General features: G+C 41.2%; 48 protein-coding genes and 3 rRNA genes (2 of these 51 running past the window's edge). 28 read left to right on the top strand and 23 right to left on the bottom strand.

From position 1 onward, the window contains the following. From PTUN_RS16360 to PTUN_RS16345, 4 genes are all read right to left on the bottom strand, one after another. Positions 1–613: the 5' portion of an ABC transporter permease subunit gene (locus tag PTUN_RS16360; protein WP_009840677.1), read on the bottom strand. 206 nt of this gene lie to the left of the window's left edge; the window shows 613 of its 819 coding nt (coding positions 1–613); the start codon lies at positions 611–613; its stop codon lies off the left edge, out of view. Continuing rightward, positions 614–1,516 (bottom strand): ABC transporter permease subunit, encoded by a 903-nt coding sequence (locus PTUN_RS16355; RefSeq protein ID WP_009840676.1) that lies wholly within the window; start codon positions 1,514–1,516, stop codon positions 614–616. It lies immediately after the preceding gene. Next, positions 1,513–2,619, bottom strand: a complete 1,107-nt coding sequence (locus PTUN_RS16350) for an ABC transporter ATP-binding protein (RefSeq protein ID WP_009840675.1) — start codon at positions 2,617–2,619, stop codon at positions 1,513–1,515. The genes PTUN_RS16355 and PTUN_RS16350 overlap by 4 nt, the downstream gene beginning before the upstream one ends. 66 nt (positions 2,620–2,685) lie before the next feature. Further along, positions 2,686–3,783: a polyamine ABC transporter substrate-binding protein gene (locus tag PTUN_RS16345; RefSeq protein WP_009840674.1), complete on the bottom strand. Its 1,098-nt coding sequence runs from the start codon at positions 3,781–3,783 to the stop codon at positions 2,686–2,688. A 647-nt stretch (positions 3,784–4,430) separates the two neighbouring features. On the opposite strand from PTUN_RS16345, the gene PTUN_RS16340 reads away from it, so the two are divergent. After that, the gene (locus PTUN_RS16340) at positions 4,431–6,656 is read left to right on the top strand and encodes a TonB-dependent receptor (protein ID WP_009840672.1); all 2,226 of its coding nucleotides are present in this window, start codon (positions 4,431–4,433) and stop codon (positions 6,654–6,656) included. Positions 6,657–6,750: 94 nt separating this feature from the next. On the opposite strand, the gene PTUN_RS16335 is transcribed toward PTUN_RS16340, so the two are convergent. Both PTUN_RS16335 and PTUN_RS16330 read right to left on the bottom strand, forming a co-directional pair. Then, positions 6,751–8,097 carry an alpha/beta hydrolase gene (locus PTUN_RS16335; RefSeq protein ID WP_009840671.1) on the bottom strand — a complete coding sequence of 449 codons (1,347 nt, stop codon included), beginning with the start codon at positions 8,095–8,097 and terminating at the stop codon, positions 6,751–6,753. 16 nt (positions 8,098–8,113) lie between these two features. Then, a complete protein-coding gene (locus tag PTUN_RS16330; protein WP_009840670.1) occupies positions 8,114–8,857 on the bottom strand; it encodes a helix-turn-helix domain-containing protein in 744 nt (247 codons plus the stop codon). A 132-nt stretch (positions 8,858–8,989) separates the two neighbouring features. Between PTUN_RS16330 and PTUN_RS16325 the strand changes: the two genes are divergently transcribed. From PTUN_RS16325 to PTUN_RS16290, 8 genes are all read left to right on the top strand, one after another. Continuing rightward, the gene (locus PTUN_RS16325) at positions 8,990–9,349 is read left to right on the top strand and encodes a hypothetical protein (protein WP_009840669.1); all 360 of its coding nucleotides are present in this window, start codon (positions 8,990–8,992) and stop codon (positions 9,347–9,349) included. Next, on the top strand, positions 9,339–10,142 hold the full coding sequence (locus PTUN_RS16320; protein WP_009840668.1) for a DUF2145 domain-containing protein: 804 nt from the start codon (positions 9,339–9,341) through the stop codon (positions 10,140–10,142). Before PTUN_RS16325 ends, PTUN_RS16320 begins: the two co-directional genes overlap by 11 nt. Before the next feature lie 355 nt (positions 10,143–10,497). Beyond that, positions 10,498–12,051: a methyl-accepting chemotaxis protein gene (locus PTUN_RS16315; RefSeq protein WP_009840667.1), complete on the top strand. Its 1,554-nt coding sequence runs from the start codon at positions 10,498–10,500 to the stop codon at positions 12,049–12,051. Positions 12,052–12,154: 103 nt separating this feature from the next. Continuing rightward, entirely contained in the window at positions 12,155–13,390 is a 1,236-nt protein-coding gene (locus PTUN_RS16310; RefSeq protein ID WP_009840666.1) for an alpha/beta hydrolase, read from the top strand. Positions 13,391–13,578: 188 nt separating this feature from the next. Next, on the top strand, positions 13,579–16,830 hold the full coding sequence (locus tag PTUN_RS16305; RefSeq protein WP_040644345.1) for a choice-of-anchor A family protein: 3,252 nt from the start codon (positions 13,579–13,581) through the stop codon (positions 16,828–16,830). A gap of 123 nt (positions 16,831–16,953) precedes the next feature. After that, a complete protein-coding gene (locus tag PTUN_RS16300) occupies positions 16,954–17,169 on the top strand; it encodes a ParD-like family protein (RefSeq protein WP_009840664.1) in 216 nt (71 codons plus the stop codon). After that, positions 17,162–17,935: a type I methionyl aminopeptidase gene (map, locus tag PTUN_RS16295; RefSeq protein WP_009840663.1), complete on the top strand. Its 774-nt coding sequence runs from the start codon at positions 17,162–17,164 to the stop codon at positions 17,933–17,935. Before PTUN_RS16300 ends, map begins: the two co-directional genes overlap by 8 nt. Continuing rightward, positions 17,932–18,480 carry a hypothetical protein gene (locus tag PTUN_RS16290; protein ID WP_009840662.1) on the top strand — a complete coding sequence of 183 codons (549 nt, stop codon included), beginning with the start codon at positions 17,932–17,934 and terminating at the stop codon, positions 18,478–18,480. Before map ends, PTUN_RS16290 begins: the two co-directional genes overlap by 4 nt. A gap of 33 nt (positions 18,481–18,513) precedes the next feature. Here PTUN_RS16290 and PTUN_RS16285 read toward each other — a convergent pair whose 3' ends face one another. Continuing rightward, a complete protein-coding gene (locus PTUN_RS16285; RefSeq protein ID WP_009840661.1) occupies positions 18,514–19,311 on the bottom strand; it encodes an AraC family transcriptional regulator in 798 nt (265 codons plus the stop codon). 83 nt (positions 19,312–19,394) lie between these two features. Between PTUN_RS16285 and PTUN_RS16280 the strand changes: the two genes are divergently transcribed. The 4 genes from PTUN_RS16280 to PTUN_RS16265 all read left to right on the top strand — a co-directional run bounded on the left by PTUN_RS16280 (position 19,395) and on the right by PTUN_RS16265 (position 23,658). Further along, entirely contained in the window at positions 19,395–20,546 is a 1,152-nt protein-coding gene (locus PTUN_RS16280; protein ID WP_009840660.1) for an MFS transporter, read from the top strand. 78 nt (positions 20,547–20,624) lie between these two features. Next, the gene (locus PTUN_RS16275) at positions 20,625–21,596 is read left to right on the top strand and encodes an HlyD family secretion protein (RefSeq protein WP_232285055.1); all 972 of its coding nucleotides are present in this window, start codon (positions 20,625–20,627) and stop codon (positions 21,594–21,596) included. Next, positions 21,593–22,516, top strand: a complete 924-nt coding sequence (locus PTUN_RS16270) for an ABC transporter ATP-binding protein (RefSeq protein ID WP_009840658.1) — start codon at positions 21,593–21,595, stop codon at positions 22,514–22,516. Before PTUN_RS16275 ends, PTUN_RS16270 begins: the two co-directional genes overlap by 4 nt. Beyond that, positions 22,513–23,658: an ABC transporter permease gene (locus PTUN_RS16265; RefSeq protein ID WP_009840657.1), complete on the top strand. Its 1,146-nt coding sequence runs from the start codon at positions 22,513–22,515 to the stop codon at positions 23,656–23,658. The genes PTUN_RS16270 and PTUN_RS16265 overlap by 4 nt, the downstream gene beginning before the upstream one ends. A gap of 181 nt (positions 23,659–23,839) precedes the next feature. Here the strand turns inward: PTUN_RS16265 and PTUN_RS16260 are convergent, their stop codons facing one another. Both PTUN_RS16260 and PTUN_RS16255 read right to left on the bottom strand, forming a co-directional pair. Further along, the gene (locus tag PTUN_RS16260) at positions 23,840–24,127 is read right to left on the bottom strand and encodes a DUF3630 family protein (RefSeq protein WP_009840656.1); all 288 of its coding nucleotides are present in this window, start codon (positions 24,125–24,127) and stop codon (positions 23,840–23,842) included. Positions 24,128–24,148: 21 nt separating this feature from the next. Further along, on the bottom strand, positions 24,149–25,600 hold the full coding sequence (locus PTUN_RS16255) for a protein adenylyltransferase SelO (RefSeq protein WP_009840655.1): 1,452 nt from the start codon (positions 25,598–25,600) through the stop codon (positions 24,149–24,151). 190 nt (positions 25,601–25,790) lie between these two features. Here PTUN_RS16255 and PTUN_RS16250 point away from each other — a divergent pair, with 190 nt between their 5' ends. Next, a complete protein-coding gene (locus PTUN_RS16250) occupies positions 25,791–26,075 on the top strand; it encodes a c-type cytochrome (protein ID WP_009840654.1) in 285 nt (94 codons plus the stop codon). A gap of 47 nt (positions 26,076–26,122) precedes the next feature. Here the strand turns inward: PTUN_RS16250 and recQ are convergent, their stop codons facing one another. After that, positions 26,123–27,940: a DNA helicase RecQ gene (gene recQ, locus PTUN_RS16245; protein ID WP_009840653.1), complete on the bottom strand. Its 1,818-nt coding sequence runs from the start codon at positions 27,938–27,940 to the stop codon at positions 26,123–26,125. A 126-nt stretch (positions 27,941–28,066) separates the two neighbouring features. Here recQ and PTUN_RS16240 point away from each other — a divergent pair, with 126 nt between their 5' ends. Next, complete coding sequence (locus PTUN_RS16240; RefSeq protein WP_009840652.1) at positions 28,067–28,519, top strand: thioesterase family protein; 453 nt, start codon at positions 28,067–28,069, stop codon at positions 28,517–28,519. 174 nt (positions 28,520–28,693) lie between these two features. Further along, positions 28,694–29,623 (top strand): EamA family transporter RarD, encoded by a 930-nt coding sequence (gene rarD, locus PTUN_RS16235; protein ID WP_009840651.1) that lies wholly within the window; start codon positions 28,694–28,696, stop codon positions 29,621–29,623. A gap of 52 nt (positions 29,624–29,675) precedes the next feature. On the opposite strand, the gene PTUN_RS16230 is transcribed toward rarD, so the two are convergent. From PTUN_RS16230 to maoP, 3 genes are all read right to left on the bottom strand, one after another. Beyond that, complete coding sequence (locus PTUN_RS16230) at positions 29,676–30,914, bottom strand: response regulator (RefSeq protein WP_009840650.1); 1,239 nt, start codon at positions 30,912–30,914, stop codon at positions 29,676–29,678. A 157-nt stretch (positions 30,915–31,071) separates the two neighbouring features. Further along, positions 31,072–32,010, bottom strand: a complete 939-nt coding sequence (locus PTUN_RS16225) for an ATP-grasp domain-containing protein (RefSeq protein WP_009840649.1) — start codon at positions 32,008–32,010, stop codon at positions 31,072–31,074. Next, positions 32,010–32,378, bottom strand: coding sequence for a DUF413 domain-containing protein (gene maoP, locus PTUN_RS16220; RefSeq protein WP_009840648.1), 369 nt, complete (start codon positions 32,376–32,378; stop codon positions 32,010–32,012). Before maoP ends, PTUN_RS16225 begins: the two co-directional genes overlap by 1 nt. Before the next feature lie 92 nt (positions 32,379–32,470). Between maoP and PTUN_RS16215 the strand changes: the two genes are divergently transcribed. After that, on the top strand, positions 32,471–33,340 hold the full coding sequence (locus PTUN_RS16215; RefSeq protein ID WP_009840647.1) for a LysR family transcriptional regulator: 870 nt from the start codon (positions 32,471–32,473) through the stop codon (positions 33,338–33,340). Between the two features lie 52 nt (positions 33,341–33,392). On the opposite strand, the gene PTUN_RS16210 is transcribed toward PTUN_RS16215, so the two are convergent. From PTUN_RS16210 to asnC, 4 genes are all read right to left on the bottom strand, one after another. Next, positions 33,393–34,538, bottom strand: a complete 1,146-nt coding sequence (locus PTUN_RS16210) for an OprO/OprP family phosphate-selective porin (protein ID WP_009840646.1) — start codon at positions 34,536–34,538, stop codon at positions 33,393–33,395. 262 nt (positions 34,539–34,800) lie between these two features. Beyond that, positions 34,801–36,882 carry an ATP-dependent DNA helicase RecG gene (gene recG, locus PTUN_RS16205; RefSeq protein ID WP_040644363.1) on the bottom strand — a complete coding sequence of 694 codons (2,082 nt, stop codon included), beginning with the start codon at positions 36,880–36,882 and terminating at the stop codon, positions 34,801–34,803. A gap of 65 nt (positions 36,883–36,947) precedes the next feature. After that, positions 36,948–37,637 (bottom strand): tRNA (guanosine(18)-2'-O)-methyltransferase TrmH, encoded by a 690-nt coding sequence (trmH, locus tag PTUN_RS16200; RefSeq protein WP_009840644.1) that lies wholly within the window; start codon positions 37,635–37,637, stop codon positions 36,948–36,950. Positions 37,638–37,706: 69 nt separating this feature from the next. Further along, a complete protein-coding gene (gene asnC, locus PTUN_RS16195; RefSeq protein WP_009840643.1) occupies positions 37,707–38,165 on the bottom strand; it encodes a transcriptional regulator AsnC in 459 nt (152 codons plus the stop codon). 193 nt (positions 38,166–38,358) lie between these two features. On the opposite strand from asnC, the gene asnA reads away from it, so the two are divergent. Then, a complete protein-coding gene (asnA, locus tag PTUN_RS16190; protein WP_009840642.1) occupies positions 38,359–39,354 on the top strand; it encodes an aspartate--ammonia ligase in 996 nt (331 codons plus the stop codon). Between the two features lie 15 nt (positions 39,355–39,369). On the opposite strand, the gene PTUN_RS16185 is transcribed toward asnA, so the two are convergent. From PTUN_RS16185 to PTUN_RS16160, 6 genes are all read right to left on the bottom strand, one after another. After that, positions 39,370–40,998, bottom strand: coding sequence for a DUF342 domain-containing protein (locus PTUN_RS16185; RefSeq protein ID WP_009840641.1), 1,629 nt, complete (start codon positions 40,996–40,998; stop codon positions 39,370–39,372). Positions 40,999–41,108: 110 nt separating this feature from the next. After that, positions 41,109–41,501: a RidA family protein gene (locus PTUN_RS16180; RefSeq protein WP_009840640.1), complete on the bottom strand. Its 393-nt coding sequence runs from the start codon at positions 41,499–41,501 to the stop codon at positions 41,109–41,111. Between the two features lie 26 nt (positions 41,502–41,527). After that, entirely contained in the window at positions 41,528–43,633 is a 2,106-nt protein-coding gene (gene spoT / locus PTUN_RS16175; protein ID WP_009840639.1) for a bifunctional GTP diphosphokinase/guanosine-3',5'-bis pyrophosphate 3'-pyrophosphohydrolase, read from the bottom strand. Positions 43,634–43,762: 129 nt separating this feature from the next. After that, the gene (gene rpoZ / locus PTUN_RS16170; RefSeq protein WP_009840638.1) at positions 43,763–44,038 is read right to left on the bottom strand and encodes a DNA-directed RNA polymerase subunit omega; all 276 of its coding nucleotides are present in this window, start codon (positions 44,036–44,038) and stop codon (positions 43,763–43,765) included. A 106-nt stretch (positions 44,039–44,144) separates the two neighbouring features. Further along, positions 44,145–44,768, bottom strand: a complete 624-nt coding sequence (gene gmk / locus PTUN_RS16165) for a guanylate kinase (RefSeq protein WP_009840637.1) — start codon at positions 44,766–44,768, stop codon at positions 44,145–44,147. A 207-nt stretch (positions 44,769–44,975) separates the two neighbouring features. After that, complete coding sequence (locus PTUN_RS16160; protein ID WP_009840636.1) at positions 44,976–45,836, bottom strand: YicC/YloC family endoribonuclease; 861 nt, start codon at positions 45,834–45,836, stop codon at positions 44,976–44,978. Between the two features lie 191 nt (positions 45,837–46,027). On the opposite strand from PTUN_RS16160, the gene rph reads away from it, so the two are divergent. The 10 genes from rph to PTUN_RS16110 all read left to right on the top strand — a co-directional run. Beyond that, positions 46,028–46,741 (top strand): ribonuclease PH, encoded by a 714-nt coding sequence (gene rph / locus PTUN_RS16155; RefSeq protein ID WP_009840635.1) that lies wholly within the window; start codon positions 46,028–46,030, stop codon positions 46,739–46,741. Between the two features lie 14 nt (positions 46,742–46,755). After that, positions 46,756–47,400 carry an orotate phosphoribosyltransferase gene (gene pyrE, locus PTUN_RS16150; RefSeq protein WP_009840634.1) on the top strand — a complete coding sequence of 215 codons (645 nt, stop codon included), beginning with the start codon at positions 46,756–46,758 and terminating at the stop codon, positions 47,398–47,400. A gap of 48 nt (positions 47,401–47,448) precedes the next feature. After that, positions 47,449–47,829 carry a diacylglycerol kinase gene (locus PTUN_RS16145; RefSeq protein WP_009840633.1) on the top strand — a complete coding sequence of 127 codons (381 nt, stop codon included), beginning with the start codon at positions 47,449–47,451 and terminating at the stop codon, positions 47,827–47,829. 697 nt (positions 47,830–48,526) lie between these two features. Beyond that, positions 48,527–50,068 (top strand): 16S ribosomal RNA (locus tag PTUN_RS16140). A 271-nt stretch (positions 50,069–50,339) separates the two neighbouring features. Continuing rightward, positions 50,340–53,228 (top strand): 23S ribosomal RNA (locus tag PTUN_RS16135). A 130-nt stretch (positions 53,229–53,358) separates the two neighbouring features. After that, positions 53,359–53,473: ribosomal RNA gene (rrf, locus tag PTUN_RS16130) — 5S ribosomal RNA — on the top strand. The 16S, 23S and 5S rRNA genes sit together here, the layout of an rRNA operon. A gap of 195 nt (positions 53,474–53,668) precedes the next feature. Further along, positions 53,669–54,286 carry a transcriptional repressor LexA gene (gene lexA / locus PTUN_RS16125; protein WP_009840632.1) on the top strand — a complete coding sequence of 206 codons (618 nt, stop codon included), beginning with the start codon at positions 53,669–53,671 and terminating at the stop codon, positions 54,284–54,286. Positions 54,287–54,538: 252 nt separating this feature from the next. After that, the gene (gene coxB / locus PTUN_RS16120; protein ID WP_040644343.1) at positions 54,539–55,666 is read left to right on the top strand and encodes a cytochrome c oxidase subunit II; all 1,128 of its coding nucleotides are present in this window, start codon (positions 54,539–54,541) and stop codon (positions 55,664–55,666) included. A gap of 2 nt (positions 55,667–55,668) precedes the next feature. Continuing rightward, positions 55,669–57,246, top strand: coding sequence for a cytochrome c oxidase subunit I (gene ctaD, locus PTUN_RS16115; protein ID WP_009840630.1), 1,578 nt, complete (start codon positions 55,669–55,671; stop codon positions 57,244–57,246). After that, on the top strand, positions 57,246–57,671 hold the 5' portion of the coding sequence (locus PTUN_RS16110) for a cytochrome c oxidase assembly protein (protein ID WP_009840629.1). 147 nt of this gene lie beyond the right edge of the window; only the first 426 of its 573 coding nucleotides appear in the window; it begins with the start codon at positions 57,246–57,248; its stop codon lies beyond the right edge, outside the window. Before ctaD ends, PTUN_RS16110 begins: the two co-directional genes overlap by 1 nt.

Here is a 57,671-nt window from a genome sequence, read left to right as displayed (position 1 = left end):
TCGAAAGCGTAAACGCTAATAACCAACCAGCAGCAAGCGCTGGGGCTATCAGCGGTAATGTGATGGTAAAAAATACTTTGAGTGGGCGAGCACCTAAATCAAGGGCTGCTTCTTCAAATGAGCGATCCATATTTTTTAAGCGACTACGCACAATCACGGTGACATAAGCCATCGAAAAAGTACTATGAGCCAAAATAATGGTTAATTGTCCGCGACTTTCTGGCCAGCCAAACATGTCTTTCATGGCAACAAACAGTAATAGCATTGATAAGCCAATAATAATTTCAGGCATCACCAAAGGGGCAGTGGTCATCACTTCGAGGGTTTTATTACTTCTCGATTTAGGAAAACGCACCAAAGCAATCGCGGCAAGTGTACCTAGCATCACTGCAATCCAGGCATTAAAAAAGGCGATTTTTACACTGAGCCATGCGGCACTTAGCAGAGGTTCGTTTTGCGCTAACTCAACATACCATTTAGTACTAAAACCTGCCCATACAGTAACAAGGCGGCTTTCATTAAATGAATAAATGATCAGGCTGAAAATTGGAGCATACAAAAATCCAAAGCCAATGAGTAAGACGATGATTGAGAGAAGTTTGGTCTTTTTCACTTAAATGTCATCCACAACTTTACGTTCATAATTTTGCATATAAATGAACGGAATTATCAATACAATCAGTAACACAGTGGTCAGTGCTGAAGCGACAGGCCAATCTTTATTGTTAAAGAATTCAATCCACATCAGTTTTCCAAGCATTAATGTATCAGGGCCACCGAGTAAGTCGGGGATCACAAATTCACCCATGACTGGAATAAATACTAACATTGCCCCAGCTAAAATACCGGAAACCGATTGCGGTAACGTAATAGTGAAAAATTGTGTTATCGGTTTTGCCCCTAAATCAGCGGCTGCTTCGAGTAACGAGCCATCTAATTTCACTAAAGTGGCGTACAAGGGCAAAATAAAGAAAGGTAAATAGCTATAAACAATACCGATATAAACCGCGGTAGGTGTATGTAAAATCTCTAACGGTTGGTCGATGACCCCAAGCCACATCAAAAAATTATTAATCACACCGTTACTTTTTAAGATGCCGATCCATGCATAAACACGGATTAAAAACGATGTCCAAAAAGGTAGGATGATTAACATTAATAGGGGCGTGCGCCATTTTTCAGGTGCGGTTGCAATAGCATAAGCCATTGGGTAGCCGACAAAAATACATAAAATAGTAGAAATAAAGGCCACTTTTAGCGAGCCAAGCAAAGCGCTAAAATAAAGTGAGTCTTCAAGTAATAATAAGTAATTGGCAAAGTTTATCTTGATTGTCACTAAGCCATCTTCAACATCACGTACTAAATCCAAATAAGGCGGTTGTGCAAGTGTTGCTTCAGAAAGGCTGATTTTAAGTACAAACAGAAAAGGCAGCATAAAAAACAATGTTAGCCATATTGTTGGAATGGCTGAAACAATTGTTTGGCTGCGGATTTTGAAGTCCTTTAAAGCCATCATTGTGTTAATAATCCACAGCTATAAGGTGACCAAGACAAGGTCACGGTTTGATCCCAAGTAAGTGGTTGTTCGGCTAAAGGTTGCACATTTGATTGGGTGAACTTAATACGTTTACCCGTTGGTAACTCAGCGTGGTAAATCGATACATCCCCTAAATAAGCAATTTCTTTAATCACACCTGTAATGCTATTGGTTTGATCGGGTGCTGCGGTCGAAACTTGGATTTTTTCAGGGCGAATAATCATACTGACCTCCATACCTGCAACAAGCGGTTGACCATGACTAATTTGTACATCGGCGCCTAATTCATCACTAGTAATCGTCACTAATTCATCTTGTTGTGATTTAACTACGCCATGAAAAATATTAGCTAAACCAATAAAACCAGCCGCGTAAACAGAAGCTGGATATTCATACATGCGCCGTGGTGTATCAAGTTGCTCAATGCGGCCTTCGTGCAATAATGCAATACGAGTCGACATCGTCATCGCTTCTTCTTGGTCATGTGTTACCACGATAAAAGTGGTATTAAGGCGCTCTTGAATGTTTACTAATTCAAACTGTGTTTCTTCGCGTAATTTTTTATCTAATGCACCAAGCGGTTCATCAAGTAGCAAAATTTTTGGGTGTTTTGCTAAAGAACGCGCTAAGGCAACACGTTGGCGTTGGCCGCCTGACAGTTGGTGCGGTTTACGATTGGCGAATTTAGTGATTTGCACCAAATTCATCATTTCTTCAACACGTTGCTGACGTTCTTGGCGAGACATTTTCTCTTGTTTTAAACCATACGCAATATTGTCAGCCACAGTCATATGTGGAAATAGTGCGTAAGATTGAAACATCATATTGACGGGGCGTTTGTATGGCGGCAGGTTAGTGACGTCTTGGCCATCAATTATTATCGTGCCACTACTGGGGGTTTCAAAACCGGCTAGCATTCTTAATAACGTTGTTTTGCCACAACCAGAAGCACCTAAAAGCGAAAAAAATTCACCTTGGTGAATTTCTAGATTGATATCATCTACTGCGTATGTGGTACCAAAATTCTTCGTTAGATTTTTAATCTGAACGATAGGAACTTCAACTTTGTCAACAGCGGTCATTTAGCATTGCACCTCGTGTATTCATGAGTGAAAGTAATCGGCGTGCGTACACGCCGATTGAGTTAGTTACTTGTTTGTTTTTAAACGAGTCCACAGGCGATTCATATCACGCGCTTGTTTTTCATTTGGGGTATTTAAAATCATTAATTTTTCAAGCGTTGCTTGCGGTGGGTAAATACCTGGATCAGTCGCAATCGCTTTATCAACAAATTGTGCGGCAGGTTTGTTAGCATTGGCGTAGGCAACAAAATTGGTTACTTCAGCAATGACTTCTGGGCGCATCATGTAATTAATAAATTTATGAGCTTGCTCTACATTTTTAGAATCGGCTGGAATTGCCATTACGTCCGTCCATACCACAGCACCTTCAGATGGAACAACATAAGCCACTTCAACACCATTGTTTGCCTCAGCTGCACGGTCACGAGCTTGTAACAAATCGCCAGAATAACCGTGAGCAACACAGCTATCACCATTTGCTAAATCATTAATATATTGTGAACTATGAAAGTATTTAATATGTGGACGAACCGCTTTAACGATTTCGGCCGCTTCGGTGACTGCTTTTTTACTAAAGTCAGCCGGATCGCTGCCTGAATAAGCGCGAACTGCAGCAAATACCTCAGTGGCGTCATCCATTAAAGAAACACCACAAACCGAAAGCTTTTGAACAATAACAGGGTCAAATACCAGTTTCCATGTATCTAAAGGCATATCGTCGCCTAAGATCTCTTTTACTTTTTTAACGTTATAACCAATGCCTGTTGTGCCCCACATATAAGGAGTTAAATGCGCATTGTTTGGGTCAAGATCAACAAGAGACTTTAAAATAACAGGATCAATATTCGCTAAATTAGGCAGTAGCGCTTTATTAAGGGGTTGATAAATTCCCGCTTTAACATGGCGGCCAGCAAAAGGACGAGCGGTTGGAAATACTAAGTCGTAGCCACTGCTACCTGCAAATAATTTAGTTTCGAGTACTTCATTTGAATCATAAACATCATAGGTCACCTTAATGCCCGTTTCTTTTTCGAAATTAGCAATGGTGTCTTTGGCGATATAATCTGACCAATTATAAATATGCAAGCTTTCTGCATTGGCATGAGCGGCGGCAGATAGCAAACTCAAAGATAGTGCAACAGATGTTAAACAACGTTTTAACATAAAATAGCTCCCGATATGTTGATGTTTATGCTAGCTCAAATGTTAGGAGCTAATTTTTGTTAGTCGAAACCAAAATCCAAATTTTGGATGTGAAATATGACAAAAAATAGTAAAAAATGAAAGAAAATAATAGCTAACAAGCTGTAAAATTCTTTTAATCGAAATGGAAAAAACAGCAGAGATTCGACACCTGAACTTTCTGTGTAGTTTAAGTATTTTCTTATTGCCCTAACTATTTGTTAATTATTAATTTTATCTGTATTTTTTTTGCCATTTATTTATCTGGTATTTTTTGCATATAAATTCATCTGTAACATCAGATCTTATGACTATTTTCTTATCATCTTGAACTCAAAAGTAGTTTTTATTAGTAGCGAATATTAATGTTTCGAAAGAGGGATATTTTTGATTAAGTGAATAGAGGATAAATAAACATCATTAATTAAATTGTCTTGCAAAAACTATTCATTTTTTCGAGATAATTACCTTAATAACATTCATCTTATTGTAATAATGAGCTATATTACCCTTCCAGAGGGAAGATGTTGCACCGCAACATCTTTTTTTATGTCTAGGTTTTGGTCAAGCAGCATATTGCGAGCGAAGTCAAAGCCTCCACTCACAGACAACATCCTTTGGAGAATAGTTTGAGCCATATTAAGTTATCAGCACTCAGTTTAGCCGTATGTTTAAGCCTACCTGGTTATGCATTAGCAAACGAAACCACACAAAACGAAGCACAAAAAGCAAGCTTTGAAAAAATTGAAGTCACTGCACGTAAACGTACCGAAAGTCTTTTTGAATCACCAACTGCTATTTCATCGATTGGCTCAGGCTTAATTGAAAGTGCCAATATGAGTAACTTAGATGATATTGGTAAATATGTACCAAATTTAAATATCACCCGTTATGGTGTTGGTAATGCAGCCCATGCTTCGGTATTCATTCGTGGCATTGGTTTGCAAGATCACGTTATTACCACAGATCCAGGTGTGGGGGTATATTTAGATGGTGTCTATTTAGGCCGTCAAATGGGAGCAAATCTTTCTTTACCGAATGTTGAGCGTGTAGAAGTATTACGTGGCCCACAGGGTACTTTATATGGACGTAATACCTTAGGTGGTGCGGTAAATATCATCACTAAGCAACCTGGCAGCGACAATATAGTTACAGTTAATACTAAATTAGGTAGCCGTGGTCGAATTGCTGGCGATGTGTATTTAAATACGGAATTAACTGATGAGCTTAGTTTTTCAGCCAGTGGTTCATTTAAAAAACGCGATGGTGTAGGTAAGGCTATTAACTTAGCTAATCCAGAAAAAGAAATCGGTGAGGAAGAAGAGCTTAGCGGTCGTATGAGTGCAAAATGGCAAGCTACCTCTGAATTAGCATTTACAGTGAGTGTAGATGCGGTTGATAACGAAGCGGGTCAATCTCCTTATACAATTGAATTTACCTCTGCACTTGATGCAAATGACCCATTTAATGGTGATTTCCCTCTATTAACACCCGATATGATCCCATCAAATCCTGATGATTTAGCAACAACAGTTGCTGGTATTGAATCAACAGGCTATTCAGGTTGGGGTACGTCTTTTATTGCTGATTGGCAAATTAATGATATTTATACAGCCAAATTTATCAGTAGTTTTAGAAGCTCTGAGTACGAAGGTGGCCTAGATGATGATGCATCTGCCCTTAATTTATCTGAGTTTCCAGAAGAGGGTGGTGCAGATCAGTACTCATTTGAGATTCAAGTAAATGCTACATTTGACAATATGGACTTTGTTTCTGGTTTATATTATTTCAATGAGGATGGTTATACTCGTTCAGGTCCATTTGTTTTTAGCCCATGGAATACACCAAACGGTTTACTAAATGATGGCACGACAGCTTCTTTTGGTGATTATGGCTACTTTGATATAAACCAAGAAACTGATTCATATGCTGCTTATTTTAATATGAGTTATGACTTAAGCGCCGATTTAAGCGTCGGTGGTGGTTTACGTTATTCAAAAGATGAAAAAGCAGCTGATGCTATTTTCCCATCATTTAGTGAACGTAAATTTGAAACTGCTGAGTTTGATGCCGTAACGTGGGATGTTAATACATCTTATAAGTTAGCGAATGGCATGAATGTTTATGGCCAAATTCAAAAAGGCTATCAAACAGGCGGTTTCCCACCACGTCCATTTGGTGGCCCTGCACAGTTTGTATCGTTTGATGAAACCCATGCAATTAACTACGAAATGGGCTTAAAAGGTCAAGTGCTTGAAAACGTGTCGATGTTATTGGCCGTATTTAAAACAAACTACACCGATTTAGCATTACCATTTTCAGATCCAACTGCGGGTGGCGGTTTTGTAACTATAGTTGAAAATGCTGGTGAATCAGAAGCTATGGGTTTTGAACTTGAAACTACTATTGCAGTTACCGATGATTTTAGCATTCGCAGTGCCATAGGTTATTTAGATGCTGAAATTACTAAAGTAGATGCAGGTGTAATTGGCATTGGTAAGGGCGATACACCAGCACTGACGCCAAAATGGACCATTATGATCGCACCTTCGTATTTTGTTGATTTAGAAAATGGTGCAACCATTGCGATGAATGCTAATTATTCATACCGCAGTGAAATCCAAGGTCAGTCAGTTTATAACGCTTCAGAAACGATTGATTCGCGTGAATTAGTGGGCTTTAACGTGTCGTATCAAGCACCTGCAGGTGATTGGGAAGTGACGCTATATGGCGAAAACGTATTTAATGAAATTTACGATCAAGGCCGTTTACAGCAAAGTGGTTTTGTTGGTGTGATGCGCAGCAACGACCGCAGCGAGTTTGGTTTAAAATTCCGTAAAGATTTTGAACTGTAATCCTCAATAAAATGTAATGCCTTTTGGCTAATAAAATGCCGCGATAGCAATATCGCGGCATTTTTGTTGCTAACAGCTGAAGCAAGGTACTTGGCTAATGTAGAAAGTCCCAAATACTTTTTAGCATTTGCTCGTAATAAGGGTTGTACGTGAGGCGCTTGATTGGGCTAAATCTTTCAATGTTGTCCTTCGTTACTTCGCCAACATTGACCTGTGCATTTGTTTTACAGGCTTTGTACTGTTTATCGTCACTTAAATAATGGCCACAATTACGATACTGACCTTGTACGCCATAATGTGCGTTTTGTGGACTATTAGTGGGCGAGGTGTGGGCGATATCTTTGACTGCTGCGCAAAGGCTGGTTTCATCACATTGTGGCACGGTCAGTTTTATGGTGTCATTAAGTGTTTTCTTTGCATTTTTGGCTTGGCCATAATAAATAACCTCATCTTTGTTGGCTGTTTTGCGCCCTGACGTTTTGTGCCAAAAGTTGGCTAGCTTTAAACTCGCATTGGTATTAATGGTTTGATCGGCTTCACTGGCAATAAGTAGCAATGGAATATCGTGGCCAATTAAATGGGTTGGGGGGGTTACATCAAGGCGCTGCATTAATGAATTAACTTGGCCTGCGGCATTAAATGAAAATGACTCATATTTGGCAAAATCACTATCAGCATCTTTATCAAGCCAATCAACAAAAGGGATTTTAGCAACATATTTAGCGAGCCATGCCTGCTGGCTTTTGGCTTGTGATGCTGGCGACCACATCAGCAAGCCTTTGATTTTATCGCTCACGGTTTGTTGCTGCATGAGATGGTCAAAAATCAGTGCGCCGCCAGTAGAAAAGCCGCCTAAGTACACCTGTTCAAAATCAGCTAACGTACGATTAATGCCATACGCAGCAGCTTGTTGCCATTGTTGGTAAGTCACATCAATTAAATCCGCTGGCGCAGTGCCGTGGCCTGGTAGCAATAATGTGCGCACATTAAAACCTTGCTCGAAAAAATACCCTGCTAAATCGTGAAATAAATAAGGCGAATCAGTTAAGCCATGGAGCAGCAAAATAGCTTTATTATTGTTAGCTTGGCGCAACTCAAAAGGAGCGATTAAATCAGCCACTATTCGCTTTTGCGTCGAAGATGCTTCAATGGCCGTGACCGGAGTCATAATCGGGCAAGGTCGACTTGCCTGAGGGTTGCGAGCTTTGATGTATGCTTTTGATGCGCTGATGTATTCGCTAAACGGTGCTTGAGCATTATAGCTAAATGCCGTGGTGTTTGATGGGGAACTAAAACGAAATGATCCTTGTTCTTTCGCATTTATCATAGCTGAAAAATCATGGTTAATAGTAATGCAATCGACTGAAAAAGTGTCTGCATGTAAAGAGCTAAGAGTGCTCAATGCCAACGAAAATAGGGTGATTTTGTAAAATACGCGCATGGTATAACATCCTGTTTTAAATAGTATTGGTGCGTTTATATTGCTCAAACAATGAAATTTGCCATGGTCGCATAGCGAGCAATAATCCGGTATGTTGACGCTGTTCAAGTGGCAATTGAGTATCTTCTTGATTAAGTAATGCCACTTCTTTGGTGAGTTGGTTGAGTTTACGCTCAATGATTGCCAACGAACTTGTTGAATAGCTGCCCCGCAAATAAAAGCGAAAGCTTCCCGGTTGGTTAAATTTATCGGCCATAAATGAGCCCATTACTTCTCGCTCCATAAACTTTGCTAATGGACCATTGGGGATCCAGCGAAAATCTTGGGCTATAAGCAGTTTATAGTGATTGTTTGGTAGTAAATCGATCATTTTTAATTTATCGAGTCGCGCTAATAAACGAATACATTGATGTTCGCTAATCTGATAATGTTGAATAATTTCAGCAAATTGCCAGCCATCTCGAACACAGACCGCGACTAAAAATAATTCGGGATCGTCCATTAGCTCTTGTTCTTGCTCTAACGTGAGTTGGCTTAACTGTTCACTTTGTTTTTCCGAGAGTAAAAACAAGTCCGAAAGATTGATATTAATTAGCTGACAAATTTCTTCTAATCTGTCTAGGGTAAAACTTTGATTTGCAAAGATGCGTTTTACATTAGCTTCGCTCATTTTTAGTGCTTGAGCGATATCTTTGTAGGTGAGTTGATGTTGGCGCAGTAATAGTTTTAAGGTCTGATTAATCTGCTTTATTTGGCTCATAGGTTTAAATATCAATGCTAAGTATTAAAATACTATACTTTTAGTCTTTAAAAAGTAAACAAACAATAGATATGTTTACTCAATGTATATTTGCTTTATCTTCGGTGTTGCTGATAACAATAAGGAAGCATCATGAAAAAAATAACGACAACATTACTTATCATCTCATCTTTAATCACTTTAAATGCAGGCGCATCAGAAGCGCTAAATCATAGTGCAAAAGCAAGTAAACACTCAGCTCTTGCCGCAAGTACTGGGGCGCAGTCTGTTGCCAAAGTAGCGAGTGTTGCAGTTGCAATTCCCGTTGTCGTGGTGGGTGCATCAACGGTTGCAGTTGGGAGTGCAAGTGTGGCGGCTGGAACAAAGATATTAGATGCCACGGTTAGTAAAAAGCCGCTTACGATTAGTGATGAAGTATTAACTGCCGATCAGGCTCCTAATTTAGCGATTGAAAAAACGAGCAAAACGGTAGATAAAGCTAATGAAGCTTAATTCATTCTTAGTAACTTTTGCATTGCTGGTGACGATTTTGTCGCCAGCAAGTTTTGCGGGCAGCAATAATGCCGGTGAGGCGCTATTTCCAGCGGATGAAATTACTCAATTTGCTAAAAGTGTTGAGAGATATGCGGCAAATCAAGGTGCAAGAGCGTTTATTATTGCCCGTGTTGGTCGACCAGCCAAGGAGTTACCAACAGGGATCTACTTTACCCATACCGCATTAGCCATTTATTCAGATATTACTTTGACCGATGGTAAAACAGTGCAAGGTTATGCGATTCATAACCTGTACCAACAAGCTGACAACCCTGCTAAAAGTATGTTAATGGTGGATTATCCGGTTGATTTTTTTTGGAGCGCAAATGAATTAACTGCTGGTATTATTATTCCCACCGCAGCATTGCAAAATAAACTGATTAATTTAGTGGCGACAGAACAACATAAGCTGCTTCATAACGATCGTTATTCAGTTATCGCTAATCCGTTTAATACAAGATTCCAAAACTGCACCGAATTTACCTTAGATATGATTAATGCAGCCATTTATGGCACCACAGATATAGATAAATTAAAGGTCAACGCACACGCATATTTTTCACCGCAAGTGGTGGCAACCAGTCGTTTAAAATTAATGTTAGGGTCGCTCTTTTTAGCTGAAGTGAGTACCAAAGACCACAAAGGAAAAGTGCAAACCGCAACATTTTCAACCATCGCCGCCTATTTAAAGCGTTATGATTTAGCTGAACAAGTTGTACATTTTAGCCCTCAAGAAATAAAAACGTTGTAGGGTATAAAAATCAAGCGCTATAGCAACCTATATTGCGGTATTTTATCTTTTTTATATTTGTCTTTCGCTGTCATCGAAAAAACTTGCACCTTTTTGATGCCAGATTTAACCTTGCCCACCAAATTTATAAATTTTCATCTTTAGCCAGATATTTTCAAAGGGAATAAGGTCGTTTGATGCGTCAATAGTGAGTCTATTGTTCGTTAATCTAACGTTATTCTCGTTGAAAAAAGCTCCCTGAGATAAATTTATAATCCAGTATTCATGTTAATTAGATCATTCTCTTGCTTGTCTATCGTTTGTCCTCCCCCTGAAGTTCAAATCTTGCGTGCAATTATTTCTCATAAGGACTGTTATGTTTCGACATTTTAAAATAAAAACTCGATTGCTTTGGTTAGGATTAACCGCAATTACCGCCTTGGCATTACTTGGTTTTTTAGCAATTTCTTCGATTAATGCGATTTTGACCCAAATTCACATCGACAATAAGCTGGTGGATATTAATAAAGGGATGTATCAAGCGCGGTTAGGTCAAGCAGATTACATTATTACCGGCGAGGTTCGTTTTTTAAAAATTAATCGTGATAAAACTGCGTTAGCATTAGAGTCTGCACAAGCTTTAAAAGGCAAAATGGTGGTGGCAAGTTCTGTGGCACAAATGTCAGATGCTATTGCCAGTATTCGTGCTTATAGCCAAGCGGTAGAGGTCGGTTTTCGTAATTCACATCAGCCTTCGAGCCAAGATACTCAAGTGATGCTGCGAGCGGCTCAGCAAGTGACCGATTTAATTACCCATTTAAGCGAAGAGGAAGAGCAAATCGCATTAGCAACCGTAAAGCAGCAAAAATCTAACTTGATTATTTTAAGTATCATTGCGGTAGTATTGGTATTGATCCTGCTTTATCTGATTTCACAAAGCATAGTGCAACCTCTTAATAAGCTTGAGCAAACTTTTACTTATGTTGCGCAAACATCTAATTTATCTGCAGCAGCTGAGCAAAGTGGCCAAGATGAAATTTCAAGCATCGCAGCAAGCTTTAATGAAATGTTGGCCAGCTTTCGGGAAACGCTCATTGTGGTACAAAAAAATGTGCTAAAAACCACAGAACAAGTTAATAACATGATGCAAGGCGCTGATGACAGTAGCAAAATTGTGGCTCAACAACAGATCCAACTTGAAGGCCTTGCTACTTCGATGAATGAAATGGCGGTAACAAGCAAAGATGTCGCACAAAATGCTGAAATGATGGCAGATATGAGTGAACAATCGCAGCAAGATGCCGCCGATGGTCAGCAGCAAATGGGCCAGACAATGGATAATATTCAACTTGCGGCAAAAGAAATAGCCCGTGCAGATACCATAGTGCAAGAATTAAAAGATGGAGTTTTGCAAATTGGTGACATTGCCGAGGTGATCCGCGGTATTTCAGAGCAAACCAATTTACTTGCTTTAAATGCTGCAATTGAAGCCGCCAGAGCTGGTGCACAAGGGCGCGGTTTTGCTGTTGTTGCAGATGAAGTAAGAACCTTAGCGGCAAGAACGCAGCAATCAACTCAAGAAATAAAAAGCACCATAGATAACTTACAACAAAATGCGATGAATGCCGCCGATGCAATGCTTGTATCGCAACAGCAGATGAAACAATGTGTTATTTCATCAGATAAAACCAGTCATGAGTTAGTTAAAATCGTGACGAAACTGCAGCAAACAAATCAGATGGTGGCTGAAATTGCAGCCGCTGCCGAGCAGCAAAATATGGTGTCGGAGCAAGCCAGTGAAAATATTAGTGATATCAGTAGCGCAGCTCAGGGAGTAACAAATTCATCTTTAGTACTGGCCAATGAATCGCGACAACTCGCGCAAGCAGCGCTTGATTTACAAGATAATTTAGCCAGCTTTAAGTTTTAATTGGGGCGTTTAGTCTTGAGAAAATAATGTGAATGTATTGTTTTCAAGGTACAGTGGTTGAAAGGCTTGTAGTTAAATAAATTAACTTGGTTAAGGGTAAAACATGCGCATACTGATTTTAGTGTTGATGTTAAGTTTTTGTAGTGGAGTAATGGCTAAAACGCCCTTGATTATGGGTTACAGTGATAGCCATATATCTAAGGTTTTTGGTCAAGAACGTCGTTACATGGTTGCATTACCTGAGCAGTATCAGGTCAATTCTCGTCATTACCCAACCTTATACATTATTGATGCGGACTTTCAATTTCAACACGTGGCTGCCACGGTGAATAACCTTGCTCGCATGGGAAAAATTCCGCCCATGATAGTGGTTGGAATTGCAACTCAAGGCAATCAAGATTACCTAAAAAGTAATACATGGCCGAGTGAATTAGAAGGAGATGAGTTTGGTGGCGCTGCGATATTTGCGCAATATTTGCAGCAAGAGCTTATTCCATTAATTGAGCAAACTTATCGTACCAATACGCAGCGAGCATTAGCTGGGTACTCACTCGGTGGTTTAACGGTCATGCAAAACTTACTTGATGAAACAAGCCCATTTAATGCATTTTTAGCGTTTAGTCCAAGTCTTTGGTATGACGATTATGGTTACAAAAAGAAATTTGAAGCTCAGGTTAAAAATATAAATAGGCAAAATAAACCTTTGTTTATATCGCTGGCCAATGAGCAAGGAATGGGTGTGCGCCCTTTGGTGGAACTATTAAAAAATAAATCACTAGTCAATTTTAAATGGCAATTTAAAGAATATCCAAAAGAGACACATTACAGCACAGCTTTGCCTGCTTTATATGATGGTTTGCTTTTTTTAGCACCCGATTACTTTATTGATCTTGACCAAATGATGAAGCAAAAAGATTACCTTGCTCTTTTTGCACTATTTGAGGCCAAAAAATCACTCTGGACGGGGTTTAATTTTGAATGGTTGCAAAGCTATACCTTGAGTAAGTATTTTTTTGCATCAAAACAAAGTGACAGCATTCCCGAAGCGTTAAATTGGATCAAAGAGCATTTTGCTGATTCATATAATGAAGTCTTGATAAATTTTGCTTTAGGTTACAACAAAAAGCAGCAAGCTGAGCAGGCAAAAAACCTATTACTGAGTATCGAAAAAACATCTCTCGAAAATGCGAAATGGCATTATCAAATAGCTTTAAGTTATCAGCAGCTTGGAGACAATAAACTCGCATCACAACACCATCAGCAAGCATTACAATTAGCACAAATCCAACAGCTCGAAAGTTGGGAGTGTTGGGAGTTGGAACCTTACTTAACCTTCTGATTTTATTGTTTATATTAATTATAGGTGGTGTGTAATATCAAGTAATACTCTTATCAGATAAGGGTTGTATAGTAATAGATACAGAAAACTCATCAGCATTTTTGGGTTTTCTGAGAGGTTCAATTTTTAGTTGGATTAAAATTGCGCAATTGTATAAAATTGCGCCCTATTTTTTATCAAGGGAAATTATGTTTAAACATAAACTAGCACTCATAGCGACAGCTGTTGCGGCAGCGACTGGAAGCTTCAGTGTTTCAGCTGATGACAGCGTTGACATAGGGCTGTTGAAAAACGGTTATTCTGTCATGGTTTGGCAGGATTTTTCAGCTCGCTCAGGTTCAGGAAATGGCACTATCGCCGCAGGTAATAATATTCTTATTGATTACGATACTGCGAGCTTTAATGGAAAATACGGTTCTTCGCAAAGTAATGGTGGTTATTCACTTTCTGCCGGTCAGAGCACTTCATCTATCGCACTCGTTGCTGGTAACAATGTTGCTTTTGGTGAAGGCGCTTTGTTTGGCAATATTTATGCTGGAAAAACCGTTGATTTAGCGAAAAACTACGTTCTAGATGGCGGTAAGCAGAAGTTTGAAAATGTTGCGCAAGACGACTTACCATTTGATTTTGATGATGCTAAAGAAGATGCCAAAGAACTTAGCCTAGCACTTGATAACAAACAAAACACGGGTTCCGTTATTTTAAGATCGAGTGCTGAGCTGGTATTAAAAGCATCTGATTCAGACGATAAAATTCAAGTATTCACAATTAATGGTGAAGATGTATCTGGCAAAAACTTTGATCTTGCCAATATTCGCTCTATCTATCTTGAAGGTGTCGACGCTGATACAACGGTTGTGGTTAATTTCAAAGGTGAGCACCCGCAGTTAAGTGGTGGTTTACATGGTTTTACTGCAGAAAAAACCGTCTTTAATTTCCCGCAAGCAAACACCCTTAACATTACTAGTTTTATTGATATTTTAGCTGTTGTATTAGCGCCTGATGCAGACATTGAGTCAGCTTCTGGTAATGCTTACATGGCAATTATTGCAAAAAGCTTAGTTGCTCAAGGAGGTTCAGGCGCTCAACTAACACTTAGCGGTGGTGTTTTTAGTGGTGATTTGTCATTAGATGACGACGATACTGACGACGGTGATACAGGCGGTGGCGATACTGGCGGTGGTGATACAGGCGGTGGCGATACAGGCGGTGGCGATACAGGCGGTGGTGATACTGGTGGTGGCGATACAGGCGGTGGCGATACTGGCGGTGGCGATACAGGCGGTGGTGATACAGGCGGCGGTGATACAGGCGGCGGTGATACAGGCGGTGGCGATACAGGCGGTGGTGATACTGGCGGTGGCGATACAGACAAGCCATTAGCGTGTAATGGTTTATATGGTGTTAGCGGCCTAGACAATAAACCAATGGTTTATATTGATCTTGAAAAAGGCCTTGTGCAACAGCCATTTGAGTTTGATCAACCAAACCATAAATCAGATGCAGTTGCATACGATAAAATCAACGACCGTTTATATTACATCACTAAAGTAAATGGTGCGCTTAAACCTAAAGTTGCTTATGTAAATATGCAAACGGGCGAAGATGTTAAATTAGCTGAAATTGACGGTGGCTATCGTTTAGTATTTAGCCCTGATAGCTCGCAATTATTTGCATCTAGTGGCCGTGATATTGTTGAGATTAACCCTACAACTGGCGCTGTCATTAGTAAAATCAGTTTAAAATCAAATGATGAGTCTATCACATTTGGTATGGGTGATTTGGTGTTCATCCAAGACGAGCTATACATAGTATCTCAATTGCATTTAATTAAAGTTGACCTCGTTAATAAACAAGCAACAGTGCTTGGTAAGCATGGGGTAAATGGTGCGACGGGTGCAGAAGTTGATAGCGAAGGTAATTTGTTAATTTCAAAAATTAACAATGCGACTGCTCAAACAACGATTTACAGCATCAATGTAACTGAGTTGAAAGCAACAGCAGTGGCGACTGTTGACTATGCAATCAACGATTTAGCACTGCGTCATTTTGATGGCAAAACCTGTAATACCGATCCAGTTGATCCAGTCGAGCCAATAAAATCATCACTTGTTGCGATTGAATTAATATCAGACCGCCAAGTTGAAGGTGATGACTTAGTTGCTAAAGTGATGTTCAGTGGTGGCGAAGAAGCTCAGTTAAACATTAACTTAAGCTCTAACACTGCAGACATAGATGCTGATTTCACATCAAAAGTGTCTGTTTCATTTGATGATGGCCAAACTTGGTTAACTGATATTGAGGCTAAAAATGGATCTGTCACTGTGCCTGAGAATGCAAAATCAGCGCTGATTAAAATCCATACTTTAACTGATACTGAAGTTGAAAATGATGAAAGCTTACGTCTAGAGGTTTCATTTGCTCACGATCCAAGCGTTGTTAAATCAGAGCTATTAACAATAGTTGATAAACCAACTGGTGGTGATACTGGCGGCGGCGACGCATGTGAAATGCCTAAAGTATCTTTTATTACCGCATTATCGATTTTCAACGGTGAATATACGCAAGATTCAAAAGCGTTCACTTATGAAGGTGGCGAAATGCAGTTTGAAGTGGGCTTTGATGGTCCAGCAAAATGCAATGGTAATTTCCAGTTTAAGTTAAACGATATTGAAACAACTCAACGTCTTGATTATTCAGCACTGGTATCTGTTTCTTCGTTAACTAACGAAAATTGGCTCAATAATGTAAATGTTGCTTTAGGTTCTGCAACGTATGCAGTGCAAGAAGGTGATGAAGGCTTTATTGTTCGTGTTAAAACTTTAGCTGATACTACGAAAGAGAAAAATGAAGTATTTACTTTATCTGTATGGAATAAATCAGACCAATCAGATGTGAAGTATAAAGATCATTCAATCGAAAATAATGCGGCTACAGATGTGGATGATGGCACCCCAGGCACTGGTGGTGGTACTCCAGGCACTGGTACGCCAGGTAACGGTAATACTGATCCAGATAGCTGCTCATCAGAAGATGAAATACCAGCTATGAAGTTCATTACTGCATTATCAGTAGATGAAGGCCGTAGCTTCACCAAAGAAGGTGGAAAAATGGAGTACTACGCCGGCTTTGCAAAAGAAGCGAGCTGTTCAGGTACTTTCTATTTTTCATTTGCTGATGATCACACCACAAAAGGTGTTGATTACTCAACAAACGTTGATATCCAAACGTGGGATAAACAACCTGCACAATACAATGTTGATGCTGCTAATGGTGCAGCCGTTAACGTAGTAAAAGGAACGGCAGGGTTTACCATTACGCTTACAACGTTAGCTGATGATGAAGCTGAAGAGCGCGAAGAGTATTTCTTACATACTTGGCGTAAAGCGGATAAGTCAGACCTTAAAATTAAAGATCACACTATTGTTGATAACAAATAATAATTTGTTATTCAGTTAATAATAAAAGCGGCCTAAGTTAGGTCGCTTTTTTTTGCCCTTAAAATACGATTGATATATGATGTGTATATGTTTTGTATATTCATTGGGTTTTGAAAGCAGACGATGGGAATAATTAAAGTTTCTGATGAGCTTCATCAGGAAATTCGTAAAGCCAGTGCGGTGATGGCGCGTTCGATTAATGCGCAGGCCGAGTTTTGGGCCAAAATGGGTATGCTGGCCGAGCTCAATCCACATCTCACTTACAATGAGTTGATTAAACAAGAGCTTGCAAGAGCAGATTTGCACCCCTTTGCTACATTAGAGGATGAACATGAGTAAGGTTATTATTAAAACCGCAGCTGAAATTGAATTAATGCGACTATCAGGCCAATTACTAGCAAAGGTTTTTGCCAAGCTTGATGGGTTTATGGCCGAAGGCATCACCACCATGGCGATTAATGATTTTGTCGAGCGCTATATTGTTGACGAGCTCAATGCGCGCCCAGCGAGCAAAGGGCAATATGGCTATCAATATAGCTTAAATACTTCGGTTAATGATGTGGTTTGTCATGGTATTCCAAATCAAGTACCACTGCAGCAAGGTGATATTGTCAATGTGGATATTACCCTTGAAAAAAATGGTTTTATTGCTGATTCAAGCAAAATGTACTTGATTGGTCAGTGCTCCGTTGCCGCAGAACGATTATGCGATATGACCTATCAAGCGATGTGGCAAGGGATTAAAAAAGTAAAAGCGGGGGCAACCTTAGGTGATATTGGTTTTGCGATAGCCAGTTTTGCTCATCAAAATGGCTACAGTGTCGTTAAAGAATATTGCGGCCATGGTATTGGTGCACAAATGCATGAAGCGCCACAAGTATTACATTATGGGCGAATGAACACAGGTTTAGTTCTTGAGCCGGGCATGACCTTTACCATTGAACCCATGATCAACCAAGGTAAAGCCAAAATTAAAAATCTAAAAGATGGTTGGACAGTGGTTACTGCCGACAAAAAACTCTCCGCGCAGTGGGAGCATACTATTTTAGTGACTGATACGGGCTATGAAGTATTGACCCTTCGCGCCGAAGAAACGTTAGCGTGACATTAAGCCTGTTACCAGCCCAATATGGATATAAAGCGCTATTGTTGATTGATGGCAGCGTGCATCCGCCAAGTAAAATGGGGGTCGCGGGTTATCGTTTAATCACTGATGGGTATTATGAAGCTTACTGTGATATTGGTTATGGGCAGGGTGAGCTTTTTTATGGCCTTTGCATTAAATCATTTCAAAATACCAGCTCAACTCACCTTGAGATTAATGGCGCCTTATGGGCATTGGATCAGGTTACCCACTACAGCGGTGCTTTAGCTATTGTTTCTGATTGTCAAACCTTATGCCAGTTGCCACTGCGCCGTGCTCGCTTAGAGGCGGGTCAGTTTTGCAATCAGCATGGGCAATTACTCGCATTAAGTGAGGCTTATCAAAAGCTATTCTCATATAGTGATAGATTGCTTGAAAAAACAGGGCAACCGCTTGGTTTTATTCAGCTAAAAGGTCATAGCAAGGTATCTGATCGCAATTCATTGCAAATAGAATTTGCCAAACTCGATCAAGCAGTGCGAAAAGAGCTACGGTTGCTGATTTAGCTTTTTATCACTTTAACGATTAAACGAGCGCGGCTAATTTTGTTTACGATATTGTTTTGGTGGTAAACCCATTTGTTGTTTAAAGGCCGCAATAAAAGAGCTATCACTGTCATAACCAAGTGTTGCTGCAATGTCTTTAATCGGTAAATCTTGATCTAATAAAGTTAATGCTTTTAAAACTCTAATCCTCTGTTTCCATTGATTAAATCCCATCGCAAAATTGAGTAAAAACAACCGATGTAAAGTGCGGGTTGATGCACCCACTTGATTAGCAAAGTCATTAAGGGTGCGTTTACTTTCAGGATGATGGTTAAAGTGACTAACAATTGGCTGCAAACGTTTGTCTGTGATATTGGGTATAAAAAAATCTTGTTTAGGTGCGCTTACAAGTTGATCAACCAAGACATCAATCACGCGCTGTTTTTCTGTGCTGAGCTGGTAATCTCTACCCCAATGGCAGACTTCTAATATTAATGCTTGTAATAATGGCCCTACAGCTAATGTTTGAATGGCATCACCTAGAGGGGCGGTAATATGGTCCTGAAAATGCAGGCTACGCAAGCGAGTAGGACATTGACAGGTAATTTGATGAGTCATGTTAGGTGGTAACCATAAGGCTTGCTGTGGCGGCACCACAAATAAACCTTGGTCGGTTTCAATTTGTAAAATACCTTGGCTTGAATACGCTAATTGTGACCAAGGGTGAGCATGTTTAATTACTTGGGTCATTGGTGAAAACTCGCTGCTAAGAGGCATTACCGGATGGGGAAGACCATCTGGGTAGTGTCGTTGCTCGCGTGATTGATAGTTAGTTTTTGACTGAATATCCATATATATTGTCTTTGTTAGCATTATCAGACATGTAACCATAACAATATACTGACTGCATTCAAAGTAAATTGATAATCAAGAGCATGGAACAACATAAACCTTGGCAAACCCCTTTTGTATTTTTAGCTTGTGCTAGTGCCGTTATCGCCATTACCTTTAGTGCGTGGATGGCAATGCTGAATAATTTTGCCATTGAGCATGCCCAATTTGGTGGTGCTGAAATTGGTATATTGCAATCACTACGTGAAATCCCAGGCTTTTTAGCTTTTACTGCGGTGTTTGTTTTGCTGGTATTAAAAGAGCAAACATTTGCGTTAGTTTCGCTCGCGCTGTTAGCTGTGAGTGTTTCAGTTACTGGATTTTTCCCGTCCATTTATGGCCTATATGCCACCACGGTTTTAATGTCGATAGGGTATCATTATTTTGAAACCATCAATCAATCGCTTGCCTTACAATGGTTCGATAAAGAAAACGCACCTCAGTTGTTAGGGCGTTTGTTATCTATGACTTCAATTATTTCATTATGCAGTTATGGTTTTGTTTGGTTGGGTTTTAGCGTTTTTGCAGCTCAATATGTCACTGTGTATTTGATATGTGGTGGTATTGGCTTGCTGTTGACTATTTTTTTGATAGTGGCTATGCCGACTTTTAAAGCGCAACATGTGCAGCACAAGCATTTAGTGCTGCGTAAAAAGTACAGTTTGTATTACTTACTGACGTTTTTGTCTGGTGCCCGTCGGCAAATTTTTGTGGTCTTTGCTGGTTTTTTAATGGTCGAAAAATTTGGCTACAGTGTGGCCGAAATTAGCGCTCTGTATATGCTCAATCATTTAATTAATATTTTTGCTGCTCCACAAATTGGTAAGTTGATCAGCAAAATTGGTGAACGAAAAGCGCTGACATTAGAATATATTGGTCTTATTTTTGTATTTGTCGGCTATGGTTTAGTTGAGCATGCACATTGGGCTGCGTTTTTGTATGTGGTTGATCATTTGTTTTTTGCGATGGCAATTGCGTTAAAAACCTATTTTCAAAAAATTGCCGATCCAAAAGATATCGCCTCAAGTGCAGGGGTGAGTTTTACCATCAATCATATTGCTGCTGTGGTTATTCCTGCTTTATTTGGCTTGGTTTGGTTAGTGAACCCAAGTTTAGTTTTTTATGCCGGGGCACTCATTGCGTTATGTTCGTTAGCGGCAAGCCAATTTGTAAAAATCGAGCAAAAAACAGTGTGATTTTATTGAGTTAATACTTACTTTAGTATGGTTTAAGCTAAGGTTAGCGTTGTGTTTTTTAATGCAAAAGGGACCGCCATGACAAACAATAAAAAACGAGGCTTAATGGGAAACCCAAGGTGGATGTTGGCAATCGTATTCGCTATTTTGGCGGGTTGTGACAAGTCAAGCCAAGTTGCATTAGGCACGCTAGAACGTGATAGGGTCGCCTTAACAGCAATGGCCAATGAAATTATTGTGGCGCTGCCCGTTAAGCAAGGTCAAAGTGTAGAAAAAGGCGCCGTGTTAGTGCAATTTGATGACGCTAAGCAACAAGCACAATTGGCGCAAGCCAATGCCTTTTTGCAGCAAGCGCAGGCGCAACTTAATAAATTACTTAATGGCGCGCGCATTGAAGATATTGCTAGTAGTAAAGCGCAAGTGGCAACCGCCCAAGCTAATTTAAAAGATGCACAACAAAGTTATCAACGTATTCAAAACCTAGTTAAACAATCGTTGTCGAGTCAATCCTTGTTTGATCACAACAAAGCGAATCTTGATGCCGCACAAGGGCAGTTTAATCAAGCTCAACAACAACTTAATTTACTGCTTAATGGTGCACGCAGCGAAGACATTGCCATCGCACAAGCCCAAGTTGCCGCTCAAGCTGCCCAAGTACAAAGTGCTATGCGTTCATTAGCAGATTTAACTGTAAAAGCGACGCGCGATGGAATGGTTGACAGCTTGCCGTGGAATTTAGGTGAGCGTGTCACTCAAGGCAGTCCTGTGGTGGTTTTGTTGGCTGATGCCGCGCCCTTTGCCCGCATTTATGTACCTGAGCCACATCGCGTTCACATCAAGGCGGGCGACAGCTTAGCTATTCATGTTGATGGGATTGCCGAAACGATTTCTGGTACTGTGCGCTGGATTGCAAGTGAGGCTGCTTTTACGCCTTATTATGCGTTAAATCAGCAAGAGCGCAGCCAATTAATGTATCTGGCGCAAGTGGAATTACCACCACAGTTCGCCCACTTACCGAGCGGAGTACCCGTGCAGGTTGAGATGCCATGAGCAAGTTTGTGATTGATGCCAAGCAACTCACGATGCAATTTGGCGACTATAAAGCGATTAATGCGCTCGATTTGCAGGTTGAACAAGGCACGATTTATGGATTTCTAGGACCAAATGGCTGTGGTAAAACCACCGCTATTCGCATGTTAACAGGGCTACTCAGTCCAACCGCAGGTTCAGTTAACGTTTTAGGTTTTGAGTTACCAGCACAAGCTGAAGCACTTAAATTACACGTAGGTTATATGACGCAAAAATTTGCGCTGTATGACGATTTAACCGTGCTTGAAAACTTACGTTTTGTTGCGCGGATTTATGGTTTATCACGCCAAGCGATGGCCACTCGAGTTGATGAATTACTCGAAAACTATGACTTACGACCGTTTGCAAATCAATTAGCAGGTACTATGAGTGGCGGGCAAAAACAGCGCTTAGGACTGGCCGCCGCCATTATTCACAAACCTAAACTGTTGTTTTTAGATGAGCCCACTTCTGCGGTTGATCCGCAAAATCGGCGCGATTTTTGGCAAAAACTATTTCAATTGTGCGAGCAAGGCGCGAGTATTTTAGTCTCAACCCATTATATGGATGAGGCGGAGCGCTGCCATAAATTGGCTATATTAAAACAAGGCGTGAAACGCGCCGATGGCTCCCCCGATGAGCTGATGGCGCAAATGACAGCTTGGGTTTATGAAGTAGAAGGTGAGCTGCTTGGCGACATAAAACAATGTTTAGTGGTCAATGACATTATTTTATCCGTTGCGCAGTTAGGGAGCCGTTTGCGGGTGCTGGTGGCAAAATCTTACTCGCAACCAGAGCAATACTTAAATGAATTACTGCAAGAGTTTTCGGTTAAGGTTAATGCGGTGCGGCCAAATTTAGAAGATGTGTTTGTTACTTGCACCAGCGAGGGATTAGCATGAATGCATTGCGTCGTATTTTAGCAATTGTTATCAAGGAGTTTTATCAACTTAAACGCGATAAAATGACCTTGCGTATGGTGATTATGATCCCGCTTATTCAGCTAATGTTGTTTGGTTTTGCCATCAATACCAATGTTCGGCATATTCCCGTGGCGTTGGTTGATCACAGCCAAAACACCTTAAGCCGTATTCTGGTGCAAACCATTAGCGCTACCAATGTGGTTGCAATAACGCAGCATTATTCCGATGAGCAAACTGCAAAAATTGCGCTGCAATCGGGTGAGGTTAAAGCTATTTTAGTGATCCCTGCCGATTTAAGTCAGCGCTTGGTGCGCCATGCTGTGGTTGGGTTAGCATCGCCACCGGCAACTAGCGGTCATACTAGTCGGCCATTAGCTCAGTGGCTGGTGGATGGCTCCGATACTATGATAGCAAGCGCCATTAAAGGCCTAAGGCAAATGCCATTGGCCGAATTACTTAATAAGCCGGTCAATAAAGCGGTGCCGACTTTTGAAGTTGCACTGTTTTTTAACCCAGAGCAGCGCACTGTGGTTAATATTGTGCCAGGTTTAGTTGGCGTGATTTTAACCATGACCATGATCATGTTTACCTCAGCGGCTATTGTGCGAGAACGTGAGCGCGGTAACCTAGAAATGCTGATCAATACACCTATCAAACCGATTGAACTGATGCTGGCCAAAATAGTACCTTTTTTACTGATTGGTTTACTGCAAATGGCGATTATTTTGGGTTTGGGAAAATTGGTCTTTTCAGTGCCAATCAATGGCAGTAACGCTGCTATTTTATGTTTTACCTTATTATTTATCGCAGCTAGTTTGGCATTAGGTTTATTGATTTCAACGATTGCAAAAACTCAGCTGCAGTCGATGCAGATGACGATTTTTATCTTACTGCCATCGATATTACTATCGGGTTTTATGTTTCCTTATGAAGGCATGCCAAAGTTTGCCCAGTATTTAGCCGAAGCTTTACCCGCAACGCATTATATTCGCGCCATTCGCGCGTTATTATTACGCGATGCCGATATCATGACGCTTACCCCCGATATTGTATGGCTCGCCGGTTTCAGTGTTTTTGCTTTAATTGCGGCATCACTGCGCTTTAAAAAGCAACTTGATTAACCAGAGTTCAAGATAAGAGGTTTGTATTACATTCGAGTCGATTGTGCGTTAATCCAAGGCTGCTAACGCTGAATATCGATGCCTGAGAGAGATTTATGACCGAGTATTTAGGTTAATTAGCTTGGGGTAAATAAAGTGATAAAACAAGGTTTGGATAATACATTCATTATCCAAACCTTTTTTAGTTTGATAAACAATTCATTAATTCTGGAAGTAAATGTTCGGCAAAAGCGCCTTCGCCATTAATCCAGACACTGTTGCTGTAGTGCTCAAAGTGTAAGTCAAACCCTTCACCTTGAAAGCTAAAACGTTGCAAGTGGCGATCAGCACCTTGCTCTATTTGCTGTAAGCTGATGGCTTCATGATGCAAAAAAATACTTGCCCACAAAGCAAAGTCTTCATCGCTTGGCATTACGGTTGGACGAACAATTAATACCTGATGGTTTTTGTCTAATTCTATTTGGCTCATAGTTCTTTTTTCGTTATTAAATTAAGTGCCGCAAAAGGTGCGATAATGGCTATCACCGTCACTTGGTGGTAGCTGGTATTTTGCAGTAGAGTCTAGTGCATGATATGGATCACGTAAAATAGTTAAAAACTCATTAATGTCGGTTGTTTGCTGTTGTTCAAATTGAGCCAAAACAGCCTCAACATTATGATTGCGAGGGATCACTAGCGGGTTGGTTCTTGTCATCAAAGCGGATGCTGAATCTGTTGCCGTACTGGATGAAACAAGATAATCACGCCACGCTTGATACCAATCACCGAGTTGTGTTTTTAACTTATTTGCGTGAGTGTCATCATCAAGTGATAACTGTAACGCAATAAAAGTATTTGTGTAATCAAGTGCCTGTTCTTGCATCAGTATTAATAATTGGTCCACTAAAGCTTTTACGGCATCATTGCTGTCGGTACAGCCTAGTTTATTGGCCATCATTTGATAAAAAGCTGCTTGATATTGCTCAGAAAATTTCATGATGAGCGGTTCGACCAAGGCTACAGCTTGTGCTTGGTCTTCATTAATAAGTGGCAGTAACGCCTCAGCTAAGCGTGCCATGTTCCACTGTGCAATACGGCCTTGGTTGCCAAAGGCATAGCGGCTATTGCGATCAATTGAGCTAAATACAGTGCCTAGATGATAGTGATTCATCATGGCGCAGGGCCCAAAATCAATGGTTTCACCACTGATAGCGGTATTATCGGTATTCATTACGCCATGTATAAAACCAACGCGGCTCCATGCAACCACCAGTGTTATTTGCTTATAGATCACGGCTTGTAAAAAATCAATGATACGCTGCGAGCCGATGCTGGTTATTTCACTATAGTGTCGATTGATGGCATATTCGGTTAGTGAGGCTAACGCATCGAGATTGCCTTGCGCCGAAAAATACTGAAAAGTACCAACCCGTAAATGACTCGTGGCAATGCGGGTGACCACAGCCCCCATTTTAGCTTGTTCGCGAAAGACTAACTCGCCGGTTTTAACTACGGCTAAACAGCGAGTGGTTGGTACGCCTAATGCGGCCATTGCTTCGCTCATAATAAATTCACGTACCGCCGGACCAAGGGCACAGCGGCCATCGCCTTGGCGCGAAAAAGCTGTTGGGCCTGAACCTTTAAGTGCTATATCGACTCGCTGGCCATTGTTATTAATGAGTTCACCTAATAAATGCGCTCGGCCATCCCCAAGTTGCGGATTAAAGTGACCAAACTGATGGCCAGCGTACGCTTGGGCGATAGGCTCTGCACCAACGGGCAGTTGGTTACCACTAAAATATTGTGCCAATAACGCCGAGTTATTTTGTAATTCGGGCGCTATGTTCAGCTCATTGGCCAAAGATGTATTCCATAATAATAACTCAGGCTGTCTGACGGGAGTGGGTGCAACGGGTTGAAAAAATACCGCATCAAGTTGGTTGTATGTATTAGAGAATTTCATTTTGGTTGGCTGCAAGCAAAGAGTTGATAAGGTATTTTAACTGATGTATTGAATAAAAACCTGACTAAATCAACCGGTATTTGCACGTGTTTTGTTGCGTAAGCGCAAAGTTTTTAGGACAAATCAATTTAAAATCTCGTTAGTTAAATTAAAGCGAGCAGTAAATATGAAAAAGAATTGAGTGGTGGCAATGCTTGTTGTGGTTACGTCATTGTCGGTTCAAGCGGCTGATATTACACAAGGTAAAACCAAAGCCATGATGTGTGGCGCTTGTCATGGTGTCAATGGAGTAAGCCTTGTGCCTATGTATCCCAATTTAGCCGAGCAAAAAAGTACCTCTTTAATTAAACAGCTAAAGGAGTTTAGGCCAGGCGTGCGAAACGACCCTATGATGACGCCAATGGCGAAGCCCTTGAGCGATGTTGATATTGATAATATTTATGCTTATTTTGTGTCGTTACTGGCTGCAAAATAAAGTATGAGGTGTCAGCTAGATCTGTATTTTGCTTGCACCTAAAACAATTAACTATTAGCTAAATAGCTGCGAATTAAGTTCATAAATGCGCCGCCGTATTTGGTTAGTTTGGTAAAACCGACCCCAGAGACTTGTAAAAACTCACGATCGTTAGTGGGGGTCAGCTGCGCCATTTCAGCCAGCGTTTTATCGTTAAAGACCACATAAGGTGGTACATCATCGGCATCAGCCAATTCTTTACGTAAGGCACGGAGTTTGGCAAATAATTTTTTATCGTAATTAAATTGTGCCAGTTTATCTTGATAAACATGCTGTGCTTGCAAGCGAGGTTCGGCTAGCTGGAGTTGATATTCACCGCGCAGTACAGGGCGAGCGGCTTCGGTTAAGCGTAAAATGGAGCCTAAGGTAATGTCTTGTTGTAATAACCCCTGATGAACGAGTTGGCGTAAAATGCTGAGCCAAAATTCCACACTGTGTTCTTTACCAATGGCGAAGGTGCTGAGTTCATGGTGGTTATTGTCACGAATACGGGCAGTATTAGCACCGCGTAACAGTTCAACTATATAGCCCATGCCAAACTTTTGCTCAGCGCGATAGACACAAGAAAGTGCTTGTTGCGCCACAATCGTACCATCAAATTGTTTGGGTGGATTAAGGCAAATATCACAGTTACCACACGCTTCGCGCTGATATTCCGAAAAGTAGTTGAGTAAAATTTTTCGCCGACATGTTTGTGCCTCGGCAAAGCTGGCCATGGCATTAAAGCGTTGCTGCTCTACTTTTTTACGCTGCTCGTCGACTATATCTTCAAAAAACCGTTTAACCCGAGGAATATCTGCGGGGTCAAAATACAAAATTGCTTCGGCAGCCAAGCCATCACGCCCAGCACGACCCGTTTCTTGGTAATAAGATTCAATATTTTTAGGAATATCGTAATGGATCACAAAGCGTACATTAGGTTTGTTAATGCCCATACCAAAGGCTACGGTTGCCACCACAATATGAATATCATCTTTGGCAAAGGCCGTTTGTACAAAACTGCGCTGTTGATTTTCAAGCCCGGCATGATACGCCGCAGCATTAAATCCGGCCTCGACTAATTTGGCGCTAATTTCGTCTACCCGTTTGCGGCTGGTGCAATAAATAATACCACTTTGGCCGGGTTGCGCTTTGAGATAACGAATAAGCTGAGACAGTGGCTTAAATTTTTCTTCAAGGGTGTAACGAATATTGGGTCGATCAAAGCTGCCAGTATAAATATACGGGCTATTAAGGCGAAGTTGCTGCACGATATCGTGACGCGTGGCGGTATCTGCGGTTGCAGTCAGCGCCATTATTGGGATCGCAGGAAAGTACTCTTTTAAGCGATTGAGCTGAAAATAGTGCGGGCGAAAATCATGCCCCCAATGTGAGACACAATGCGCTTCATCAATCGCAAATAAGCTAACCGGTAAGTGATGCAAGCGTTCTATAAAATCGGCCAGCAGTAAGCGTTCTGGCGCGACATAAAGTAGTTTAATCTTACCTGCGTGTAAGTCTTGGTAAATCGCCATGCTTTGTTCGCGGGTTAAACTTTGATTTAAGCATTCCGCCGAGACACCGAGCGCCTTTAATTGCGCAACTTGATCTTGCATCAGCGAAATAAGAGGCGATACCACAATGGTAATGCCCGGCAAAGCTAATGCTGGGATTTGGTAACACAAAGATTTACCGCCACCGGTTGGCATTAATACCAAAGTGTCTTGACCTTGTGTTGCTGCGGTTATGACTAAGTCTTGGCCGGTGCGAAATTGATCATAACCAAATACTTCTTTAAGTACTTGGTGAATATCGCTGCAGCTTTGTGGTGTCGCTTGAGGTGTCATCATCGGCGCATTTTAGAGCTTTTTAAGCGGCTTGTCTGTAGTCATCTGGCTAAAGCTTTGTTTTGCTTTTGCATAATGATTCACTTATCTTGTTTTAAGGTCATACCAGTTACAGAGGATTATTGAATGAAACAACATGCGATTGCCCAAATGGGGCAGCTGTTTGTGAAGCAGATGCCGTTTAATGTTTTTTTGCAATTAACGGTAGAGCAGTTAGATGCAGAGCGGGCGGTGATAAGTTTTCCTTTTCAAGAAGTATTAATTGGTAACCCGATGCAAAAAATTTTACATGGTGGCGTGATTTCAGCGGTGCTTGATAATGTCGGCGGCATGCTAGCTGCCGCGTCAATTATCGATAAAACAGCCGAAGCAGAGCTTTCGGGATTAAACGAGCGCTTAGCAAAACTGGGTACGATTGACTTACGCACCGACTTTTTACGCCCTGGCCGTGGCGAGCGTTTTACTGCTAGCGCGACGCTGATCCGTTCTGGCAATAAAGTCTGTGTTTGTCGCATGGAAATGCACAATGAGCTTGGGGTGCAAATTGCGTTTGGCACCGCGACTTATTTAGTAAGTTAGTAAGGTATTGATTATTTCATTTACTATGGAATACCTTGTTAACGGGTTTGAAATCAATGCATTTCTTAGTTAAGTGTTTAGTTATTTAAGTTAAATTTATTTTTTATCTCATATCGCAGTAAATTCATTCAAGGTGGGCTAAAATGTGCCACCTTTTTATTGTTGTGATTTAACATGTCTGTTCAAACCGAGCAAAAGCAAGGCATGCTCTTTGCTATTGCTGCTTTTTTGATGTGGGGCCTTGCGCCTATTTATTTTAAGTCTCTTGATACTGTTGCTGCGATGGAAATTCTTGTTCATCGTGTTGTTTGGTCTTTTTTATTTTTAATCTTGATTGTGGTTGCCATTAAACAATGGCACAAAATAGAGCATGTCTTAAAGCAGCCAAAGCTTTTAGCTATGTTGGTGGTAAGCGCCAGTTTACTGGGGTTTAACTGGGGGTTATTTATTTGGGCGGTGAATAATAATCACATGCTTGATGCCAGTTTAGGCTATTACATTAATCCGCTATTAAATGTTTTGCTGGGCTTTTTATTTTTAGGTGAACGCTTGCGCCGTTGGCAAGGAGTTGCTGTTGCCCTTGCGATGACGGGGGTGATCATTCAAATGATTAGCTTTGGTTCATTTCCTGTAATTGCCTTTGCTTTGGCTAGCACCTTTGCTATTTATGGTTTAATTCGTAAAAAGTTGGCGGTAGATTCTTTGCCTGGTTTATTACTTGAATCACTGATTTTATTACCCGCAGCCCTTATTTATTGGTTTGCTTTTATGGAATCAAGCTCAGCAGATTTAACTTTAAATAGCTGGCAATTAAATACCTTATTGGTAAGTGCTGGTGTAGTAACAACCTTACCACTGTTGTGTTTTACTGCAGCAGCTAAGCGTTTGCAGTACACTACATTAGGCTTTTTTCAATACCTTGGTCCAAGCTTGATGTTTTTACTTGCAGTTAGCTTTTACGGTGAAGTATTTGGCGTTGATAGAATTATCACTTTTGCATGTATCTGGGGAGCTTTGGCATTATTTAGCTGGGATTCTTATCGTTTTAGTCAAAAAACTAAAAAGCGGTTAAAACAACAATCAATGAATGCTGAAATTGCTTAACCTTAGCTATTAAAGCAATACACTTTTATTTTTTGATATCTTTTGCATCGGCTCATGCTGTGATGAGCCGATTGCGACCGTCACTTTTTGCTTGATATAAATATTGATCGGCAATTTTTAAAATTGCATCTACATTAGTCTCGTTTGAATCTGCCAATCCAATTGATAAAGTGAATGGGATTTTTTTCGAACTAAAGCTTGGGCTGTTTAATTCAACTGACATTCGAAAAGCTTCAAGCTGTTGTGAGGCCTCAGCTGATGTGCTTTGTTTAAAATAAACCGCAAATTCTTCACCGCCTAAACGGGCAATTAAATGCTCTGAAAAATGTAATCTAAAATGATCAGCAAGTCCTTTTAATACTTCATCACCTGCGTCGTGCCCATAATTGTCGTTAATCGCTTTGAAAAAATCGATATCTATCATGGCTAAAATTGTTGAGTGCTGAGCTTGCACATTTTTTTCGATATTGAGTTGAGTTTGTTCAAAAAAATAGCGTCGATTTGGAAGGTTGGTTAAATAATCACTGTTTGCTTGCAAGCGGATGGTGGCAATGGCATCGAGCATCTCGATATTTTGACTTAAACGGCAATAAAACTCTTCAGGATAAAATGGTTTACTGATGTAATCATTGGCACCACTTTTTAAAAATTTAGCTGAGATTTGATTATCTTTTGAACTTGAAATACCAATTACAGCGAGTTCTTCGTTACTGTAGGTTTGCCTAATTTTGGCTGTTAGGGTAATGCCATCCATATTGGGCATTTCGTTATCGCAAATAACAACTTTGATATCGGGATAAATATTAAGTTGCTCAAGAGCCTCAAGGCCATCGCAAGCAAGAGCTACCTTATATTTATGGCGCTGAAGTAGATTACTTAAGTGTTTTCGAGTGGCTGGTGAATCATCCACAATCAAAATACGAACAGCTTGATTTTTAGGTAAGCGGCGCAGTTGAGTTTCTAAGTAATTATAAGATTGGCGAATTTCTTTGGTGATGTAATCAACAATCGGATAGCGTAATACGGTATCGCGGGTTTGGTTATCGAGCTTACCTGTCATTACAATGGTTGGGATTTCAGCGCCTATGGTAAATGGAATGGCTTCACCATCATTTGCGTCTGGCAGTACATAATCAACAACAGCGCAAAAATAATCATTTTCTTCAATTAAGGCAATGGCTTCACCGAGTGAATAGGCTAAATCAACCTCAAACCCTAGTTTTAGTGCGATATGTTTTTGTACTTTTGCAATAGAACTATTGTCTTCAATGATGAGTAACTTATTCGGCACAAATACTCCTGCTTAATAAAACACCGGTTGGAAAATTGTTTACTGGTGTTTAGTTTAGCTGAGCTTTTTCAGGATGCTGAATTTTAATGGTATTTTTATATATGATAAGGAAAGAGAAAATGCATGCTTTCCTTGCACGCACTTAACGAAGCTATGTTTAGCTTGCTGCTGTTTCGTTAGGGTTTATTTTATCGAAAATACCTAAACGAATTCTGACAAAGTGAAGAATTTCTTTAGCTACATCTATGTCGATACACGATTCTAAACCTTCAAATCCTGGCGATGAATTAGCTTCACAAATTTTGTAATGGCCATTATCAAACAGTAAATCGATACCTGCAATATCAAGGTCAAGGGCGTGAGAGGTCTGCAGTGCAAGCCATTCAATTTCAGGTGTGATAGGGAACGGCCTTGCGCTTCCGCCATTACTGACATTCGCTTTAAAGTCGCCATCGACCGCGCGACGTTCAAAACAGGCAATCACACGGCCGCCAATGGTAAAAACTCGTAAATCACGACCGTGGCTATTACTAATAAATTCCTGCAAAATGATATTAGCATTTTTATTGGTAGCCTCAATCAATTGCATTAAATCGCGAAATTCACTTTTACTTTTAGATAAAAATACACCGCTGCCTTGTGAGCCAGAAAGCGTTTTAATTACAACTGGAAAACCAAGGGTTGTTTCTACCAAGTCAACATTGACTGGAAATTTAACCAACATGGTTTTAGGAGTTGGTAAGTTTTTTTCGGCCAAAATCTGCTGAGAATACAGTTTGTCTTTAACGGTTTCGATCGCGACAGAGGTATTAACACAGTAGACACCGAGGCGTTCAAGGTGACGTATGATAGCTAGCGCAAAGTAAGTAGTACCTGCACCCATACGCGGCATTACAAAGTCAGGCAAAGTCACATATTGGCCGTTGATCATGATACTTTTATCATCTTCACGGGTTACTGTGATGTCGAACTCATCGGGCGAATAAACTTCTAGTTCAATCCCCGATTCTTTTGCTGCGTCAACCAAGCGTTGAATTTCGTAAGTCTCTGGCTTAAGTAAAGTTGCAGAGTCTTTAAAGATGATCCAACCTCGCATTAAAATTCCTCTATTTGGCGACCGTAGCTTATTTCGCTGCCAGTACTTTTTGATTTACCAAACACGGTGTGAAAACGAGCTGCGTTGGTAGTAAGTTTTAAATATTTTAGCCATGCTTTTTCAAATGCATTGCTTGGCTCTTGTTCACCTTGTAAGGTTTTAACAAACTGAGTTTGTAGGTCATTACTCGGTTGAACCGTTTTTTTATGCAGGGCTTGTAAGATGGCACCATAGTTTTCTAGGATTTCAGCTTCTAATAACGTAAAGTTACCGCTGCGGCTAAATCCTCTTGGAAAGTTAGCGTCATCGTAGAAAAGTTTATCAGATGTAAACGCGTGCTTGAGCGCTGTAATATCTTGATTAGACATACAGGTTCCTTTAGGACAAGAATATTCGATGCGAGCATATACTAAGAACGGATGAGAATTAAACAAAAAAACTTTATCGTGAGGATGAGTGGTTGGATATAGATTTATTAAAAACATTTGTGGAAGTTGCTAATACACGACACTTTGGTCGTGCGGCCGAAAACCTGTATTTAACGCAATCTGCGGTGAGTTTTCGTATTCGACAGTTAGAGCAAACATTAGGTGTAAATCTATTTTTAAGGCAGCGTAATAATATTCAGCTCACCACTGCTGGCGAACGTTTGCTTCCTCATGCCAAAATGATTATTACCAGTGTGCAGCGAGCTCGATTAGAAGTAGCGCTGGCTGAAGGCACTAATAAGCAAATGTCGCTCGCTGGTACGCCTAATATTTGGGATGCCTTTTTACAATTTGGCATAGCGAATATTATTTCAGCCATGCCAGGTGTTTCTGTGGTCGCTGAAGTTAAAGCGCAGCAAGAAAGCACTCGCTTATTATTAGAGCGCACGTTAGATATGGCGGTATTATTTGATCCGCCAAAAGTGGATGAGCTTAAAGTGGAGCGGATTTTTGAATTGCCTATTTTACCTCTTACCAGTTTTGATGATTGCACCCAGCATAACTTTTTCGAGAATAAATATATTTATGTCGATTGGGGAACGTCATTTGCACTTTGGCATGCAGATTTAGCCGCCAGTAAAACACTCCCTTATGTGCGCACCAGTACTGGGCGTATTGCGCTTGATTTATTGTTGCAGTGTGGCGGTAGCGCGTTTATCCCCGAAACGTTAGCCAGTAAATACTTAAATGATGGTGTACTTAAACACGTTGAAGATATGCCAAGAACATCACGCGAAGTATTTATTGCTTACCACAAAGACAATGATCAAAAAGAAGTCATCGAAAAAGTAATTGGGATTTTGACGCAAATTACGGTACCAAACGATTTTAATGAAGAATAAAAAAAAGCGGCAATTAAGCCGCTTTTTTATCGTTAGATATTTGCTGGTGTGCTTACCAAGTTACTTGTAAGCGAGCTGCAATTGAGGTTGCATCGTAGTTAGCATGCTCGTCGCCATCGCTTGATACTAGATTGAACATAGCGCGCATGTTGTTATTGATGTAGTAGTTTGCACCTAATGTGATTGCATCTACTTGGCCACCATATACACCTGCATCTTTATCATTTAAATCAACACTTGAGAAACGAGCGGCTACTTCCCATAAACCATCTTTACTTGGTTTAACACGTTTGAATTTACCTTGATGTGTAGCATAAGGGCGAGTGGCGCCATTAAACAAATAAGACGCTGATAAGTAGTAACCATCAAAGCTGCTATCTTTACCTGTTGTTGCATTCACATCGGCAGTCATGTACTCACCTAATACTGTGATTGAGCCAAATTTCATTGCTGTTTCTAGTGCATACATATTGTAGCTATCGGCAGCTCTGTTGCCTGAATCTACAATACGGGTGTCAGCTTGGTGTGATTCTGGGCGAGTACGAAAACGTACTGTTGCACCTTCAGATAACTGACGAGTAGAGATTGATGCACCAAACGAAATGAGTTGGTCTTTGCTGATCACTGGTGCGTAATTAAAACGACCGTTAAATCCTAATTCTTCATCGCCATTAGTACCAGCATTAACATCTTGGCCATAAACGCCATAATTAGCAGTCCAATTATCACCCCATTGGCGAGCTGCAATACCCATAGCACGGTTTAAACCAAATGCTTCAACAACAGCAGCACGTTCAATGAAAGTAACATCGTTTGAACTTGTTTGTGGCTCCATACCAAACGCTTCAATTTGGCTACCGATTAAAATCTCAGTATTTTTATAGCCGTTGTAGCTGATGTAGGCATCTTTAATTGCTTCGCTTGAAATGAAGTCATATTGCAATTTGTAACCCCATTGCTCCATTTTTCCACTAGCTGCAAAACGAGCACGACGAATTTCAGTGCCATTATTTAAGTCAATGTCATCGCTGCTAAATGCTGCGGCATCTAATTGAATACGACCATTAAATTTGAAGCTATATTGACCATCATCTGACTTAACTTCAAAACCACCTTTAGTTGATACTTCAGCTGCATACAAGCTTGAAGAGGCTAAGATAGCGGCGGTAAGAGTAGAAAGTTTCATTAACTTATTCATTTTTCATTCCTAACTAACAGTCGTAGAGTGTCACACTCGTAATGGGTAGGCAGATGCCCTGTATTTGATGTTGAATATGGTAATGGTTAAATATTACTTAAATATTACAATCGACATCAAAAATAACTATTAGTTAAATCTTTTTGTCACATTTCTTATTAGTAATTGATTTTTATGGCTTTTACTGGTTTTGTTTAAGTCTCTTTTTTGTCATTTTAGTGTATTTTATCGGTAACAATTTATTCTGTACCGCTAAAAAATATTATGCTTGGGCATAATGTTCCCGTTTCGCCAACCAGCGTTCAATGAGTTTTTCGCTTAAATCTGGGTGATTATTTAACAGAAAAATCGCCATTGGACGCACATCACGAACCAGCGCCTGATCGCGCACTAAATCAGCAATTTTAAATTCGGCTAAACCCGTTTGTTTACTGCCAAGGACTTCACCTGGGCCTCGAATTTCGAGATCTTTTTGTGCAATAACAAAACCATCGTTGCTTTCTCTTAGCACTGCTAGTCGCTTTTTGGCAGTATGGGAAAGTGGCGCGTGATAGAGCAATAAACAATGAGATGCTATCGCGCCACGGCCAACACGTCCTCGTAATTGATGAAGCTGTGCTAAGCCGAGTCGTTCGGGATTTTCAATAATGATTAAACTTGCGTTGGGTACATCAACCCCAACTTCAATAACCGTGGTTGCAACCAGCACATTAATCTCGCCTTGTTTAAACTGCTCCATAATGGCTTGTTTTTCTGCGGGTTTCATTCGACCGTGTACTAAGCCAATTTTGAGTTCGGGTAAAAGCACTGTGAGTTCTTTTGCATTATCTTCGGCGGCTTGGCACTGTAATACTTCTGATTCATCAATCAGTGTGCAAACCCAATAGACTTGACGTTGTTGTTGCGTGCAGGCATTGCGAACTCGTTCAATTATTTCTTCACGGCGCGTATCTGGTAAGGCTACGGTGGTAATGGGGGTGCGCCCCGGTGGCAGCTCATCAATAATTGAGGTTTCTAAGTCAGCATAAGCGGTCATAGCTAATGTACGAGGAATTGGGGTTGCAGTCATGACTAATTGGTGCGGATAGCAATCTCCAAACTTTCCTTTTTCGCGCAGCTCTAAACGTTGATGCACGCCAAAGCGATGCTGCTCATCAATGATAATTAAAGCCAAATTAAAAAATTGCACCTGAGTTTGAAATAAAGCATGGGTGCCAATTATCATTTGTGCTTGACCATTGGCGAGATTGGCGAGCGTAGCTTCGCGCTCTTTACCTTTCGTTTTACCCGCCAGCCATGCGACCTCAATATCTAATGTGCTAAACCAATTTTTAAAACTAAGGTAATGCTGCTCGGCTAAAATTTCGGTGGGTGCCATTAAAGCAACTTGATAGCCTTGGCCTATCGCTGTTAATGCAGCAAGGGCCGCGACTAAGGTTTTACCTGAACCAACATCACCTTGGACGAGCCGCATCATCGGATGCGCCAAGGTTAAATCTTGTTTGATTTCAGTCACTACGCGTTGTTGGGCATGAGTTGGCTTAAAAGGTAGCTGCGCTAAAAATTGCTGTTCTAAAGCGTGATTACTCTGCAGTTGCACAGCTAAATGCGCTTGTGCTTTTTGCCTTAGTTTTAACAAGCTGAGGTTTTGCGCGAGTAATTCTTCAAGGGCTAGACGTTGCTGTGCAGGGTGCAAACCTAGAGCTAATTGTTCGGTACATACATCGGGTGTAGGCTGGTGCAAAAACAATAAGGCTTGTTTTAAACTCAACTGCGCTGGTTGCAACTGCGCAGGTAATAACTCTTCAATATCATATTTTTTTAGTAATTCAACGGCTTGGTCGCACAGGTTACGCAAAGAAAGTTGTTTTAAGCCTTCGGTCGTTGGATAAACTGGCGTAAGCGTTTCATCGGTAATAATAGTTTGATACTGCTCGACTAACGAGTATTCGGGATGCGCCATTTCATAACCGACTTGGCCGCGGCGGACCTCGCCAAAACAACGGATCACTTTACCGGCGACTAGATTGTTTTTTTGTGCTGCTGTAAAACTAAAAAAACGTAAGGTGAGCCGAGCTGTACCATCATTAATTTGGCAAATCATCATTTTACGTTTACCAAAGGTGACTTGGCAGTGTTCAATTTCGCCAATAACAGTAACATGGCTATGGGCTTGGAGTTCACAAATCGGGTAAACCCGAGTACGGTCTTCATAACGCAGCGGTAAATGAAACAGTAAATCTTGCACCGTACGAATATTGAGTTTGGCTAATCGGACAGCAAGTTTTGGCCCTACACCTTTGAGTTGGTCGACACTATAAAGCGCTAAATTTGGCAGCGACACCATAAAACGATCCCTTGTCGCGGATATTAAGCTATCAATATCAGTTTGTTAGTTAAACAGCAAGTTTAGTTGCTGTAGCGTAGGCTATCCCAAAATGCGTCATCAGCAATAATCTCACCTTGTTCATCAAGTGGTGGATAGTCAATACCTTTTGCTTGGCATTGTTTTGCTATTTTATCGTGGCAACCTTCAAATAATAAGCGATGCTTGATGCTATCGGGTAAATTACCTTGTTGGTAGAGCCCAGCGTCTTGGCGTTGTTTTTGTGCTTCATACAAAATAATGGCGGCTGCAACAGAGACGTTAAGTGATTGCACCATGCCGACCATAGGAATAATGATGTGTTGATCGGCAAGCGCTAGTGCTTGATCAGAAATACCGAATTTTTCTTGGCCTAAAATAATCGCTGTAGGGCGGGTATAGTCGATGGCTCTAAAATCAACGGCTTGTTCAGAAAAATGAGTCGCTAGGATCTGGACGTTAGGCGTGCGGCTGCGGATTGTCGCTATCGCATCTTCAACCGTATGATGGATGTGATTTTCAGTCCAGTTTTTGCTGCCACCAGAAGTGCTACTGGTAAGGCGTTTACCACCTTCAGGCCAGACTGAGTGAATATGATGAATGCCGACCGCATCGGCACTACGCACAATGGCAGATAAATTATGGTGTTTGTGAACTTCATCTAAACACAAGGTGAGATCAATTTGGCGTTTATCCAATACGGCTTTAATTTTTTGATAACGACTATTAGGCATTGGGAATATCTGTTTGGTGAACTTACCGCATTATAACGGAAAAAAAACAGATAAACCCAGTTTGGATGATTATGGAATTACATCGCGAGAAATTGGATTTTGCAGTGAAATCAAGGTTTCGGTTGATTGAATCGCATCAATCGCTTGTATTTTGCTGATCAACACAGTTTGTAAATGATCAATTGAGCGAGTCATCACTTTAATAAATATACTGTAATTTCCGGTGGTGTAATAAGCTTCAACCACTTCTTCAAGGGCATCTAATTTAGTGATGGTATCTGGATAGTCTTTGGCATTTTTTAAATTTATGCCAATAAAACAACAGACGTCGTAACCTAATTTTTTAGCACTAATGGCGACTTTAGTTCCTTTAATAATGCCTGCTTGTTTCATCTTCTCTACACGTACATGAATTGTGCCCGCGCTGACAGCTAAATTTTTAGCCAATTCGGCATAAGGAATACGCGCATTGTCCATTAACGCATGCAAGATGCTGCGATCGAGATTATCGATTTGATAATTTTGCATTGTCAAAAAAGCCTTTTTTTATAGATCTAACAATATATGCCTTACTTTATTGATGATATTAATTAAGTAAAGTTGTTTTTGTTGTGGCTTATTGAATAAAAGTGCGAATTGGTTGACGATAGCTTCATTCAAAGGCGGTTTTAAGGTTAAATCGTCAATTTATTACGCTAGATTTGGGAATGAGGATTTTCACATGGCATCACAGTATATTCAGACGCAGCAGCAGATCAGTAAAGCAAAAGCATTGTTTGCAACGCAACTCGAAAGCAAATTAGGGCTTATTGAAGTTCAAGCGCCGCTTTTGGCTCAAGTAGGGAATGGTATTCAAGATAACTTAAGTGGTCATGAGCAAGCGGTAGCAGTAAAAATAAAAACCATGCCAGATGCGCAATATGAAGTGGTGCATTCACTGGCAAAATGGAAACGTAAAACGTTGGCCGATCATGGTTTTTCAGTTGGTGAAGGGCTTTACACCAATATGAAAGCACTGCGCCCAGATGAAGATAAACTAACTCCAATTCATTCGGTGTATGTTGATCAGTGGGATTGGGAAAAAGTAATTTGCATTGAAACTGAACGTAGTTTGAGCTTCTTAAAAACCACAGTTGAAACGATTTATCAGTCAATCAAGGCAACCGAATTACAGCTCGCAACTTTATATGGCTTAACGCCTTTTTTACCACAACACATTCAATTTGTGCATGCTGAACAGTTAGCGCGTGATTACCCAGCACTTAGTGGCAAAGAAAGAGAGCAAAAAGTAGCGAAAGAATTTGGTGCGGTGTTTTTAATTGGCATTGGTGGGCAGCTTAGTGATGGTGCTATTCATGATGTACGTGCCCCTGATTATGATGATTGGTCTACGGCAACATGTGAGCAATTTTCCGGTTTAAACGGTGATATTTTGGTTTGGAACCCAATTTTGAATGATGTATTTGAAATTTCATCAATGGGTATTCGAGTTGATGCAAAAGCGCTTCAGCATCAGCTGGCAATTACCGGAGATGAAGACCGCTTAGCGTTTGCTTGGCACCAGCAATTATTAGCAGATAAATTACCGCAAACGATCGGGGGGGGCATTGGTCAATCGCGGTTAGTGATGCTGTTGCTACAAAAGCAGCATATTGGTGAAGTGCAAGTCGGTATTTGGCCTGATGAAGTATTAGCGCACTACAGCGCTATATTATAAATCTCTATGCTGTAATTAGTTGATATTACTTGAGCTAACTTCTATTTCAATTGCATTATCTTTTAAATGCACAGTACAAGCCGGATACGTTCGGCTTGTTTTTAAGTTTTTAGTAAAAAGATGAAATTCAACACCGGGGTGAAGAGTGTGGCTAATTTTGATATCAGAATGATCAAGTAAAAAATGTAATGCGGCATTAAATTTAGCCACTAATGCATGTAGTTTCTTGCTCTGTTCGAGCCAGTGATTATTTTCTTGGCTGATTTTTGCTTGCGCTTCTTGTTTGTGTAAGCTGTTAGGTAACGCGTTAATTAAACGTTTTTTTTCAGTGATCTCCAGCAAGTGTTGCTCAGTTTCATGAAGTTGTTCAAGTAACTTGTCATGTTTTTTAATCAGTTGATGGCCTGCTTGCATAATGGATATTTCGGTTTTTGCGCCTGATTCTGTGCCAATCTCGGCGACTAAAATATGTTTGGCATCTAATATTTTGCCGCCAATTAATTTGCCAACTCCTTTGCCTTTTTTACCTTCGGCAATACGAATTGAATTTTTTGCCATCATTTCGCAGTGGCTGGTTTGGCGCTCTACTATGATGTTATTTGCGCTGAGGCTAGCATATTGTGCATGACCTATATGTAAGTCGCCATCGCAGCGTACCACAGTGCTAAGCTGGTGGGTGTCATGATCTAGGTGGCCAATAATACCTTGTTTTACAGTGATATTTCCACTTGCAATAATTTCAGCACCATCAATTGTACCAAGAATGTTAATATCTCCTTTGGCTTTTACTTTCATACTTGGGTCGACATTTTGGGTGATGAGTACACTCCCATCAAAGTCAATATGACCTGTTTCGACGCACACATCTTTGATGGTAAAAATATCGTCAACACGAATGCCATTTTCAATGTCGATTGGCACACCTGCTTGAGTTGAAATCAAAGTTAATGGATCATCTGAAGGTATTTCAGTGCCGTCACCTGCTACAAGCTTGATACCAACGCCGGGTTTTGTCGGTAAAGTATCGCCAACAACGTTATAACCTTCTTTTCCTAGCGTTTCAATTTGTACTTTAATAAGGATAGTGCCTGCCCCAACACTGGCTAATTTGCCAAAATCTCTTAAGTCCATGCGCCCGTCGGCAAGCTCCTGCGGTTGCTTAATACGTTCAGATAAAGTCGTTACTTGTTTAATTAGTTGAGCATTGAGCCCTTGTTCTGCTGGTTTACCTTGGGCGATGACAGCTTCTATTTTTTTTCCTGGTTTTAATTGAAGTTGCTTTGCAAGGAGTGCTTCTAGCCATGCTTGTTTGAAGCCTCGTGAAACACCTGCTTTTACTAAAATAGCTTTGGCATTTTCGAGCGACATTAAACGCCCACCTTGCGGGGTTTGCAATACTGCTGTTGCCGTAATTTTGTCAGCTGAAATGGTAATAGAAAGCGTAGCGTCTTGACGCGAGGCCACCATCAATAAGTTTGGTCGTGTTGCTTGAGCAAAAAATGATTCAATAGCAGGGTGATTGATTTTAAATTCAGCATAAGGCGATGCGGCCAATGCTTGGAGTAAAAATGTGGCATTGGCAGGTATAATCATGGGATCACTTAGGTCGAGAAATACTTGACCTTGCTCATCAATCTTAAACATCAATTACTTAATAAGACTAAACGTCTTTTTACTGTATGATATTTAGTCACAAATGACTAGTTAGGGGCATAAAAAAAGCGCTAAATTAGCGCTTTATCAAAATTATTGGATTAATTAGTTGATGGTAGTTCCATAATGCCATCAATTTCAATTTGTACAGCACGAGGTAGCGCACTCACACCGATAGCAGCACGGGCAGGGTAAGGCGTTGTAAAGTACTGACTCATTACTTCATTAACTGTGGCAAAGTTAGATAAATCCGTTAAAAAGATATTCACTTTAACCATATCTTGAATGCTACCACCGGCAGCCTCACAAACAGCGACAAGATTTTTAAACACTTGATGCGTTTGCTCGGTGAAATCTTCAGAGATAACAGTCATCGTTGCAGGAACCAACGGGATTTGGCCTGAAAGATACACCGCTGTGCCAACTTTTACTGCTTGGCTGTAAGTACCGATAGCAGCAGGTGCTTGATCAGTTTTAATAATTGCTTTGGTCATTGTGTGATCCTTACTTACTTTATTTGTTATCGTCTACGATAGACTTTTTGTACGTCTGGCATTACCCGAATTTTGCGCATGATATTGGCAACATGAATTCGATCTTTAACCGTAATGGCTAAGTTGATAATGTATAAATTACTTTCTTTTTCATCGGTGGAGATTTCAACAATATTGGCTGAAGTGGTAGAGATGACATTTGTTAGCTTTGCCAATGCACCTTGATGATTAATTATTTCGATGCGAAGTGCTGCAATATATTCTTTTTCTGGCGCATCTTCCCAGCGCACAATAAAGAATTTGGCTTTATCATTTTCCCAACCGCGGATGTTTTTACATTCATGACGATGTACCGTTAAACCTTTGCCATGACTAACTTGCGCCACAATATCATCACCAGGTACAGGGCGGCAACATTTAGAATAACTGACCAGCATACCCTCAGTACCGATAATCGCTGCTTTGGTTTTTTTGGTAAATTCATTTAAATCTGCGCTGTCGGAATGTAATAAGCGTTTGGCAATTAAAATGCTCATTAAACTTCCAGTCCCGATAGCAACTAGCAATTCAATCAGGGTTTTTAATTGGTTTTCTTCAAGCACTCGTCGTACGTTTTCATCTGGTAAATCATCTAAGCTATGATCACCCAGTGCAGACTCTAGTAGGCGACGACCAAGGCTAAGGGCTTCTTCGTGACGCTGAGTTTTTAAATAATTGCGAATACCTAAACGTGCTTTACCAGTAACAACAAAGTTTAGCCATGTTGCATTAGGATGAGCCCCTGGACTTGTTATAACTTCGACTGTTTGCCCGGTATCGAGTGCACGGCTCAGTGGATGAGGTTTTCGATTAACACGCACACCAACGCATGTATCACCAACATCGGTATGAACCGCATAAGCAAAATCAACTGCAGTGGCGCCCATTGGCAATTCGATAATGCGGCCATCAGGTGTGAAAACATAAATCTCTTCAGGGAAGAGCTCTGTTTTAACGTTTTCGACAAACTCAAAAGACGAACCCGCACTTTGTTGTAGCTCTAACAAGCTTTGCATCCATTGGCGAGCACGCTGTTGTGCCGTATTACCTGAACTCTCACCTGATTTTTTATACATCCAATGAGCTGCAACACCTTTGTCAGCCATATGATCCATTTCGTGGGTCCGAATTTGTATTTCGACCGGGATGCCGTGTGGGCCAACTAGCGAGGTATGAAGTGATTGATAACCATTGGTTTTTGGAACGGCAATATAATCTTTAAAGCGCGTTTCAATAGGTTTATATAAGTTATGCATGACACCTAATGAGCGATAGCAGGTATCCATGCTATCAACACCAATACGAAAGGCATAAATATCCATTACTTCATTAAACATCAATTCTTTATTCAGCATTTTTTTATAAATACTGTAGAGGTGCTTTTCGCGTCCACTGACTTCGGCTTTAATTCCTGATTCAGCTAAACGGGCAACAATCTCACCTCGAATATTTTGGATAATTTCTTTACGATTTCCTCTCGCTTTTGCCACTTCATTTTTAAGGGCGCGGTGTCGCATGGGGTAAAGTGCCTGAAAACCGAGATCTTCTAGCTCATTTTTAATGTCATGGATACCTAAACGATTGGCGATAGGTGCAAAAATTTCGAGTGTTTCACGAGCGATGCGACGTCGTTTTTCAGGTCTTAACGACCCTAAAGTGCGCATGTTATGAGTGCGATCGGCAAGTTTAATTAAAATAACGCGAATATCTTGCGTCATTGCCATGATCATTTTACGGTAATTTTCGGCTTGGAATTCTTTTTTATCTTTGAAGCTTAATTTATCAAGTTTACTAACGCCTTCAACGAGTTCTGCAACGGTCGCACCAAAGATTTCTGCCAAGTCAGCTTGGCTAAAGTCAGTATCTTCAATTACATCATGCATTAGTGCTGCCATGAGGGTCTCATGATCTAGCTTCATGGTGGCAAGAATTTGGGTTACTTCAACAGGGTGAGTAATATAAGGTTCACCACTTGAGCGAGTTTGTCCTTCATGTGCTTCGCGAGAAACCACATAGGCTTTTTGCACCAGCTCAACTTGTTCTGGTGATAAATATTCAGATATTTTCTTTTTTAAACCTTCAAAAAGATACATTCACACTCCAATGCTCTAAAGAGGTGGGGAAGATACTAGTTTTAGGTAACAATATACGATGAAACAGGAGGAATGCCAACGACCTTTAACGTTTAAAGGGCGTTAGCATTTTCTATACAATAGAATGGATTAGCGGTGACCGCCAACTATTGCAGCTACAGCTGCAAGTTCAGCAGCTTCTTGGCTATGCTGCTCTTCAAGCTCAATGTGATCCATAGATTCATTGTTAACAAAACCAGCTTCAATTTCGCGAAGTGCGATAACTGTTGGCTTGTCTGAACCACGCTCAACCATAGGGGTTTTTCCACCAACCGCAATCTGGCGGGCACGACGTGCCGCAACCAAGATTAAATCAAAGCGGTTGCCAATTTTTTCTACTGCATCTTCAACAGTTACGCGAGCCATTATGCACTCCCAAATTATAATTAAGCAAAAGCGTAGTTTACTTTAAGCACAACCATTAGCCAAGCGCTAATCTGATATTTACAGTTAAGCGCATTACTGGAATTGATTAATCTTGCAGTAAATTCGCGAGTAAAGTGTGATGAACCAATGCTTGATTGGTTTGTTTTAAGCGTTGGCTTAATACAATAGTCTCTAATTGGCTGAGCGCTGTATCAAAATCATCATTGATAATCATGTAATCATATTCATCATAATGAGACATTTCAGCTTGTGCTTTGGCCATACGCGCTGCAATCACTTCAGCAGAATCTTGGCCGCGATTGTTTAAACGGCTTTCTAACTCAGATTTTGATGGTGGCACAATAAAAATAGTTTGCACGTCAGGGGTTAAGTCACGTACTTGGCGCGCACCTTGCCAATCGATATCTAAAAACACATCAATACCCGCAGCTAATTGCTGTTCAATAGCTTGCTTTGAAGTGCCGTAATAGTTTTCAAATACTTGTGCCCATTCAAAAAAGTCATTTTTATCAATTAAGCGCTTAAATTCATCCACCGATACAAAATGATAATGCACCGCGTTTTCTTCACCGGGACGAGGCTGGCGCGTAGTGTGAGATACGGATACTTTCATATCAGCGTGGCGCTTTAAAAGTGCGGTGATGAGGCTTGATTTACCCGCACCAGAAGGTGCTGATAAGATAAATAAATTTCCGCGTTGTGATGACATGGCTTTACTCTGTAACAAAATTAATGGCGAACTTGATTGCTGAGTATGTACTCAAGCTCGTTAATGGTCGAACATTTTAGTTATTCTTAAAGCAAATGGCTATCGCAAATTAAAAACCAAGCTCAGATAGGAATGGTTTAATACATAGTGTTAGGCTTTTAAACTAAAACCGCCCAAAGGCGGTTTTAGTTCAGATCTTAAAAAATGTTATTCAATGTTTTGGATCTGCTCACGCATCTGTTCAATCAACACTTTTAGCTCTACCGCAGCATTGGTGATGTCGCTATTGATTGATTTAGAGGCTAGGGTGTTTGCTTCGCGGTTAAACTCTTGCATCATAAAATCTAAACGGCGCCCACAAGCTCCGCCTTTTTTAAGCATTTTACGCGTTTCTTTTACGTGTGATTTTAAGCGGTCTAGTTCTTCGGCAACATCTTGTTTTTGCGCTAAATAAATTAGTTCTTGCTCTAGGCGACTTTCGTCGATATCGGTTTTGAGTTCTTCAAGTTTTTGGCTTAAACGTTCACGCTGCCAAATTTTCACTTGTGGCATGTATTGCTCAACAATATCAACTTGTTCCGTGATTGCATTTAAGCGGCTTTCGATCATTTCGTGTAAATTTGCACCTTCGGCAGCGCGAGCTTCAAGAAAGTCGATAATAGTCCGGTCAAGTGCTGCAAGTAATTCGGCTTGTACTGAATCCATATCGACTTCTTGTGCTTCCATAACACCTGGCCAGCGAAGAATGTCTACAGGGTTGATTTCACCCTGACTTAAATTTTGCACCCATTTGGCACTGTTCACTAATTGGCTTGCAAGGGATTCGTTGATAGTAATTTCGCCAACATGCGCTGGATTGGCGGCAAATTTTAAGAATACTTCGACTTTGCCGCGTTGAAGGTTGTTGCGCAAACGATCGCGAATAACAGGTTCCATGCCACGAAATTGCTCAGGGGCGCGGATAAAGGTTTCTAAATAGCGTTGGTTAACAGAGCGAATTTCCCAAGTGCCTGTGCCCCAATCACCTTTTTGTTCCTGGCGAGCGTATGCTGTCATACTGTGGATCATGAAATGATTCCCTTTTAATTGCAGGTTATTCTTAAATTTAAGTTCTATTCATTATAACGAAAGATATAACGAGCTCTAGTACTTATTTTATTTGCTATGCAGAGGTTCATATAAAGTTTTTAAATTGGTAATAGCGTGTTAGCGGTCAAACATTCTATAATGTGGCAAATTTATCGATTAGAGAAAAGATGATGCGTCCAAGTGAAAGAACACTAAACCAGATTCGACCAGTTACCTTTACTAGAAATTATACTCTTCATGCTGAAGGGTCTGTTTTAGTTGAATTTGGCAATACCAAAGTTTTATGTACCGCAACCGTGGAAGCTGGTGTGCCTCGTTTTATGAAAGGCCAAGGCAAAGGTTGGATTACTGCTGAATATGGTATGTTACCTCGTTCGACGCATACTCGTTGTGATCGTGAAGCAGCTCGCGGCAAGCAAAGTGGCCGTACTATGGAAATCCAGCGCTTAATCGCTCGCTCTTTACGTGCTGCGGTTGATTTAAAAGCCTTAGGTGAAAACACAATTACTATTGATTGTGATGTTATTCAGGCTGACGGTGGTACGCGTACCGCTTCAATTAGTGGTGCATGTGTTGCTTTGGTTGATGCATTAACTCATATGCGCGCTAAAGGTATGATTAATACCAACCCACTTAAATATATGATTGCAGCGATTTCAGTTGGTATCTATAAAGGTGAACCAATCACAGATTTAGAATATGTTGAAGATTCAGCCGCTGAAACGGATATGAACGTGATCATGACTGAAACCGGTAAACTCATTGAAGTGCAAGGTACAGCTGAGGCAGAACCATTCTCTTTTGAAGAGTTAGATCAATTACTTACTTTAGCTAAGCATTCGATCCGCGAAATTATCGATATTCAAAAGCAAACATTAGCGTAATTAAAAGGTTTAAAATGAAAGATTATCAAATCGAGTTTATAGAATTTGCTCTTGAAAAGCAGGTTTTAAAGTTTGGTGAGTTCACTTTAAAATCGGGTCGTACAAGTCCGTATTTTTTTAATGCTGGTTTATTTAATACAGGCCGTGATCTTGCTCGTTTGGGTCGTTTTTATGCCGCAGCATTAGAAGATGCGGGCATTGCTTACGATGTATTATTTGGTCCTGCTTATAAAGGTATCCCAATTGCAACGACAACCGCAGTGGCATTAGCTGATCATCATAATAAAGATGTACCTTATTGTTTTAATCGTAAAGAAGCTAAAACACATGGCGAAGGTGGGTCGTTAGTTGGTTCTGCGTTGGTTGGTAAAATCATGTTAGTTGACGATGTGATTACCGCAGGTACCGCCATTCGTGAATCAATGGAGATTATTCAAGCCAGTGGTGCAGAGTTATCGGGTGTATTAATAGCACTTGATCGCCAAGAGAAAGGAAAAGCTGAACTTTCAGCAATCCAAGAAGTCGAACGAGACTTCAATACTCAGGTAATATCGATAGTTAAACTAGCCGACCTAATTTCATACCTTGAACAGCAAGGTACTATGGATGCGCATTTGGCAGCAGTCAAAGCGTATCGAGAGCAGTACGGCGTAGCCTAACTTTGAAACCCTGCAATAGCAGGGTTTTTAATTTAAAGAGAAAAATAAATGAGTGAAGTTAATAAACCCAATGGTGGTGGCTTTCAGCGAGTATTTAAAGCAACCTATTGCTCTTACCTTGGTTTTAAAGCAGCAATAAAAGAAGAGGCAGCATTTCGTCAAGAATTAGGATTGGCGTTAGTGATGTTTCCAGCTTCTTTTTGGTTAGCGGACAATATACTGCATTGGGCTGGCTTAGTGAGTACTTTGATTTTAGTGCTTATTGTTGAAATGCTTAATTCAGCTATTGAAGCATTGACTGACCGTGTAGGTACCGAGCGCCATGTATTGTCAGGTCGAGCGAAAGATATGGGCTCAGCAGCGGTTACTTTATCTTTATTAGTGGTTGTTGTGGTGTGGGGGGCGAGCCTGTATTTAAAACTTGTATAAAAGCACTGCTTTTATACAAGTCCTCCTTTATAAAACTTTAATAAACGATACATCTTCTTTTCAATAAGACTCAAACACCCCATTAATCATTATATTTACCTCAGCTAAGTAGAAAACAGCATTACTTCGCCTGCATATTTTTAGTAAGGTCTTATCTAAAAGGTTCAAAGAGTTAAGTTATCCACAGGTTTTTGTGAATAAGGTGAGGGTAAGGTGGTGTTAAGTCTGTATGACTAACTAAGTGAAATAAATCGTAAATTTATGCAAAATAACGCTTGCCAAAAAAGTTCGCCGCCCTATAATGCGACCCCACTGACACGGCAGCACACCACGCTTAGCGGGGTATGAGGGTTGAGTCAGAGAGTTAAATAAAACTTAGTTTGCTTCGAAAGAATTTAAAATTAAGTGTTGACTTGAAAAGTGAAACGTTTACTATAGCGCTCCACTTCGCAGCAAGCTCTTAGGGTTGGCGCTGCAACGTTCTTTAACAATTTAAGCAATCATCTGTGTGGGCACTCGTACAGGTTGAGTTCTAACAGCTTAGTTCGAAACTTCGGTTTTGAATGAAGCAAAAAATTTAGAGTCTCAATAATGAATGAGTGGCTATACAGTCAATTTGATTTCACTTTCTCTTTTTATTAAGGGTTGTGGAAACAAAAATCAGAATTCATTGAGCAGTCGAAAGACTAAAAACTTTTAATTGAAGAGTTTGATCATGGCTCAGATTGAACGCTGGCGGCAGGCCTAACACATGCAAGTCGAGCGGTAGCACAGAGAAACTTGTTTCTTGGGTGACGAGCGGCGGACGGGTGAGTAATGCTTGGGAACATGCCTTTAGGTGGGGGACAACAGTTGGAAACGACTGCTAATACCGCATGATGTCTACGGACCAAAGTGGGGGACCTTCGGGCCTCACGCCTAAAGATTGGCCCAAGTGGGATTAGCTAGTTGGTGAGGTAATGGCTCACCAAGGCAACGATCTCTAGCTGGTTTGAGAGGATGATCAGCCACACTGGAACTGAGACACGGTCCAGACTCCTACGGGAGGCAGCAGTGGGGAATATTGCACAATGGGCGAAAGCCTGATGCAGCCATGCCGCGTGTGTGAAGAAGGCCTTCGGGTTGTAAAGCACTTTCAGTCAGGAGGAAAGGTTACGTTTTAATAGAACGTAGCTGTGACGTTACTGACAGAAGAAGCACCGGCTAACTCCGTGCCAGCAGCCGCGGTAATACGGAGGGTGCGAGCGTTAATCGGAATTACTGGGCGTAAAGCGTACGCAGGCGGTTGATTAAGCGAGATGTGAAAGCCCCGGGCTCAACCTGGGAACTGCATTTCGAACTGGTCAACTAGAGTGTGATAGAGGGTGGTAGAATTTCAGGTGTAGCGGTGAAATGCGTAGAGATCTGAAGGAATACCGATGGCGAAGGCAGCCACCTGGGTCAACACTGACGCTCATGTACGAAAGCGTGGGGAGCAAACAGGATTAGATACCCTGGTAGTCCACGCCGTAAACGATGTCTACTAGAAGCTGGGGTCCTCGGACAACTTTTTCAAAGCTAACGCATTAAGTAGACCGCCTGGGGAGTACGGCCGCAAGGTTAAAACTCAAATGAATTGACGGGGGCCCGCACAAGCGGTGGAGCATGTGGTTTAATTCGATGCAACGCGAAGAACCTTACCTACACTTGACATCCAGAGAAATCGCTAGAGATAGCTTTGTGCCTTCGGGAACTCTGAGACAGGTGCTGCATGGCTGTCGTCAGCTCGTGTTGTGAGATGTTGGGTTAAGTCCCGCAACGAGCGCAACCCCTATCCTTAGTTGCCAGCGAGTAATGTCGGGAACTCTAAGGAGACTGCCGGTGATAAACCGGAGGAAGGTGGGGACGACGTCAAGTCATCATGGCCCTTACGTGTAGGGCTACACACGTGCTACAATGGCGAGTACAGAGGGCAGCAAGCTAGCGATAGTGAGCGAATCCCTTAAAGCTCGTCGTAGTCCGGATTGGAGTCTGCAACTCGACTCCATGAAGTCGGAATCGCTAGTAATCGCAAATCAGAATGTTGCGGTGAATACGTTCCCGGGCCTTGTACACACCGCCCGTCACACCATGGGAGTGGGTTGCACCAGAAGTAGCTAGCTTAACCTTCGGGAGGGCGGTTACCACGGTGTGATTCATGACTGGGGTGAAGTCGTAACAAGGTAGCCCTAGGGGAACCTGGGGCTTGATCACCTCCTTATCACGATTTAGAACTGATTTGTTCGCAGTGTCCACACAGATGATTGTTAGTTAAACGGCTTAGGCTGTTTAATTAATATTGCTCTTTAAAAATTTGGAAAGCTGATAGAAAAAATTCTTTGAATCGAAAGATTTGAAAGAGTTTTCAAAAGTAAAATTATGCCATTTGCATCGAAAGATGTGATTGGTGTCTACTTTAGTATTCAATATTTAACTTCTGGCGAAGTTTAAATCAGTCCTTTATGTATAACTCAAACTATTTTGGGTTGTATGGTTAAGTGACTAAGCGTACACGGTGGATGCCTTGGCAGTTGGAGGCGATGAAGGACGTATTAACTTGCGATAAGCCTAGTCAAGCTAGTAAAAGGCGCTTGAGACTAGGATTTCCGAATGGGGAAACCCAGTGAGTTTACTCACTATCATATAGTGAATACATAGCTATATGAGGCGAACGCGGAGAACTGAAACATCTAAGTACCCGTAGGAAAAGAAATCAACCGAGATTCCGGAAGTAGCGGCGAGCGAAACCGGAGCAGCCCTTAAGTTTATTTGTGATTAGTGGAATGTTCTGGAAAGGACAGCGGCACAGGGTGATAGCCCCGTACACGAAAATCTATAGTAAGTGAAATCGAGTAGGTCGGGACACGTGTTATCTTGACTGAATATGGGGGGACCATCCTCCAAGGCTAAATACTCCCAACTGACCGATAGTGAACCAGTACCGTGAGGGAAAGGCGAAAAGAACCCCTGTGAGGGGAGTGAAATAGAACCTGAAACCGTGTACGTACAAGCAGTAGGAGCACCTTCGTGGTGTGACTGCGTACCTTTTGTATAATGGGTCAGCGACTTATATTTTGTAGCGAGGTTAACCAATTAGGGGAGCCGTAGGGAAACCGAGTCTTAACTGGGCGTATAGTTGCAAGGTATAGACCCGAAACCCGGTGATCTAGCCATGGGCAGGTTGAAGGTTGAGTAACATCAACTGGAGGACCGAACCCACTAACGTTGAAAAGTTAGGGGATGACTTGTGGCTAGGAGTGAAAGGCTAATCAAACCGGGAGATAGCTGGTTCTCCCCGAAATCTATTTAGGTAGAGCCTCGGACGAATACTTACGGGGGTAGAGCACTGTTAAGGCTAGGGGGTCATCCCGACTTACCAACCCTTTGCAAACTCCGAATACCGTAAAGTACTATCCGGGAGACACACGGCGGGTGCTAACGTCCGTCGTGAAGAGGGAAACAACCCAGAGCGCCATCTAAGGTCCCAAAGTGTATGTTAAGTGGGAAACGATGTGGAAAGGCCCAGACAGCCAGGAGGTTGGCTTAGAAGCAGCCATCCTTTAAAGAAAGCGTAATAGCTCACTGGTCGAGTCGGTCTGCGCGGAAGATGTAACGGGGCTAAACATACCACCGAAGATGCGCCTGCGTACTTTGTATGCGGGGTAGGGGAGCGTTCTGTAAGCCGTTGAAGGTGATTCGAGAGGGTTGCTGGAGGTATCAGAAGTGCGAATGCTGACATAAGTAACGATAATGGGAGTGAAAAACTCCCACGCCGGAAGACCAAGGGTTCCTATCCCATGTTAATCAGGGTAGGGTGAGTCGACCCCTAAGGCGAGGCGGAAACGCGTAGTCGATGGGAAACGGGTTAATATTCCCGTACTCGGCATGAATGCGATGGGGAGACGGAGCAGGCTAGGCAGGCATGGCGTTGGTTGTCCATGTGAAAGTAAGTAGGTTGGAGACTTAGGTAAATCCGGGTTTCCTTAAGACTGAGATACGAGACGAGCTACTACGGTAGTGAAGTTGTTGATGCCATACTTCCAGGAAAATCCTCTAAGCTTCAGTTCATGAAGAATCGTACCCCAAACCGACACAGGTGGTCAGGTAGAGAATACTAAGGCGCTTGAGAGAACTCGGGTGAAGGAACTAGGCAAAATAGTACCGTAACTTCGGGAGAAGGTACGCTGCTGATGGTGAAGGGACTTGCTCCCGGAGCTATTGGCAGTCACAGTAACCAGGTGGCTGGAACTGTTTATTAAAAACACAGCACTGTGCAAAATCGCAAGATGACGTATACGGTGTGACGCCTGCCCGGTGCCGGAAGGTTAATTGATGGGGTTAGCGGCAACGCGAAGCTCTTGATCGAAGCCCCGGTAAACGGCGGCCGTAACTATAACGGTCCTAAGGTAGCGAAATTCCTTGTCGGGTAAGTTCCGACCTGCACGAATGGCGTAATCATGGCCACGCTGTCTCCACCCGAGACTCAGTGAAATTGAAATCGCAGTGAAGATGCTGTGTACCCGCGGCTAGACGGAAAGACCCCGTGAACCTTTACTATAGCTTGGCACTGAACATTGAACCTACATGTGTAGGATAGGTGGGAGACTTTGAAGCAGGAACGCTAGTTCTTGTGGAGTCGTCCTTGAAATACCACCCTTGTAGTTTTGATGTTCTAACGTAGGTCCCTAATCGGGATTGCGGACAGTGCCTGGTGGGTAGTTTGACTGGGGCGGTCTCCTCCTAAAGAGTAACGGAGGAGCACGAAGGTTTGCTAAGTACGGTCGGACATCGTACGGTTAGTGTAATGGTAGAAGCAAGCTTAACTGCGAGACGGACAAGTCGAGCAGGTACGAAAGTAGGTCATAGTGATCCGGTGGTTCTGAATGGAAGGGCCATCGCTCAACGGATAAAAGGTACTCCGGGGATAACAGGCTGATACCGCCCAAGAGTTCATATCGACGGCGGTGTTTGGCACCTCGATGTCGGCTCATCACATCCTGGGGCTGAAGTCGGTCCCAAGGGTATGGCTGTTCGCCATTTAAAGTGGTACGCGAGCTGGGTTTAGAACGTCGTGAGACAGTTCGGTCCCTATCTGCCGTGGGCGTTTGAGAATTGAGAGGGGTTGCTCCTAGTACGAGAGGACCGGAGTGAACGAACCGCTGGTGTTCGGGTTGTCATGCCAATGGCACTGCCCGGTAGCTACGTTCGGAATCGATAAGCGCTGAAAGCATCTAAGCGCGAAGCGAGCCTCGAGATGAGTTCTCACTAGAGCTATAAGCTCTCTGAAGGGCCGTTGGAGACTACAACGTTGATAGGTTGGGTGTGGAAGCGCTGTGAGGCGTTAAGCTAACCAATACTAATTACCCGTGAGGCTTAACCATACAACGCCAAAGTGGTTTGTATGAAGCACTGAAGAACAAGCAAGAAGTTAAATAGCACTGAAGTAGACGAATTTGAAATCAGCCTTCCGAATTTTAGTTAATTGCCAAGGCGATTAACGAACCAGATTTGCTTGGTGACAATAGCGTTTTGGACCCACCTGATCCCATTCCGAACTCAGTAGTGAAACGAAACAGCGCCGATGGTAGTGTGGGGTTACCCATGTGAGAGTAGGACATCGCCAGGCTCCCAATTCAAAGAAAGCCTCTGAGAAATCAGAGGCTTTTTTGCGTTTGGAATAAAAATATTTTACAGCTAATTCATTCCTTCTCGATTTTATCCATGATCAATATTAAAAATATTAAGTTTGTTATTTATATGTTTGCCATTTATTTTTAGCTGTATATAATCACAGTATACTATTCTGGTGGAGTTCTTGATTATGAGGCCATTAACAAGCAGACAAGCTCAAATTCTTGAGTTGATTAAAGTGTTTATCAAAGATACTGGTATGCCTCCAACTCGGGCTGAAATAGCAAATACTCTTGGCTTTAAAAGTGCAAATGCTGCTGAGGAACACTTAAAAGCTTTAGCTAAGAAAGGCTTTATTGAGATGGTTCCTGGTGCTAGTCGTGGTTTAAAGCTGGTTGAAGAGGATGAACCAGAACAATTAGGTTTACCACTGATTGGCCGAGTTGCTGCAGGCGAACCGATCTTAGCGCAAGAACATATTGAAAGTCACTATCATGTAGATCCATTACTATTTAAACCAGCGGCAGATTTTTTGTTACGTGTTCAAGGGATGAGCATGAAGGACATTGGCATTATGGACGGGGATCTCCTTGCTGTTCATCGCGCTACAGTAGCACGTAATGGCCAAGTTGTGGTTGCCCGTGTTGGTGAGGATGTTACGGTCAAACGTTTTGAGCAAAAAGGGCGAAAAGTTTACCTTCATGCTGAAAATGACGAATTCCAACCTATAATTGTTGATTTATCTAAAGAATCTCTTGATATTGAAGGTCTTGCTGTTGGTGTGATTAGAAATTCAGATTTTATGTAAACAACTTATTTGATTGTTCGTATCAAGATTTATTATCAAAGAAGTTGTTATAATTTAATATTTTAATCATATCAACTTCTACTATTAACATTTTATTATCTCTCGTTCTTGCCTATTCCTTATTCCTTGTCTAGTTTTTTATTACTGTTGTTCAAAAAACAGCCCTATAACATTAATAAATAATAATAATGATGAAATTACAGGATGTATCGTAATTTTCGTTGTGTTTACAACTTGCCAAAGGAGTACCACATGGGAAAGGCCTCTAAGTCCTTTTTCCTTATGTTACTGTTGCCTTTTAATGTATTTGCTCAATCGAAATACAATATGACAACGGGTGTAACTGACATAAGCGAAAACGTTTACAACCTTCATATGACAATTTTCATAATATGCTGCGTGATAGGAGTGATTGTTTTTGCTGCTATGTTCTGGGCTTTAATCCACCATAGAAAATCAAAAGGAGCTGTAGCAGCCCAATTTCATGAGAGTACAAAAGTTGAGATCCTCTGGACAGCTATTCCTTTTGTTATATTGATTGGTATGGCTATTCCTGCAACTAAAACATTAATTGCTATGGAAGATACCAGTAAGGCTGATCTGACGATCAAGATTACTGGTTCACAATGGAAATGGCATTATGAGTATCTTTCTCATGATGTTGGTTTTTATTCAATACTTGCCACTTCACAAGACCAAATTCATGATCGAGCAGAGAAGCAAAACACTTACCTACTCGAAGTTGATAAACCCTTAGTAATTCCGACTGACCGCAAAGTCCGCTTTTTAATGACTTCTGATGATGTTATTCATTCTTGGTGGGTACCTGCCTTTGCTGTTAAGAAAGATGCAAACCCAGGTTTTATAAATGAAGCGTGGACCCGTGTTAATGAGGTTGGTATTTATCGAGGTCAATGCGCTGAACTTTGTGGAAAAGATCATGGTTTTATGCCAATTGTTGTTGAAGCAAAAGCACCAGAAGATTTTGATAATTGGTTGCTTAATGCAAAAAATGAGAAAGCGACTGCAGCGGCTGACGAGCAAAAATTATTAGGCCAAACACTTAATAAAGATGAGCTTATGTCACTCGGTGAACAGGTCTATATGGCAAATTGTGCTGCTTGCCACCAACCAACAGGTATGGGATTAGGCGGTGTTTTTCCTGCATTAAAAGGTAGTATTATTGCTACAGGTCCAATTAATGATCATATAGATATAGTGATTCACGGTAAGCCAGGTACGGCAATGCAATCTTATTTAAAACAGCTTTCACTTAAGCAACTTGCCGCGGTTATCACCTACGAGCGCAATGCTTGGGATAATAATACGGGTGATGTAATTCAACCAAATGATGTGCAAAGCAGAATTGAGGAAAAATAATAATGACTACAATCGCGCATAATCATGAACATACCTCCCATGCAGCCTCTGGAATAAAGCGCTGGCTGTTTACTACTAACCATAAAGATATTGGTACGCTCTATTTATTATTTTCTTTATTGATGTTTTTAATTGGTGGTGCAATGGCTATGGTGATCAGGGCTGAGCTATTTCAACCCGGATTACAGCTAGTCGAGCCAAACTTTTTTAATCAAATGACTACAGTTCATGGCCTTATTATGGTTTTTGGTGCAGTTATGCCTGCATTTACTGGTTTAGCTAATTGGATGATCCCAATGATGATAGGGGCTCCTGATATGGCATTGCCAAGAATGAACAACTGGAGCTTTTGGATTCTACCTTTTGCTTTTACTATTTTATTAATGTCGTTGTTTATGGAGGGAGGTGGTCCTAATTTCGGTTGGACATTTTATGCTCCGCTTTCAACTACTTATAGTAACGATAATACTGCCTTTTTTGTTTTCGCTATTCATATTATGGGCATTAGCTCAATTATGGGGGCTATAAATGTCATTGTAACTATTGTTAATTTACGCGCTCCAGGTATGACTTGGATGAAATTACCTTTGTTTGTATGGACGTGGTTGATTACTGCCTTTTTACTAATCGCTGTCATGCCAGTATTGGCTGGTGCCGTTACAATGGTTCTGACTGATAAATATTTTGGTACTAGCTTTTTTAATGCTATGGGTGGCGGTGATCCTGTGATGTTCCAGCATATTTTCTGGTTTTTTGGTCACCCAGAAGTTTATATCATGATACTACCTGCTTTTGGCATTATCTCTTCTATTGTACCTACCTTCTCTCGTAAACCATTATTCGGTTATGCATCAATGGTTTATGCAACTGGTTCTATCGCCTTTTTATCCTTTATCGTTTGGGCACACCATATGTTTACCACCGGAATGCCACTGGCGGGTGAATTATTTTTTATGTATAGCACTATGCTGATTTCTGTTCCGACCGGCGTAAAAGTTTTTAATTGGGTCGCCACTATGTGGCGTGGTTCAATTAGTTTTGAAGTACCTATGTTGTTTAGTGTGGCGTTTATTGTGTTGTTCACCATAGGGGGATTTTCAGGGTTGATGCTCGCTATTACACCTGCAGATTTTCAGTATCACGATACATATTTTGTTGTTGCTCACTTTCATTATGTTTTAGTGACTGGCGCGGTTTTTTCAATCATGGCAGCTGCTTATTATTGGTTACCGAAATGGACTGGCAATATGTATCATGAGGGATTGGCGAAAACACATTTTTGGCTGTCACTCATTAGTGTCAATGTGCTGTTTTTCCCTATGCATTTTGTAGGTCTCGCTGGTATGCCAAGAAGGATCCCTGATTACGCTCTTCAATTTGCTGATTTTAATGCAATTATTAGTATTGGTGGCTTTGCTTTTGGTTTATCTCAGCTGCTATTTGTTTGGGTTGTTTTTAAATGTATTAGAGGTGGTGAAAAAGCCACTCCTCAAGTTTGGGAGGGTGCTCAAGGTTTAGAATGGGAAATTCCATCACCAGCACCTTACCACACATTTGAAACACCACCGGTTATAAAATAATGGCCACTACTCATTCTAAGTTACTAAAAAAACTACTATTAGTTTCACTTGGTATGTTTGGGTTTGCTTTTGCGTTAGTTCCTTTGTATGACGTTTTTTGTGAGGTGACAGGTTTAAATGGTAAACCTTCATTAGATCAAGCGAGTGTCAGTACTGAGGTCGATAAAAGTAGAGTCGTTGATGTTGGGTTTATAACTCATATTCAAGGGCTTGCTCCATTTGAAGTTTCTGCGAACACCCAAAGGGTAAGTGTTCAACCAGGTGCGATGCATAAAGTGATTTTTAGTGCGAAAAATATCAGTGATACAAACCGAGTAATGCAGGCTATACCATCGGTTTCTCCTGGTTTGGCCGCTAAATATTTACATAAAATAGAATGTTTTTGTTTTAATCAGCAACCTTTATCGGCAGGTGAAGAAGCTGAA

The sequence above is a fragment of the Pseudoalteromonas tunicata genome (genome assembly GCF_002310815.1).
Lineage (GTDB): Bacteria > Pseudomonadota > Gammaproteobacteria > Enterobacterales > Alteromonadaceae > Pseudoalteromonas > Pseudoalteromonas tunicata.
The sequence above is the reverse complement of the archived record's forward strand: the minus strand, read 5'-3'. Positions and strand labels throughout refer to the sequence as shown.

What these genes read in the sequence shown, in the direction of transcription:
- maoP (WP_009840648.1), bottom strand. Translation starts at nt 32,378, where the DNA reads ATGTCTAATCAAGATATTACAGCGCTCAAGCACGCGTTTACATCTGAT.
- rph (WP_009840635.1), top strand. Translation starts at nt 46,028, where the DNA reads ATGCGTCCAAGTGAAAGAACACTAAACCAGATTCGACCAGTTACCTTT.
- PTUN_RS16270 (WP_009840658.1), top strand. Translation starts at nt 21,593, where the DNA reads ATGAGCAAGTTTGTGATTGATGCCAAGCAACTCACGATGCAATTTGGC.
- PTUN_RS16325 (WP_009840669.1), top strand. Translation starts at nt 8,990, where the DNA reads ATGAAAAAAATAACGACAACATTACTTATCATCTCATCTTTAATCACT.
- PTUN_RS16310 (WP_009840666.1), top strand. Translation starts at nt 12,155, where the DNA reads ATGCGCATACTGATTTTAGTGTTGATGTTAAGTTTTTGTAGTGGAGTA.
- coxB (WP_040644343.1), top strand. Translation starts at nt 54,539, where the DNA reads ATGGGAAAGGCCTCTAAGTCCTTTTTCCTTATGTTACTGTTGCCTTTT.
- PTUN_RS16285 (WP_009840661.1), bottom strand. Translation starts at nt 19,311, where the DNA reads ATGGATATTCAGTCAAAAACTAACTATCAATCACGCGAGCAACGACAC.
- PTUN_RS16210 (WP_009840646.1), bottom strand. Translation starts at nt 34,538, where the DNA reads ATGAATAAGTTAATGAAACTTTCTACTCTTACCGCCGCTATCTTAGCC.
- PTUN_RS16305 (WP_040644345.1), top strand. Translation starts at nt 13,579, where the DNA reads ATGTTTAAACATAAACTAGCACTCATAGCGACAGCTGTTGCGGCAGCG.
- PTUN_RS16250 (WP_009840654.1), top strand. Translation starts at nt 25,791, where the DNA reads ATGCTTGTTGTGGTTACGTCATTGTCGGTTCAAGCGGCTGATATTACA.
- PTUN_RS16225 (WP_009840649.1), bottom strand. Translation starts at nt 32,010, where the DNA reads ATGCGAGGTTGGATCATCTTTAAAGACTCTGCAACTTTACTTAAGCCA.
- PTUN_RS16160 (WP_009840636.1), bottom strand. Translation starts at nt 45,836, where the DNA reads ATGATCCACAGTATGACAGCATACGCTCGCCAGGAACAAAAAGGTGAT.
- PTUN_RS16345 (WP_009840674.1), bottom strand. Translation starts at nt 3,783, where the DNA reads ATGTTAAAACGTTGTTTAACATCTGTTGCACTATCTTTGAGTTTGCTA.
- rpoZ (WP_009840638.1), bottom strand. Translation starts at nt 44,038, where the DNA reads ATGGCTCGCGTAACTGTTGAAGATGCAGTAGAAAAAATTGGCAACCGC.
- PTUN_RS16185 (WP_009840641.1), bottom strand. Translation starts at nt 40,998, where the DNA reads ATGTTTAAGATTGATGAGCAAGGTCAAGTATTTCTCGACCTAAGTGAT.
- PTUN_RS16315 (WP_009840667.1), top strand. Translation starts at nt 10,498, where the DNA reads ATGTTTCGACATTTTAAAATAAAAACTCGATTGCTTTGGTTAGGATTA.
- PTUN_RS16180 (WP_009840640.1), bottom strand. Translation starts at nt 41,501, where the DNA reads ATGACCAAAGCAATTATTAAAACTGATCAAGCACCTGCTGCTATCGGT.
- PTUN_RS16145 (WP_009840633.1), top strand. Translation starts at nt 47,449, where the DNA reads ATGAGTGAAGTTAATAAACCCAATGGTGGTGGCTTTCAGCGAGTATTT.
- ctaD (WP_009840630.1), top strand. Translation starts at nt 55,669, where the DNA reads ATGACTACAATCGCGCATAATCATGAACATACCTCCCATGCAGCCTCT.
- asnA (WP_009840642.1), top strand. Translation starts at nt 38,359, where the DNA reads ATGGCATCACAGTATATTCAGACGCAGCAGCAGATCAGTAAAGCAAAA.
- PTUN_RS16280 (WP_009840660.1), top strand. Translation starts at nt 19,395, where the DNA reads ATGGAACAACATAAACCTTGGCAAACCCCTTTTGTATTTTTAGCTTGT.
- PTUN_RS16240 (WP_009840652.1), top strand. Translation starts at nt 28,067, where the DNA reads ATGAAACAACATGCGATTGCCCAAATGGGGCAGCTGTTTGTGAAGCAG.
- PTUN_RS16330 (WP_009840670.1), bottom strand. Translation starts at nt 8,857, where the DNA reads ATGAGCCAAATAAAGCAGATTAATCAGACCTTAAAACTATTACTGCGC.
- trmH (WP_009840644.1), bottom strand. Translation starts at nt 37,637, where the DNA reads ATGCCTAATAGTCGTTATCAAAAAATTAAAGCCGTATTGGATAAACGC.
- gmk (WP_009840637.1), bottom strand. Translation starts at nt 44,768, where the DNA reads ATGTCATCACAACGCGGAAATTTATTTATCTTATCAGCACCTTCTGGT.
- spoT (WP_009840639.1), bottom strand. Translation starts at nt 43,633, where the DNA reads ATGTATCTTTTTGAAGGTTTAAAAAAGAAAATATCTGAATATTTATCA.
- PTUN_RS16320 (WP_009840668.1), top strand. Translation starts at nt 9,339, where the DNA reads ATGAAGCTTAATTCATTCTTAGTAACTTTTGCATTGCTGGTGACGATT.
- PTUN_RS16350 (WP_009840675.1), bottom strand. Translation starts at nt 2,619, where the DNA reads ATGACCGCTGTTGACAAAGTTGAAGTTCCTATCGTTCAGATTAAAAAT.
- PTUN_RS16260 (WP_009840656.1), bottom strand. Translation starts at nt 24,127, where the DNA reads ATGAGCCAAATAGAATTAGACAAAAACCATCAGGTATTAATTGTTCGT.
- PTUN_RS16275 (WP_232285055.1), top strand. Translation starts at nt 20,625, where the DNA reads ATGACAAACAATAAAAAACGAGGCTTAATGGGAAACCCAAGGTGGATG.
- PTUN_RS16355 (WP_009840676.1), bottom strand. Translation starts at nt 1,516, where the DNA reads ATGATGGCTTTAAAGGACTTCAAAATCCGCAGCCAAACAATTGTTTCA.
- map (WP_009840663.1), top strand. Translation starts at nt 17,162, where the DNA reads ATGAGTAAGGTTATTATTAAAACCGCAGCTGAAATTGAATTAATGCGA.
- rarD (WP_009840651.1), top strand. Translation starts at nt 28,694, where the DNA reads ATGTCTGTTCAAACCGAGCAAAAGCAAGGCATGCTCTTTGCTATTGCT.
- PTUN_RS16335 (WP_009840671.1), bottom strand. Translation starts at nt 8,097, where the DNA reads ATGCGCGTATTTTACAAAATCACCCTATTTTCGTTGGCATTGAGCACT.
- PTUN_RS16265 (WP_009840657.1), top strand. Translation starts at nt 22,513, where the DNA reads ATGAATGCATTGCGTCGTATTTTAGCAATTGTTATCAAGGAGTTTTAT.
- asnC (WP_009840643.1), bottom strand. Translation starts at nt 38,165, where the DNA reads ATGCAAAATTATCAAATCGATAATCTCGATCGCAGCATCTTGCATGCG.
- lexA (WP_009840632.1), top strand. Translation starts at nt 53,669, where the DNA reads ATGAGGCCATTAACAAGCAGACAAGCTCAAATTCTTGAGTTGATTAAA.
- PTUN_RS16255 (WP_009840655.1), bottom strand. Translation starts at nt 25,600, where the DNA reads ATGAAATTCTCTAATACATACAACCAACTTGATGCGGTATTTTTTCAA.
- PTUN_RS16300 (WP_009840664.1), top strand. Translation starts at nt 16,954, where the DNA reads ATGGGAATAATTAAAGTTTCTGATGAGCTTCATCAGGAAATTCGTAAA.
- pyrE (WP_009840634.1), top strand. Translation starts at nt 46,756, where the DNA reads ATGAAAGATTATCAAATCGAGTTTATAGAATTTGCTCTTGAAAAGCAG.
- recQ (WP_009840653.1), bottom strand. Translation starts at nt 27,940, where the DNA reads ATGACACCTCAAGCGACACCACAAAGCTGCAGCGATATTCACCAAGTA.